The 57,671-nt window shown below is 36.9% G+C and carries 42 protein-coding genes and 1 riboswitch (2 of these 43 cut by a window edge); of the genes, 18 read left to right on the top strand and 24 right to left on the bottom strand.

Going from position 1 to position 57,671, the window contains the following annotated elements; translation table 11 throughout:
* The 3 genes from thiC to KVT27_RS19935 form a co-directional block, all read right to left on the bottom strand.
* Positions 1-645, bottom strand: the beginning of a protein-coding gene (gene thiC / locus KVT27_RS19945) for a phosphomethylpyrimidine synthase ThiC (protein WP_036122290.1). It extends 1,134 nt beyond the left edge of the window; the window shows 645 of its 1,779 coding nt (coding positions 1-645); its start codon is at positions 643-645; its stop codon lies beyond the left edge, outside the window.
* A 144-nt stretch (positions 646-789) separates the two neighbouring features.
* A riboswitch (TPP riboswitch) is annotated at positions 790-904 on the bottom strand.
* A 66-nt stretch (positions 905-970) separates the two neighbouring features.
* Positions 971-1,900: an AEC family transporter gene (locus tag KVT27_RS19940; RefSeq protein ID WP_036122288.1), complete on the bottom strand. Its 930-nt coding sequence runs from the start codon at positions 1,898-1,900 to the stop codon at positions 971-973.
* Positions 1,901-2,229: 329 nt separating this feature from the next.
* A complete protein-coding gene (locus KVT27_RS19935; RefSeq protein WP_217581805.1) occupies positions 2,230-4,332 on the bottom strand; it encodes a methyl-accepting chemotaxis protein in 2,103 nt (700 codons plus the stop codon).
* 254 nt (positions 4,333-4,586) lie between these two features.
* On the opposite strand from KVT27_RS19935, the gene KVT27_RS19930 reads away from it, so the two are divergent.
* Positions 4,587-6,233: a hypothetical protein gene (locus KVT27_RS19930; RefSeq protein ID WP_042737490.1), complete on the top strand. Its 1,647-nt coding sequence runs from the start codon at positions 4,587-4,589 to the stop codon at positions 6,231-6,233.
* A 211-nt stretch (positions 6,234-6,444) separates the two neighbouring features.
* On the opposite strand, the gene KVT27_RS19925 is transcribed toward KVT27_RS19930, so the two are convergent.
* Positions 6,445-7,599, bottom strand: coding sequence for a response regulator (locus tag KVT27_RS19925; RefSeq protein ID WP_036122284.1), 1,155 nt, complete (start codon positions 7,597-7,599; stop codon positions 6,445-6,447).
* Between the two features lie 455 nt (positions 7,600-8,054).
* On the opposite strand from KVT27_RS19925, the gene KVT27_RS19920 reads away from it, so the two are divergent.
* The gene (locus tag KVT27_RS19920; RefSeq protein ID WP_036148158.1) at positions 8,055-9,347 is read left to right on the top strand and encodes a hypothetical protein; all 1,293 of its coding nucleotides are present in this window, start codon (positions 8,055-8,057) and stop codon (positions 9,345-9,347) included.
* Between the two features lie 99 nt (positions 9,348-9,446).
* Here KVT27_RS19920 and KVT27_RS19915 read toward each other — a convergent pair whose 3' ends face one another.
* The 4 genes from KVT27_RS19915 to KVT27_RS19900 all read right to left on the bottom strand — a co-directional run bounded on the left by KVT27_RS19915 (position 9,447) and on the right by KVT27_RS19900 (position 16,212).
* The gene (locus tag KVT27_RS19915; protein ID WP_036122282.1) at positions 9,447-11,369 is read right to left on the bottom strand and encodes an AraC family transcriptional regulator; all 1,923 of its coding nucleotides are present in this window, start codon (positions 11,367-11,369) and stop codon (positions 9,447-9,449) included.
* Positions 11,370-11,507: 138 nt separating this feature from the next.
* A complete protein-coding gene (locus tag KVT27_RS19910; protein WP_217581804.1) occupies positions 11,508-13,415 on the bottom strand; it encodes an AraC family transcriptional regulator in 1,908 nt (635 codons plus the stop codon).
* 185 nt (positions 13,416-13,600) lie between these two features.
* Entirely contained in the window at positions 13,601-14,545 is a 945-nt protein-coding gene (locus tag KVT27_RS19905) for an ABC transporter substrate-binding protein (RefSeq protein ID WP_217581803.1), read from the bottom strand.
* Between the two features lie 101 nt (positions 14,546-14,646).
* Entirely contained in the window at positions 14,647-16,212 is a 1,566-nt protein-coding gene (locus KVT27_RS19900) for an ABC transporter substrate-binding protein (RefSeq protein WP_217581802.1), read from the bottom strand.
* Between the two features lie 99 nt (positions 16,213-16,311).
* Here KVT27_RS19900 and KVT27_RS19895 point away from each other — a divergent pair, with 99 nt between their 5' ends.
* Entirely contained in the window at positions 16,312-17,268 is a 957-nt protein-coding gene (locus tag KVT27_RS19895; protein WP_217581801.1) for an ABC transporter substrate-binding protein, read from the top strand.
* A gap of 71 nt (positions 17,269-17,339) precedes the next feature.
* The gene (locus tag KVT27_RS27115; RefSeq protein ID WP_255350101.1) at positions 17,340-17,471 is read left to right on the top strand and encodes a hypothetical protein; all 132 of its coding nucleotides are present in this window, start codon (positions 17,340-17,342) and stop codon (positions 17,469-17,471) included.
* Positions 17,472-17,888: 417 nt separating this feature from the next.
* On the opposite strand, the gene KVT27_RS19890 is transcribed toward KVT27_RS27115, so the two are convergent.
* A complete protein-coding gene (locus KVT27_RS19890) occupies positions 17,889-18,434 on the bottom strand; it encodes a hypothetical protein (RefSeq protein WP_150908381.1) in 546 nt (181 codons plus the stop codon).
* Positions 18,435-18,927: 493 nt separating this feature from the next.
* On the opposite strand from KVT27_RS19890, the gene KVT27_RS19885 reads away from it, so the two are divergent.
* The 5 genes from KVT27_RS19885 to KVT27_RS19865 all read left to right on the top strand — a co-directional run bounded on the left by KVT27_RS19885 (position 18,928) and on the right by KVT27_RS19865 (position 24,659).
* Positions 18,928-19,884 carry an ABC transporter substrate-binding protein gene (locus KVT27_RS19885; RefSeq protein WP_036122270.1) on the top strand — a complete coding sequence of 319 codons (957 nt, stop codon included), beginning with the start codon at positions 18,928-18,930 and terminating at the stop codon, positions 19,882-19,884.
* A gap of 97 nt (positions 19,885-19,981) precedes the next feature.
* Positions 19,982-21,610 carry an ABC transporter substrate-binding protein gene (locus KVT27_RS19880; RefSeq protein ID WP_036148167.1) on the top strand — a complete coding sequence of 543 codons (1,629 nt, stop codon included), beginning with the start codon at positions 19,982-19,984 and terminating at the stop codon, positions 21,608-21,610.
* A gap of 26 nt (positions 21,611-21,636) precedes the next feature.
* On the top strand, positions 21,637-22,824 hold the full coding sequence (locus tag KVT27_RS19875) for an AraC family transcriptional regulator (RefSeq protein ID WP_036122266.1): 1,188 nt from the start codon (positions 21,637-21,639) through the stop codon (positions 22,822-22,824).
* Between the two features lie 45 nt (positions 22,825-22,869).
* Positions 22,870-23,862: an ABC transporter substrate-binding protein gene (locus tag KVT27_RS19870; protein WP_208704883.1), complete on the top strand. Its 993-nt coding sequence runs from the start codon at positions 22,870-22,872 to the stop codon at positions 23,860-23,862.
* The gene (locus KVT27_RS19865) at positions 23,859-24,659 is read left to right on the top strand and encodes an alpha/beta hydrolase (RefSeq protein WP_217581800.1); all 801 of its coding nucleotides are present in this window, start codon (positions 23,859-23,861) and stop codon (positions 24,657-24,659) included. Before KVT27_RS19870 ends, KVT27_RS19865 begins: the two co-directional genes overlap by 4 nt.
* Positions 24,660-25,045: 386 nt before the next feature.
* Here KVT27_RS19865 and KVT27_RS19860 read toward each other — a convergent pair whose 3' ends face one another.
* Together KVT27_RS19860 and KVT27_RS19855 are read right to left on the bottom strand one after the other, a co-directional pair.
* Positions 25,046-29,341 (bottom strand): S-layer homology domain-containing protein, encoded by a 4,296-nt coding sequence (locus tag KVT27_RS19860; protein WP_217581799.1) that lies wholly within the window; start codon positions 29,339-29,341, stop codon positions 25,046-25,048.
* 449 nt (positions 29,342-29,790) lie between these two features.
* Positions 29,791-31,359, bottom strand: coding sequence for a sensor domain-containing diguanylate cyclase (locus tag KVT27_RS19855; RefSeq protein WP_036148173.1), 1,569 nt, complete (start codon positions 31,357-31,359; stop codon positions 29,791-29,793).
* 500 nt (positions 31,360-31,859) lie between these two features.
* On the opposite strand from KVT27_RS19855, the gene KVT27_RS19850 reads away from it, so the two are divergent.
* On the top strand, positions 31,860-33,044 hold the full coding sequence (locus KVT27_RS19850; RefSeq protein ID WP_036122256.1) for a CaiB/BaiF CoA transferase family protein: 1,185 nt from the start codon (positions 31,860-31,862) through the stop codon (positions 33,042-33,044).
* 45 nt (positions 33,045-33,089) lie between these two features.
* Here the strand turns inward: KVT27_RS19850 and KVT27_RS19845 are convergent, their stop codons facing one another.
* The 4 genes from KVT27_RS19845 to KVT27_RS19830 all read right to left on the bottom strand — a co-directional run bounded on the left by KVT27_RS19845 (position 33,090) and on the right by KVT27_RS19830 (position 37,599).
* A complete protein-coding gene (locus tag KVT27_RS19845; protein ID WP_036122255.1) occupies positions 33,090-34,565 on the bottom strand; it encodes a hypothetical protein in 1,476 nt (491 codons plus the stop codon).
* A 195-nt stretch (positions 34,566-34,760) separates the two neighbouring features.
* Positions 34,761-35,315, bottom strand: a complete 555-nt coding sequence (locus KVT27_RS19840) for an HPP family protein (protein WP_036122252.1) — start codon at positions 35,313-35,315, stop codon at positions 34,761-34,763.
* Between the two features lie 193 nt (positions 35,316-35,508).
* Positions 35,509-36,864, bottom strand: coding sequence for an acetamidase/formamidase family protein (locus KVT27_RS19835; RefSeq protein WP_036122250.1), 1,356 nt, complete (start codon positions 36,862-36,864; stop codon positions 35,509-35,511).
* A gap of 120 nt (positions 36,865-36,984) precedes the next feature.
* Positions 36,985-37,599, bottom strand: coding sequence for a PH domain-containing protein (locus tag KVT27_RS19830; protein ID WP_036122248.1), 615 nt, complete (start codon positions 37,597-37,599; stop codon positions 36,985-36,987).
* A 222-nt stretch (positions 37,600-37,821) separates the two neighbouring features.
* Here KVT27_RS19830 and KVT27_RS19825 point away from each other — a divergent pair, with 222 nt between their 5' ends.
* Together KVT27_RS19825 and KVT27_RS19820 are read left to right on the top strand one after the other, a co-directional pair.
* Complete coding sequence (locus KVT27_RS19825) at positions 37,822-38,544, top strand: response regulator transcription factor (RefSeq protein ID WP_036122245.1); 723 nt, start codon at positions 37,822-37,824, stop codon at positions 38,542-38,544.
* Positions 38,541-39,929: a sensor histidine kinase gene (locus KVT27_RS19820; RefSeq protein ID WP_217581798.1), complete on the top strand. Its 1,389-nt coding sequence runs from the start codon at positions 38,541-38,543 to the stop codon at positions 39,927-39,929. Before KVT27_RS19825 ends, KVT27_RS19820 begins: the two co-directional genes overlap by 4 nt.
* A gap of 25 nt (positions 39,930-39,954) precedes the next feature.
* Here the strand turns inward: KVT27_RS19820 and KVT27_RS19815 are convergent, their stop codons facing one another.
* From KVT27_RS19815 to KVT27_RS19785, 7 genes are all read right to left on the bottom strand, one after another.
* A complete protein-coding gene (locus KVT27_RS19815) occupies positions 39,955-40,314 on the bottom strand; it encodes a YxeA family protein (protein ID WP_036122241.1) in 360 nt (119 codons plus the stop codon).
* A 1-nt stretch (position 40,315) separates the two neighbouring features.
* Positions 40,316-42,184: an ABC transporter permease gene (locus KVT27_RS19810; protein WP_036122238.1), complete on the bottom strand. Its 1,869-nt coding sequence runs from the start codon at positions 42,182-42,184 to the stop codon at positions 40,316-40,318.
* Positions 42,171-42,938 (bottom strand): ABC transporter ATP-binding protein, encoded by a 768-nt coding sequence (locus KVT27_RS19805; RefSeq protein ID WP_036122233.1) that lies wholly within the window; start codon positions 42,936-42,938, stop codon positions 42,171-42,173. The genes KVT27_RS19810 and KVT27_RS19805 overlap by 14 nt, the downstream gene beginning before the upstream one ends.
* Positions 42,939-43,130: 192 nt before the next feature.
* A complete protein-coding gene (locus tag KVT27_RS19800) occupies positions 43,131-43,604 on the bottom strand; it encodes a glutathione peroxidase (protein WP_036122229.1) in 474 nt (157 codons plus the stop codon).
* Positions 43,605-43,621: 17 nt separating this feature from the next.
* A complete protein-coding gene (locus tag KVT27_RS19795; RefSeq protein ID WP_217581797.1) occupies positions 43,622-44,956 on the bottom strand; it encodes an FAD-dependent oxidoreductase in 1,335 nt (444 codons plus the stop codon).
* Positions 44,957-44,969: 13 nt separating this feature from the next.
* On the bottom strand, positions 44,970-46,115 hold the full coding sequence (locus tag KVT27_RS19790; protein ID WP_036122222.1) for a VanZ family protein: 1,146 nt from the start codon (positions 46,113-46,115) through the stop codon (positions 44,970-44,972).
* A gap of 254 nt (positions 46,116-46,369) precedes the next feature.
* Positions 46,370-46,657 (bottom strand): DUF6509 family protein, encoded by a 288-nt coding sequence (locus KVT27_RS19785; protein WP_036122218.1) that lies wholly within the window; start codon positions 46,655-46,657, stop codon positions 46,370-46,372.
* A gap of 158 nt (positions 46,658-46,815) precedes the next feature.
* Here KVT27_RS19785 and KVT27_RS19780 point away from each other — a divergent pair, with 158 nt between their 5' ends.
* Complete coding sequence (locus KVT27_RS19780; protein WP_217581796.1) at positions 46,816-47,994, top strand: alanyl-tRNA editing protein; 1,179 nt, start codon at positions 46,816-46,818, stop codon at positions 47,992-47,994.
* A 48-nt stretch (positions 47,995-48,042) separates the two neighbouring features.
* Here KVT27_RS19780 and KVT27_RS19775 read toward each other — a convergent pair whose 3' ends face one another.
* On the bottom strand, positions 48,043-50,040 hold the full coding sequence (locus KVT27_RS19775; protein WP_217581795.1) for a methyl-accepting chemotaxis protein: 1,998 nt from the start codon (positions 50,038-50,040) through the stop codon (positions 48,043-48,045).
* 329 nt (positions 50,041-50,369) lie between these two features.
* Between KVT27_RS19775 and KVT27_RS19770 the strand changes: the two genes are divergently transcribed.
* Genes KVT27_RS19770 through tatC form a run of 4 tightly spaced genes read left to right on the top strand, consistent with a single transcriptional unit; the run spans position 50,370 to position 53,933 of the window.
* Positions 50,370-51,119 (top strand): gluconate 2-dehydrogenase subunit 3 family protein, encoded by a 750-nt coding sequence (locus KVT27_RS19770; RefSeq protein WP_036148186.1) that lies wholly within the window; start codon positions 50,370-50,372, stop codon positions 51,117-51,119.
* Between the two features lie 12 nt (positions 51,120-51,131).
* Positions 51,132-52,844, top strand: coding sequence for a GMC family oxidoreductase (locus tag KVT27_RS19765; protein ID WP_217581794.1), 1,713 nt, complete (start codon positions 51,132-51,134; stop codon positions 52,842-52,844).
* 28 nt (positions 52,845-52,872) lie between these two features.
* The gene (tatA, locus tag KVT27_RS19760) at positions 52,873-53,076 is read left to right on the top strand and encodes a twin-arginine translocase TatA/TatE family subunit (RefSeq protein WP_036122204.1); all 204 of its coding nucleotides are present in this window, start codon (positions 52,873-52,875) and stop codon (positions 53,074-53,076) included.
* An 11-nt stretch (positions 53,077-53,087) separates the two neighbouring features.
* Entirely contained in the window at positions 53,088-53,933 is an 846-nt protein-coding gene (tatC, locus tag KVT27_RS19755; protein WP_217581793.1) for a twin-arginine translocase subunit TatC, read from the top strand.
* A 14-nt stretch (positions 53,934-53,947) separates the two neighbouring features.
* On the opposite strand, the gene KVT27_RS19750 is transcribed toward tatC, so the two are convergent.
* Positions 53,948-54,763: a metallophosphoesterase gene (locus KVT27_RS19750; protein ID WP_036122198.1), complete on the bottom strand. Its 816-nt coding sequence runs from the start codon at positions 54,761-54,763 to the stop codon at positions 53,948-53,950.
* 278 nt (positions 54,764-55,041) lie between these two features.
* On the opposite strand from KVT27_RS19750, the gene KVT27_RS19745 reads away from it, so the two are divergent.
* Positions 55,042-57,671: the 5' portion of an ATP-binding protein gene (locus KVT27_RS19745; RefSeq protein ID WP_036148188.1), read on the top strand. It continues 394 nt past the right edge of the window; 2,630 of the gene's 3,024 nt are visible here — the first part of the coding sequence; it begins with the start codon at positions 55,042-55,044; the stop codon falls past the right edge of the window.

Here is a 57,671-nt window from a genome sequence, read left to right as displayed (position 1 = left end):
TTTTTCGACCTCCTCTGCAATCGAGGATGATACAGCTGAATTTCCAATGTTCGCATTAATTTTCACATGGAAGTTACGACCGATAATCATTGGCTCTGCCTCTGGATGATTAATATTGGAAGGCATAATAGCTCGGCCTGCTGCAATCTCTGAACGTACGAAATCTGGGTCCATATTTTCGCGTATCGCTACAAATTCCATCTCAGGTGTAATAATTCCTTTTCGAGCATAATGAAGCTGTGTGACATTTCCATCCTTTTTTGCACGTAAAGGCTTTCTCACCAATTCCGGAAAGACGTTTTCATGGATACGCGGATCATCAGCGCGACGGAAACCATTATCCTCCGGTTTAATCGTACGCCCTCCGTATTCCTCAACATCCCCTCGCTCTTGTATCCAAGTACTTCGTAAAGCAGGTAAGCCCTTTGTAATATCCACACGAAAGGCCGGATCTGTATATGGGCCACTCGTATCATACACCCGAATGGGGGCATTTTCTTCATCTCCAAAGCTACCAGTCGTCGGACTTAATGCAATTTCACGCATTGGTACTAAAATATCTGGACGAGATCCTTCCACATAAACCTTTTTACTTCCTTCAAAGTTAGACATAATCGTAATGTTCTTTTCACTAATTGCTGACATGAGCTACTTCTCTCCCTTAAATGTATTTTAAGCAAGGACCGAATCTAGCTCACCCAACAATCAATACAATAAATAAAGGCCGAATCCAAAATAATAATTGGATCCGGCCATGAATGTAAAGGGTCTATTGATTGCACGTAATAGGCAATAGCTTCTTAACTTTCCCACGCTGGTATGAGCCAGATCAGGTCCAAAGGGTCAAGAAACCTCTATGCGTTTCCCTCTCAGCCTGACTCATCAGACTCCCCTAGTTAATACTATTCAGTTTGATGCTAGTGTAGCAGATATTGCTAAGAGATGGAAGATATCATTAAAATATTTTCTATTAGGTAAACAATACATCCGCAATATAAATCACAATCGTGACCGTTATACAACTCACAATGGTTGAGAATAAAACAGTTTGAGCAGCTGTTGCGGACTCTACATCATATTCTAATGCTAGACTTGAACTGTTGCGGGATGTGGGAAAAGCACTCGCTATAAATAATGATTGTGCCACAACCCCATCTAAACCTAGCGCATAGATAATGACTAAAGCCACGGCTGGTCCGATAAATAATCGTGTGAAGCAGCTGACGAATACTGTTTTATTAAACATCGTTTTGATCTCCAGCTGAGACAATTGGGCTCCTAGCGTGATTAATGCAACGGCAATAAAACCATCTGCTACATGGTCTATTGGTATTTTAATAAACTGCGGAATGCCAATATCAAAATAATTCATGGCCACTCCGATTATTAGAGCGTGAATAATAGGCATTTTTATAAAATCCTTAAAAATCGTCATGCCCGATTTAGTAGAGGAAATTAAATTATATAAACCATACGTATATGTTGTCATGTTTTGAAAGATAACGAGTATAACCTGGATGGCTACACCGATAGGTTGAGTGGCAAAAATCATTTGAGCTACCGGAATCCCATAGTTCCCAGAGTTAATGAGTACTACACTATTTTTAAAAACAGCCGCCTCAGTTTTGGCGAGGCCAAGCCCTTTCGCTAAAAAGTGACTAAGCAGCATTTGACTCCCGATAAAAAGTACAACAAACAATCCGACTTCTCCTAGAACAGACAGCTTTATATTCGTCTCATATAAATTAATAAATACAGCGGCTGGCATAAAACAATATGTAATAAGCTGTGATAATGCTTTTAAATTAAAGCGAAATTTCTTTTGTAGAATAGCACCTAGTACAAGTAATACTAAAATAGGTGCGACAATTTGAAAGAAAATCATTCCAAGATACACCATATTGATGTCCCTCCTCCCTTTTAATAGTAGTGTCGATCATGCACTAGGTCAATGCCACTTACTTTCATAATTAAAACCGTTGACTTCCACTACGGACGGGGCGCGCCTTGTTCATATGGTTGAAAAGATTCAAAAAATCAAATCAATGAAAGAGAACAATGTACACAATGTAAGAATTACCTAAACTCATTCATTTAGGACTGTGTATGATTGGGCAGCAAAGAACTATTTTTAATGAAGGATAAATAAAAAGGGAATCGAGCATGATCTTCTCGATTCCTTTTATCAAAAAGTCTGAGCTACCTTTAGATTCTAGGTGGCCTTTTTCTTTACGCAAGCTTAAATCTATTAACAACCTCTTGCAGTTCATTAGAGATATCATTCATATTTTGCATAGACTCTGCCACTTTTTGCAATTCAGCTTGTTGGTCCATTGCAGAGGCACTTACTTGCTCAGCAGAGGCCGCTGTTTCCTCTGAGATTGCCGAAATACTTTGAATGGACATAATCGCTTGATTTTTATGCTCTAACATAGTAGACAACTGTGTCATTAGTTCACTAATAGAAGTTGCAATTGCACGTGACAAATCACTATTATCTTTAAAGGCCAATTGCGTGCTTTGTACGGACTCATTTTGAGATTGCATTAAGTCTGCATTTGATGCAATGACTGCAACTGTTTGCTGAGAATTTTCTAAAATACTTTCTACCGTGCTTTTAATAATTTCTGTTTCAGTTTTTGATTGCTCTGCCAATTTTCTTACTTCTTCCGCCACGACGGCAAAACCTTTTCCATGCTCACCAGCTCGTGCAGCCTCAATACTTGCATTTAAAGCTAATAGATTAGTTTGCTCCGTAATGCTTTGAATGGAGGCAATAATTTGATTAATATTGGCAATATTAGAAGCTAGCGATTCCATTTGCTGCTGAATACGGCCGTTCATCTCATTCGTCTCTAAATTATGTTCATGTAAACTTTGAACCTCTTGCATGCCTTTTTCTGTTGTCACATTTGTCTTGTGAGATAAATCGTCCATTTCATTCGAAAGTGCAGTAATGGCGTCTATTTGTTCCGATAAATCCATCATACGATAGTTCGTTTCTTCAGTATCTTCTGATTGCTTCGATGCACCCTGTGCAATTTCATTAATGGCTACTGATACCTCTTGACTAGAGGACACGATTTCAGTAAACGCCTCATGGACCTGATTAGAAGATTGGTTCAATAGAGTCGTGGAGTTTAACACGGCTTTAATAGCACTATTAGTTTTTTCCAACATATTATTATAGGCCAGTGCGACTGCCCCAATTTCATCTTGTTTAATATATTTCTCCTCTACTTTTTGTGTTAAATCTCCTGCTGCTGCTGTTTCAATTGAAGCACGTAAAAACTTGAGCGGCTTTAACTGTTTGTAAATAAATAGTACACTTGCAGCAGTCATCAGGGCTACCATTATAATGGATGCAATAATCGTATATACAAATACATGGTTATATGTTTCTAAAATTTTTGATTCAGCTAATACGATTTGAACGGTCCAAGTTTCGTCAATGTCCTCTAAAATCATTGGAGCAAACACATTATAAGCTTTATCCTTTAGTTCATTAGACTCTATGTACATACTTGTTAGCTCGCCGTTTTCCATTGTCTTACTTATGCTTGTCCAAGCAGAGTCATCTTGCATATTTTGACCGTCCAGCTCTTTACCGAAACTGTTAGCTGTTAGTACACCGTTATTTGTAATAATTGCTGCATAGCCGCCTTCCGGAGCAACAGACATTGTCAGCTCATTTAAATAATCTATCGACACATCCGCCGTCAATACACCAAAAAACTTCCCTGAAGCATTGACTAATGGTACAGAAATTGTGGTCATTAGTACGGTTTGACCGTTTACACTATAGTCATAGGGCTCCGTTAAAACAGTCCGTCCCTCTTCTTTTGGTACCCAGTACCATTGGGATACATTTTTATCATCTACACCTTCAATAAGAGTGGTCGTTATTTCATTCCCATTTTTACTTAAGTATGGCCCAAAACGTTTTTTGGAATCTACCAATGTAGCCTCATCATTTGGGTTTACAATAAGAGAATTCTGTTCAAAGATAGCTCCTACCCCTAATAAATCATCATTATTGGCTAAATTATTTTCCATGATGTCTAAAACACCTTTGGTAGATAGCGTCTTATTCTTCTCCATACTTTCAACGATCCGTTTCGTTGTTTGTAATGTTGTATTGGCTTTTTTAAAGCGCTCGCTCATAATCGCCGCTGATGATTCAGCCGTTTGCAATGTTCCATACTCTGCATCTTTAACACTTTGCTTTTTTATAATAATCCCCGTTGTCACTGTATAGGATAAAAATAATACTAGAAACAATCCTATTATTAGGGAAGATAGTTTCAATGCAATTCCTCTTGATTTCTTCATCACAAACACCCCCACTTTTATAAATAATCATAATGGATGGAAGGTCGTATCTCAATAAAATATTTAGCGAATAAAGTAGAAATTTACATAATTATAGATAAAAATACAGGCATATTAATAGATTTTCCTTATATATTTCAAAGTACTTATGACTCATTCGAGTTGCACCAATTAGTAAAACATACACTTAAAATACTAAATTATAGTAAAATATGGTATATTATTTATTAGATAAAATGATTGGAGTGACTTGCATGACAAATAAAGCGCTATCAACATTAATAGCCACGGCGATGACAGCGACACTAGTATTACCAGTGTCTACTGCACAAGCCTCTTCTTCCCTAAATCAATCAAGCTTATATGAAGCACAGTTTCAAGTTGCAGCAACAAAAAAAGTGGTCGGCAATGCCGTAACGATTAAAAACATTACAAATGATACGGTCATTACATCAAACGGTACATTTAGAATCCACAATGATTTAAAGCCCCTTTTTGATCATTCAAACAAAACAGCATTAACGAATGCATCGGCCACCATTGTCGTAAAAAACAAGCAAATTATTGATGTGACATCATTAACATTAAATAAAGCTGGTACGAGCAAAAAATCAGTATATTTTGATGGGGGTGACGCTCATGTTTCTGGTGATGTTACTGTGAACGCAGATTATGTAAACATACAAGACATTACAATTGATGGTCAGCTAATCATTACAAACAGAGTAAAAAAAGCTATTACACTTGATGACGTTTCTGTGAGCGATACGATTACACTAAAACCACTAATTATAAAGAAGAATGACTGGCTGTATGTTACGCTAAGAGATATGAAATCATCTACTATCAATGTAGCACGTACGAAGGTGAATATATCTTCTGACCAAGCGCTTTCTAAAATTGATATAGGAGGTAAAGTTCCTACTTTTGAGTTGAAGGCAAATGTGGAAAAGCTAACAATCAATGTAGAGGAAAACTTCAACCTTTTCGGCGAGGGTAAAATTGAACAAATCATTGTCAAAGGCGGATCAAAAGTAGCATTAAACTCCGGACACCAGGTGGGTAAAGTTCAAGTGGACAATAAAAGCGTTTCCGTTATCCTACCTGTTATTGATAAAAAAGAGCTAACTACGCTACTAGCATCCCCCCCTTACGTACAGGTTTCTATAAATGGATACGATATTTTAACAACTGACAAATGGACAATGCAGGTTGATCGTAATATTTTTGATTCTGCTGTGACCAGCGCCAGAGCTGTAGCAAACAACAATAGCGCCTCACAAGAACAAGTAAAGAATGCTATTACACAATACAGAAATGCTTTATCCGTCTATCAAACTGCTCAAAAGTACGGCTTAAAATATGGCTATGGCTACGGCAATAGCGATAAAGCTACTCTTCAATCTTTAATTAATTCAATTCAGTATGTAACGGTTTCGTGGGGCTCAGATGTTTACCATAATAATCCATGGACAACGCAAGCTGAGAGAAACGCTATAGATTCCGCCGTTTCAGCTGCTCAAGCAGTTGTTAATAATTATTACGCTACTCAAACTGATATTACCAGTGCTATCAATAACTTAAACAATGCTATTTGGACTTATAAGAGTGCTTTTAAGTATAATAATAATTATTATTATGGTAATAAATACAGCTTACAAACGCTTGTTAATCAAGCAAAAGGGATATATGTGACTGTTTCAGAGGATGGATCGGGTTTATCGTCTAATACCAATTGGACAACATATATGGAATGGTACATTTTCGACTCGGCCGTATCATACGCTGAAACGTTTTTATCTAATAATTATTTCTCTGACTACGAAGTCTCATATGTCATTAATTATTTAAACAGCGCTATTTCAACCTATAAAGGCCAGTATAAAAAAGGGAAAGATTAAATTCTTTCAGCATGAAAAATAAAACAATGATGCTGACAAAACAAATCAATGAATATAACGTTTGATCCATTAGTTTCATAAACCTGTTAGGACGAAAACTAGCAACAACTATATCATCAACCGTGCGTTAACTTCTCAATGGCTTTTATTTTTTCAATCTAGGGACTCTGCAAACTGCAAGAGTCCTTTTTATAATCAGTATTCTATATAGTTAAACATTCATGTGCGTTAGCGCATTTGTCTGCTTCCATCTTTTATACCAATTCTCAATTTCCTCACTTGGTTCCACAGCCAAATGCTCCTGAAGCGCTTTTTTTAACAGCAAGTATTGCTCCTCAACAGCCGCTACATTATTCAGTAAATCGTAAAGTTTCATCAAGATGAAATAGTTTTCCTCTTCACCTGCAAAAAGAGCTTGAACTGTTTCCTGAACCTTAATAGCAGCCGAATAGTTTTCATTTGTTATATAAAATTCACTAAGCTGATGGGCATGATGTAACCATAGTCGCCTTAAACGCTCTTTCTCACTTTCTGCCCATAGATAATCACAATCCCCTAAATAATCACCAGTATACAGTTGGAATACTTGTTCATGCTGATCCACGGTTGACTTTTCTAGTGAAGGTAAGGCTTTCAAGCTAGACAACCATTGTTCTACATCGACAACAGTTTGTTCCAACAAAAGTTTATAACCTGAATTGAGCAATGGACTTGAAATTTGCACACCTTCCAGCCCATAATTTTTTAATGTTTGACGTATTGTATAAATGGCCGTATAAAGTTGTTTCGATGCTTTATCTCTATCAGACTCTGGCCAAAATAACTCTAAAATGGTATCACGATATATAATTTCATCACGGTGATTAAGTAAGTAGGCAAATAACTCTTTCGCTTTGGAAGTTCGCCATTTTAAAATTTGTGTTTGGCCGTCTGGTAATACGACACGGAGTCCGCCAAATAGATTAATAATTGTAGAGTTCCTCGAACTTTTTTTGTGTTTATTATTAATCTGTTCAAGACGATCCAATGTCTTTTCTAAACGTGAAATTTGTATGGGTTTCAATAAATAATCAACGGCATGTAAATTAAAGGCATCTAAAGCATATTGATCGAACCCTGTTGTAAAAACAATCTCTACATCTGGCAATAATTCTTGAATTTTCTCCCCCAGTGCTAAACCATCCATATCCGGCATGACTATATCTAAAAATACAACACTTGGTTGTAGACTCTGTATCTCATCCATCGCTTTTAGAGAATCAGTGTATTCTCCAACTACTTCTATCCCTGGAACCTTACTTTCTTCAAGCAAGGTTTTTAATCTCGTTATTGATAAATATTCATCATCTATTAGCACGATTCTCATTATTACTCCTCCTTAAAAACTACTCCTTTACTTATTATCGTTTATTTTTCTAAAAAATTGAGGGATAGCATTACTTTTGAAGGATAAATAATCCAATTTGTAGACATCTACTGAAATAGGATATAGGAGTGTGAACCTCCTGAAAAAATTCCATATTTTAATTATTTTTTTCCATTATAAAATAAACTGTCCTAGCCGCTCATTTTCAAATTTTCTCTGTCAGATGATTTTTCGTCATTACAGCCCATTATTATCCGGTAGTACTTAAACAATTCTTTTTTAATGCCGTTTAAATAGGTACTGAAGTTATATACTCTCACTAAAAACACATAACCAATCTACCTATTCGACCAAAAAATGCATAAAAAAATCCTAGGCTATGATAAAATTGATACAACACCATATATTGGATAGATTTGCGTTTCGAATAATATAATTAGGAGGCATCTCATAGTATGAAAAATAAAAAAAAATTAGCCCTGCTGTCTTTAGTGGCGGTCCCATCGCTCCTTTATAGTGCACCAGCATCTGCTGCTAATGTGACTGGACAACCAAGCGTGGCATACATATACAGTACTTCTTACTACAATTCTAACGTGTCAAATGTTATACAATTGATTAACAATATTAACTACACAACCTCTACCTTCCAAGTAAATTTGGAGGCAGCACTAAAAGCCTACAATGCACTAACAGAGCTGGAAAAGCAGTATGTAACAAACTATTCCACATTGTCATCACATCAACAGACAAGAATTTCTTACCGTAAGCTGGCGGCACAAATTGAGGAAAAGTTATATTCAGTAGAATCTACAGCTGTTAATTATTATCAAAATGTCATGGAAACAAGAGATTGGTATAATACCTTAAATGCAGCACAAAAAACTTTTGTAAGTGCAGCCGCGCAAAAAATATTAACATCATATATTGCGCCTAATACAACAGTTGATAAAGTAGTAAATAAAATTCAACTCATTAATTCATCTCGTCCAACTTTCCATAAAGATGTAGCTGATGCTCGAGCAGAGCTATATGCCTTACGTAGGTTTTCATATGTTTCTTTACCTACTGGGGTTGAACAACTTCTACTTGACGCTGAACAGCTTGTATTGAAGGATAAGGCTGCTGCTAAGGCTGTAGAAAGTGCCATTGCAGCTCTATCACCCAAAACGTCTACCCCTCAGGATGTACAAGAAGTAAAAACGTCATTTGAAGCTCTAACACCTGTACAGCAGCAACTCGTGCCAAATGTTTGGACTTTGGTTGATTTTGTTCAAGGGAAATATACACTCCCTTCAAAAGGGAACGTCCCTAAAACACCTGTACTATCAGATATGGTAGCTCTACCAGGTAAAACAACGGCTATGACGAAAAGCAAGAATATTTATAAAGCCAAAATAAATGTTTCTGATTCAGAGATTGATACAGAACGCTTTATTTTAACAACAAAGGATAAAATAACAATTATCATTCCGCCACTTTATACATTAATCAATGAAGATGAAGGTGTAATCGACATTCAAGTAACAAAAAGGGGAGATCGCATTACTCTTCAGGCTACATTAAATAAAAAGCAAGTTACATTCGATGCGAACATGGAGATTATTATTGAAGGTTTATCAGCAAGCTCATCGATCAATCACTTAAATGACTTTGGCAAGCAAGTACCAGCCGACTATATCATTAGTGGAAACCGTCATATTATCCAAACAATGACACCTGGGACATTCCAAATTATTAGAAATTAAACAGTTAAAAGCACTAAAGATACCCATTTCAAAGGTTTCTTTAGTGCTTTCTTAAAGCGCCTCCCTTAACCTGTTGTCCATTTACGAGGCACCCTTTATTTAATTTGCTGTAGCTAATAGACGATTTACAATGAAATCAAGCTGTTTAGTTAATGAATATATATCGTTGTAGTAACAAAAACCAAAATCAATTTCCACAAGTCTGCCTTCTTTAACAGCTGGAATAGCGGACCAAACTGGATGGTCAGTTAAATCTACCATCCCTTCATATGATGAACGAAAAACATAATCTCCTGCATACTCCGTTAATACTTCTAAGGATACATCTATCGCCTCCTGAGTATTATTCTTATCATCTATTTTCTGTTGAATAATTTCTGGCGCACGCATTCCTAAATATTCATACAATGCTTGAGAACCACGTCCGAAGGTATAACTTGTTACAACTGACATTTTCCCTTTGCCGCCTTCCATAATACTAACTGTTTTATCTAATACACCCGCCGCTTTTAGCTGTTCTTTACTGTCTTCTACTTTTGTATAAAAATTAGTCAAAAGATCTTTTGCTTCTTTCTCTTTCCCCAGCACTTCTCCAATTTTTTCTAAACGTTGATCTAGAGATGTTGTGGCGTCATCTATCACAATAGTTGGAGCTATTTTTTTCATCTGCCCATATAGTTCTTCATTCTTTGGAATAATGATGACATCCGGCTTTAATTGAATCACTGCCTCAACATTCGGCTCAAACCATTCACCTAAACTTTCGACTGTTTTTAATGCCTCCTCAAATGCAGCGCCGTCCTGTATCTTAGAAGATCCCACAGGTGTTACACCAAATGCTAGGACGTCACCAGTATAATACATCACAACTACTCGCTCAGGATTAACGGGTATTTCAACGTCCCCTTTAATAGTGGATACAACCTTTGTTTGTGATTTAGTTGCTGTTTGTGCAACAGAGGTCTTTCCCTCGCTCCCCGTATTCGTAGATGTTCCGTTGCTACAAGCGCTTAGTAAAAGTGTTAAGCATAGAAAAAGTGTTGCAATAGTTGATAATCCTCTTTTATTCATTGATTCATACTTCCTTCCTTTATATTGATAACCATTCTCAATATAATCTTGGAAGCTCCAATCGACAATGGAGTATCTTTCAGACATTGAAGGACTATCCTTTACTAGATGATCTATTTGTTCTTTTTGGCGAAACTTTATGGGTGAGATACCTACTCTTTTTTTGAATAGTCTACTAAAATAATAAACATCATGATAGCCGACGCCCATAGCAATATCACGTATGCTAGCATCTGTCTCCACAAGCAAAGTGGAAGCCTTTCCGATTCTTAGCTGAATTAAATACTCAATAGGACTACAGCCTATCTGTTGCTTGAATTGAATAGATAAATGTGATGGACTATAACGTAATGCCTTGGCAATTGTGTCTAACGTCAATGATTTTGCGAAGTTTTCTTCTATGTATGCTTGAATTTGATAAGAGACATTCAACTTTGGTATGTCGAGACTCTCTTGATCTAACTGTATAAAAATTTCATTTAAAAATTGATAAAATAGTGATTTAACTGTAAATTTATCTAGATTACTGGCATTTTTCCATTTACTATACATTTGATGTGTTTTTTCGAACATGGTAACAGGTGAGCTTGGTACAAAACCGTATTGATAGTTGAAAGGATTATTTCTATACACGGCAGCTACTACCCTTTTATTAGAAGCTAAAGGAATGAAGGCTCGATAGAATACCATATAGTATTCAAATCCTTTATCCTTAGCCATGATTTGCAGAGTAGAGCCCTTCCCACTGTGTATAAGATGAAAGCCCTCTAGTGTATATTTGTTTAAGTCTATATAAATATCTGCACTACCTCCTGTAGCATAAAGAAACATATTAGCAGGTAATTTATACAATTTACCAATTTCCTCAGGTTTGAATAGCTCATAACGTATATCTAGTATTTTTGTTGTGGCATGATTCCAAAGAAATAGAAACTCCTCATCAGGTAGCATTCTTTATCATTCCTTTCCATTCAGCTACTCCAAGTTTATTACAATTGATAATAGTTCTCAATTATATTTTTTAATAAATAGATATTAATAAAAAATCACTCTGGCTATACAATGCTAGAGTGATTTTGAACTTATCTTTTATTTTTTAACTTGTAGGACGATCATTTCCGTTACTTCTTCGATTTGCCCAAGTATAGAAATTGGATCTGAAAACCAGAAACTCCATCCATCGATTTCGAAAATTTGATCATTCTGTACGGCATCAAGTGTTTTCCAAACAGGTTCACTTTTATAATCGTATGTTTCTGTTGCTTTATCAACTGCCACAAAAATATAATCACCTGCATATTCTGTAAGTAATTCAGGGGATAATTGCAACCAAGGTTTTTCAGGATCCATATCATTGATTACTTTTGGAGGTGGCGTTAGTCCAAGCCCATCATAAAAGGATCGCCCTGTATAGCCATTACCGTATAATGTTATATCATTTTTTGCCCCGCCAGCTAGAATAGTAACAGTTTGATCCTTGCTTATAATATTTTGAACGGTTTGTTTGGCTTTTGCTACTCTCTGATGATAGTCATCTAACCATGCCTTCACGTCTTCCTCTTTATCAAATATTCTACTAAACTCCTCCAATGTCTCATCCATTTCTAAAGTAAATGGTATTAAAACGGTAGGGGCTATTTTAGAAAAGGCTTCATATTTCTTTTCATCACCTGTAATAACAAGGTCTGGCTTCAAATCTACTACGGCTTCAAGGGAATCCTCAAAATAAGTAATTCCTTCGTTATAGTCTTTTAAATAAGGGCTTTTCATATAAAGCTCCTGTGTACCTACTGGTTTTATGCCCAAGGTCAATAAAAAACCAGGATACGTATCCGTTACGACACGTTTCGGGTCAACTGGAATTTCTACATCCCCTTTCACAGTAGAAACGATTTTCGTTGTGGACTGCACTTCCGCTGCCTGATTGGTTGCCGCCTTTGTCTCTCCATTATTGGTAGTATTCATAGCACTACCAGAACATGCACTTAGCAATAAAGTGAAACATAGCAATAAAGTCGTCATCATAGAGGACTTTGTCTTTTTATTCATCAGTAAATCTCCTTTTTGTTTATATTGATAATAATTATCATTACCAATATAATGTTGTATCCACTTTTTATCATTAGACAAAGAAAGCCGATACATAGGACGATACGATTTATGTTGATTTGGTTGCTGTTTAAATTTCATGGGGGTTAGACCACTGTGCTTTTTAAAAATACGGATAAAATAAGAAACATCTTCATAGCCAACACTCGAAGCAACCTCTTGCAAGCTTAAAGTTGTATGTATTAATAATTGCCGCGCTTTTTGAATTCTTATTTGAATAAGATAATCAATAATACTTCTACCCGTCTTTTGTTTAAATTGCTTAGCTATATAGGGCACACTATAATTCAACATTTGGGCAAGTGATTCTCGAGTAATTGGTAGACTGTAATATTCATCTATATAATTTTGAATTTGCTCCACGGGATCTGGCTGTTGCACATTGACATGCTGTTGATGTAATTGCTGCAAAAGTTCATAAATAATTTGGTAGAAAAGTGCTTTGACATGGAAATGTCCTAGATTATTCTGTTTGAGCCACTCTCGATGCATAGTTTCTATTTTTTCCTGCAATGTAAGTGCATTTGTAACTTGAAAAACATATTGAAGCTGAACAGGTTTTTCGCGTTCCCATAGCACTAGCATGTCTTTCCTAGATGTAATAGGCAACGTCGCTTTGTAGAGAATTAAGTAGTACTCTAAACTATTTTCTACAGCACTAATATGTAGGCAGCTTCCTTTAACAGCATGCGCTATATTAAAACTTTCTATCTTATAAGATTTATTGTCTAATATTACATTAGCTTTCCCTTTGATAGCGTACAGGAAGCCGCTAGCTGGTAAACGATATGAGCTAGGCTGCTCATCACCATGTATCTTGATATACCGTATATCAAACACTTGGATAGTAGCAGACTTCCACAGAAGGATATGATCATCTATATTCACTGTTTGTATACACACCTTTCAAGTTAAATAATAGAATGCCCCCTCTTGTAAACATTATAAATGATAAACATTCTCAATAATATCAAAAAATGTAATAATAAAAAGAAGCATCTTCACTAGGAAAGATGCTTCTATAAGTTTCTTAATTGAGACGGTTAAACTAAATAATCGCTCACCATTTTCTACTATTTTTTATTCAGTAGCCAATTTGTTAATTCCTCAACTTGAGCCAAGACCGCTGTTGGGTCATAATACCATGAACGTTCCTCTGGCCAAACATAAAGATGGTCATTTTTCACAGCCGGTAAATTTCCCCATATTGGATCTTTCTTATAATCTTCAACCGTTCTATCATTCGAAGTCAAAATAATGTAGTCTCCTGCGTAATCTGCCAATACTTCTTCAGAAATTTCCGCCCACTGCTTTTCCATAATTTCATCTGCCTTTTTAGCTGGTAGCTTTTGACCAAGTGACTGATAGATTGGCTGTCCTCCCCGACCGAAGTTATCACCATAAACATAAATAGATTTACCTGCATCCTCAATAATAGAAAAGCTTGCATCCTCTGGGATAATCGCATCTACCTGTGCTTTAGCATCAGCAATCTTCTGATCATATTGGGAGAGCCAATCCTTTGCTTCTTGCTCTTTTCCAAGTAACTCACCGAAATATGTAAGCTCCTCATGCGCATTTTTCAATTCCCCGTATGGGATAACTACAGTTGGAGCAATTTTACTTAAAGCATCATAGTTTTCTCCATTGCCAGTAATAATCAAATCAGGTTTGAGTCCTAAAATCCTCTCAATGGATGGTTTCCCATAAACACCGATATCCTCTACATCCTTTAATGCATCCTTAACATAATAATTTTCAAGAGCCAAACCAGGAGCTCCTATGGGCTTCACATCTAAAACAAGTAGACTTGCGATATATTCCTCTGCTACAATTCGCTTCGGATTAGACGGAATAACAATATCACCTTTTATAGTCTGAACCGTTTTTGTCTCTGCTTCTTTCGCATCTTGCTCTCCAGTTGGATTAGCTGCCCTTTCCTCTTGGCCGCAAGCTGTTAACATAAGCATTATGAGCAGAAATAATAGTCCTACAATCTTTCTATTTTGTTTAAACAATTTTTTCCCTCCATACACAACAATTGATAATCATTCTCAATAATTGTAGAAGAATGCCAAATAACTGTCTATGCATGAAAGTGATTTATTGCCATGTTATTTTATGATGTCAGTACTTCCATCAATTTTTGTAATTGAACTGCTGTAGATAATGGATCATACCCATAAAATGTTTCATACTGGTTCATAAAATACACCTGTTTCTTTTGGACAGCCGCCAGCGACTTCCATTTATCAGAGTGTAATACTGCTAAGAGACTCTCTTTTCCTGAATCTTTTGTTGGAAGTGCCGTAACAAAAATATAATCAGCTGGAAAATGTACGATTTCTTCAATATTTACTGTTAAATATCCTGTCTTTTCTATATTATGTGCGACAATTTCGTCCGGCCGACTAAACCCTAAATCCTCGTAAAGTATATGGCTTCCCCTCCCATGACTACTATTTAGACAATAAGCTGCATGACTACCTATTTCCCAAACAATAGCGGTACCCCTTGCCCCAAATCGTCGATCAAGAAGCTGGTTACAGTGAACTATCTGTTCATCATATTGTCGAAGCCAATGATTGTACACTTCTCGTCTATCTACTAAATTTGCAATTAGTCCAAATTGTTCGCGCCAACTTAATTGTCTACAGGATAGCTCAAAAACAGGGCCTATTGACAGTAGAGCCTGCTTTTCCATGCTTCCACTATAGTTAATAACGACATCAGGACAAGCAGCTATTATTTCCTGATAATTCGAAGCAATATCTTGCTCATAGCCTGTAAGTTTCTGCGAGGATGGAACAGACTTAATATTTTCCAAAAATGGAGAGTACACCCCCAATACTGGCGTAATCCCTAGGGCCAGTAAGCAGGCAGTATGATTGGCATTCAGTACAATAAGACGTTTCGATTTTTGATAATAAACTGTAGGCGATACACCGACAATTTCTTTAAATTTCCGACTTAAATAGGTCCCCTCTCTGTAGCCTACTACTTGGGCTAAATCATCTAATTTTGGCATCCCTAATAATAGTTTTTTCTGAGATTCCCTTATCCTTAATAATGTTAAATACTCGCTATACGTATATCCAGTGTGCTTATGAAACGTACGAGAAAAATGTTCAGGACTTACCTGCGCTTTTTCAGCCATTTGCTCTCTTGTTAGATCTTCATTGAAATGTAGATTCATATAATCAAGTACCCTATCAATCCACAAACCTTCTTGTTCTTTGTTAGTACGTAAATGGTTGTACAGTTCTTCTAACATTTCAGCAAATAGTTTTTGTAAACGAAACGGATTACTTTCAACTGTAATCTTTGCTTCTCTTTCTATTTCCTTGACTAAATTCATGAGACGATATGTGCAATGTACCATTAAAGTGGTATTTTGTAATAAGTTAACTATATTCGGGCCATATGCACGGTATATAATGACAACCCCTATACATTCATTTGCTTTAAGTAGTTGAAAATCGTCTCCATCATCCACAAACATAACAGAATTTGAGCTAAGCTGAAGCTGTCGACCTTGGAGCGTATAGATGGCATGACCCTCATAAACGACAATGATAAATGGGTATGCCAAACGCCCTCTCTTATCGCATAATAGTTCTTCTAGTTTCATAATTTGAATAGGTTGATAAAAAAATTGGCACAGTAACTCATTATCTTTGTACATTCTAGTTCTATCTCCTAATCTCTCAATTGATATTGATTATCATTTTCATTATAATGGAATAGAATATTAGAAATCAATTGCATTGGGAGGATTATAGCTTTGACAAATTTTTTAAAAAAGAATTCCTTCTTCACAGGTATTCTCATTTTTTCGATGCTCTTAGCTGCATGTGGAAATCAATCAGTTCCATCAGCAGATAAGGCTAACGTTGATCACTCAAACCGTGTATTAACAGATTCATTAGGTAGTGAAGTAACAGTCTCTGAAAGTCCCCAGCGTATTATTGCACCCTACCTAGAAGATCACCTCATCGCTTTAGGTATTAAGCCAGTAGCACAATGGTCAGTAAAAGGTGGGGCGTCCATTCAAGACTACCTTCAGGAATCATTAAAGGACATTCCAACAATTGAGTTTGACCTTCCCTTTGAAGCAGTTACAAGCTTTAATCCAGATTTAATTGTAATCGGTTCATCAGAAATCGCAGAAGGGGAAAAATACGAGCAATATAGGAAAATTGCGCCTACATATGTAATGGGGGCAGAAGATAATAATTGGCGTAATAAGCTTCTGAAAGTGGGAGAAATTTTTAATCAAGTAGATAAAGCAAAGGAAGTCCTTACAGATTATGATCAATTTGCTAAAGAGGCAAAGGAGGATATTCACAATAAAGTGGGGAACCCTTCCGCCACTGTCATCTGGAATATTAACAATACAATTTATATGGTAAGCAATACAGCCTCGAGTGGTATTGTTCTTTATGAGGATCTTGGGCTAAAAAATCCTAGCCTAGTGAAAGAAATATCAGCTTCTGCTGCTGGTGATTGGTCACAAGTATCTTTAGAAAAATTCGTACAAATAGATGCAGACTATCTCTTTGTTATTAACAGTGATCGTGCAGGCAGTTCTACATTACTAAGTGATCCTCTCCTAGCAAATATACCCGCCATAAAAAATGGCCACGTTTATGAATTTGACCAAAGCTCAAGCTGGTTATATTCTGGGGCCATTGCCAATCGCCAAATCATTGAAAATGTGTTAGATAGTATCGCTAAGTAGAAATACATTTAGCAGCCTTAAACTGCCCCCAAACATTAGACAAGTTCTACAATTTGGGAGGCAGTTTTTCTATGGGTACATTACTGCTAAGGAAAAAATTATTAGTTGTTTTCGCTATTGAGGAGCAATTAAGCCAAAAAAGTGTGACATATATTACATTACTTTATGATTACTTTATTTATTATCTGTTACAGATTGATTAATTGAAAATTCATTACATATACAATTGAAGCAGTGCCTGTACTCCTTACAAAAATGAGGACTCAAAGTATGTCTCGTAAAACAACTGTTAAATAACTAAAATTAAAATTTTAAAAGTCAAAAAAAAATGTTAAAATAATATAAATAATAAAATTGGGAGATGAGGAAAATTATGGACAATAAATACAAGTTATTAGGACTTTCATGTATAATAATTCCTATATTATCCGCAATATACATTCTGTTAAATAGCAGTATTTTAATACCAAAAGGTTATGATCTTGCAATTGATGGATATGTAATATCCAGAAATTTAATGGTTATTTTTTTACTATATTCACTTTCAAAATTAGGATACTTCTTCTCTACAAAATTGAAACAAGACTAACTATATTAGCTAGTCTTGTTTTAATTAATTGTTACTTAGCATTTATTAATTTAAATTCTCCATATTGTGGAACCTTAACAGTATAACTATTACTTTTCAGTACTTTTCCAGTTACTAAATCATAATACTCTCTAGTACCCGTTTCCACTTTATAATATACTCTATATCCCATATAAACGGTTTTATTAGGGTCAGCATTCAATGTATATCCTATCGAGCTAGTGATAGATTTTGAAGTTGATATTCCTAGTCCATCTATTGCTCCAGATACATCAGTTCCAAAAGTGACACTTTTGGTTGCTGTAATAGAACCGCCTCCTTTGCCTGTCGTTATATTATCAGAAGCTCTTTTATAGCCCGACCATTCATTGAATGTTTTTACATTTACCTTTCGATATCGGAAATCATTAACAAAATAAGGTGTAACCTCTTCTGAATCTACTTCTATTTCTTCTGGATTAACTACCTCTTCTAAATCTACTACTTCTTCTGCTGCTGCTGTCTGCGAATCCATTGTAAATGCAACGGTAACTATAGATAGTAAAATCACAAATGGTAATATTAATTTTTTTAACATAAAATAACCTCCTATGTAAATTATTGTATATTTTTATAATACCATATTTTTCTAAATGAGGAAGTGTAACTTTATATCTTATCCAAAAAGTTTTATACCTTATACAAATTTCCGTTACATTTCATCTGTAAAATTATGGAACAATTCACCTTTTGTCGTTACTGCCTTGTTTATTCAAAATTTTTTACATCGCTGATTATACTAATTAAACGGCTAAATGTTCATGAAACACATTATTTCAACATAAAAGGATGATTGTTACTCTCCTCCAACTTTAATCATTTTAGCTCTATTATCCCTTCCCCATATGCTCAAAAAATTTTTCATATGTTTGAAAATGCTCATGGTTCTTTAAAGTCTTGTGGGCTCAGCCCACATCAATGCGATTTTTGGATAAACCTCAATGAACTATATTTAGTTTGTCCATTGTTCTAAAATAAGGTTTAATTTATGCTAACGTATGATAATGATTATCAATTACGGAGGAAAAGATATGAAAAAAGTAAATCGACATATGTTCATTTGTAGCCTCTTACTACTGGTTGGAGTCCTATTGGCTGCTTGTGGTTCTAACAATGAAGATACTAATCAAAAAGAGACAGCAACGTCAGAACCGACAACACGTATTTATAAGGATTATTTAGGTCATGAGGTAGAAATCCCTGTGAATCCTGAGAGAGTAGTTTATCATGGCGAAGGATACGGGGATGTGCTTGCATTAAATTTCAAAACAGTTGGTGCAGGATTCTCCTGGATTACTGATTATGCTTGGGAAGATCGTGTAAAAGATGTGGAGGACGTTGGTTTTCCGATTAATGTAGAGCAAACATTGTCATTAAAGCCAGACCTTATTATTATTGGTACTGCCGATGATAAAACATATGAACAGCTTTCTAAAATTGCTCCAACTATAGTGTTTGATACGTTCGCACCTTTGAACCAACGTTTAACGGAACTGGGCGATATACTGAATAAAAAAGAAGAAGCCGCTCAATGGATAGCTGATTATACAGAAAAAGCGGATAAAATGTGGGAGTCGCTTGTGGCTGATGGGACGGTTAAACCAGATGAAACTGCATCTGTATTAACATATTATCCAGGTGATCGATTATTTGTAATGGCACGTGCAGGGCTTTCTCAAGTTTTATACGATTCAAATGTTCTTAAGCCTGGTGATAAGATTCAAAAAATACTTGATGATGGCACAGGCTTTGCTGAAATTTCTACAGAGCTTCTTCCTGAATATGCTGGCGATCGAATTTTCATCCTAACACCAGTAGATGATGAAGCAAAACAATCGACAAAAGAAATGATGAATAGTCCAATTTGGAAAAACCTACCTGCTGTAAAAAATGGGCATGTTTACACAATTGATATTCAAAAAAGTGATAGCGATGCCTCAACTAGAGAATGGTTATTAACCGAATTACCTACTATGTTAAAAAAATAGATTTAAAGAGACATTTCATCTTTGTTGAAATGTCTCTTTACTTTTTATACAATAAAGTTAATTGATAATCATTTTCATTTAGCAAGGACGTGAATAAATGGAAGACAATCATTCTTTTAGACATAATTTATTATTTCATTTAGAAGATATTGACTGTATTTCACAGAGCTACCCTTTTATTTGCCCATCACACCATACCATGATACTTTTTACGGATGGCTGTGGGACATTAACAATAGATGACATTCCCTATTTGGTGACCAAAGGAAAGATTTTTCTTATACAACCTCATTCCATGATCGATTTATCGGATCTAACAAATGAATTCTGCTTCTATAAAATAACCTTTACGGCTTTCCAGCTACAACTGGAGCTCCCTTCTCCTTATCTAGGACCTATTTTTTCTGATGAAGTGGAGCATACCGTTTATCCGAATACACGATTTATCCGTCTTACACAAGATCTGTATCAATTAAAGACCCAATCGGATTATTTTAAACAGCAAGGTATTTTATATGAACTATTAAATTTATTATTTGAACATCAGCTTCATAGAAATGTCCAATTAACTATGACGAAGGCAGTCGAGGAAACGATCAATTATGTACATAAATATTATCAACAGCCTTTAACCGTTAAGATGTTAGCTGAACTTGCTCATATAGCCCAATGGCAATATAGTACAATCTTTCAATCTTTAACGGGGAAGAAGCCGCTAGATTATATTACAGAATTACGTCTTACTAACGCAAAGGAATTATTATTACAAACTAATGAGCCATTAAAGGATATTGCACAACAAGTTGGATTTGATGATGAATATTATTTTAATCGCCGCTTCCGACAGGTGATCGGTATTCCGCCAAAACAGTTTGCCCGACAATATAGGCAACGAACGGTTGTAAAAGATTGGACAGGACATGAAGTCACGATCCCATCCGCACCTCACCGAATTATTTATCACGGAGAAACGTTTGGGGATATGCTGATCTTTGATGTTCAACCAATAGGCGGTGACAAGAAGTCTATTAGTAAATCCTTTTATAAAAACCATGTTCCTTATATTCAAGATGTTGCCTTTCCCATTAATCTTGAAAAATCTTCAAAGCTAAACCCAGATTTAATTATCTTTACAAATAATGATGAGCAGCAATATCAAGCACTATCATCAATTGCTCCAACTATTACCTTAAATTCTTGGGATTCTTTAGAGGAACGCATCCTTCTATTAGGACAATGGCTTAGCCAACAACAACGTGCAGAAGATTGGCTAGCCCGCTATAAAGTCCAAGAAAAAACGATGTGGCAAAAGCTCCAATCAGTCGTAGACCCAGGTGAAACAGCAACGGTCTTGACCTTTGATCATGGTAAACGCCTTTATGTCATGGGCTGTACAGGTCTAGCTCCTGCTCTTTTTCATCCAGATGGATTTCAGCCTCACCAGCAAGTAAAAGAATTGCTTCAAACAGGCAATGGATATAAAGAAATACCAATAGATCAGTTACCAAAGTATGTTGGTGATCGAATTTTCTTGCTTTTATCGGATAAACCCGACTCGCAAATGGCCACGATGAAATTGATGAATAGCGATATTTGGAAGGACCTCAAGGCTGTACAGAACAACCACGTATATTTAGTAGATGCAACAAAGTGGAATTATAACGATGCCTTTACGAGAGAAAAATTACTTGGCGCTTTACCGAGATTAATAATTACTGCAAAGTAATATAAATTCAAGGGGTGACATTTTATATGAAAACAGAAAGTATGACAGATCGAATGACGACGCAAATATCATTAAAGGATATACGTGATTATATTGCTAAAAATCATCACCAGCCTCTGACGATTGAGCATCTCGCAATCATTTCTGGTCTTAGTTCTAGCTACTTTGGAGAGGCATTTAAAAGGGCATTTGGGCTAAGTGCCACAGATTACTTAACAGAGCTGCGTATTGGTCATGCCAAACAATTATTGCGTGATACCGACCTATTACTGCGTGAAATTGCTAGAGAAGTTGGCTACAGTGACGAATTTTATTTTAGCCGTAAATTTAAAAAGGAGGTGGGGGTTTCACCCTCCGCTTTTAGTAAATTAGCGCGCCAGCGTATTTCTACCTTTTCAGTGTCCACTATCGGAAACTTACTAGCTCTTGGCATCATTCCCGTTGCGGCTCCACTGAATGCTAAATGGAGTCCTTATTATTACAATCATTATCAGGACAAAATCCAAGTGCATGTGAATATATTTGATGCAGAATCAGAGGATAACTTTAGAAAATTAACCTCCGCTAAGCCTGATATTCATATTTTTCAAGAAGAGCCCTCTCTTTCCATGCTTGGTTGGCTTCAAACATTTGGCATTAAAAGTGTTTATATTGAAGCTAAGGATTGGCGAACACAACTAAGAGAAATAGCCGTTGCTGTCAAAAGGCAAAGCGTGTGTGAGTATTTCATACAGTCCTACGAACAAAAGGTATTAGAGGCTAAGCAAGAAATTAAACGAGTGACCAAGGAAGATAGTTTTGCCGTTCTACGATTATGTGGCGATCAATTATTTTTATATTGCAATAAAGGGATTCAGGATGTCCTATTTACAGATTTGCAGCTCTCCCCTATTGATGGGCAACAGCAAACATGTAACGAGCTAATTACGCTTGATCAGCTAGTAGATATAAACCCAGATCGTTTACTTTTTATCGTATGTCCAGATTCTCAGACTAGAAATTATTGGCTTACTTTACAATACCTTGATCGTTGGAAAGAGCTCCAAGCTGTAAAAAATGGACATGTCTATGTTTTGCCATCAAATCCTTGGTTTGAATACTCTGCTATTGCGATAAATCGAATGTTAGATGAAATGTTGCTCATGTTAACCGGAAAAAATCCAAACTCTTTTCCTGTCCCCGTCCATGGTATCGTATCCGATAGTGAATTATAATTCCATTTGAGAATGATTATCAATGGAAGGGGACATTGAACTACAATGAAACACAATGGTCGTAATCAAACGATTATAAAATCTGTCTATATTCTAGCCACTTTAATGCTAGCTATTGGATTAATTTCTGCCTGCAATACCCAATCAAGCAATAACGAAAAAAAGGTAGAAGCACAGGTAAACTCAAACAATAGTAAGGAGCAAAAAGCTTATCCATTAACCATAAAGGATGAGGCTGGCAATGAAGTAACATTACCAGCTAAGCCCATTAAAATATTCGCACCTGTTTTGGAGGATTCCTTACTAGCTCTTGGTATTAAGCCTACTATGCAATGGTCGAATGGTGTTAAACCACAGCTCTATTTACAGGATCAGCTACAAGGCATACCTGAAATTAGCTTTGCAAGCGGCCCCCCATCTCCTGAAACGATTATGGCAGATAAGCCAGACTTAATTGTTTTGCATAATTCGTTTTATATTGAAAATGGCACATATGAAAAATACGCAAAAATTGCGCCAACCTATGTGTTCAAAAATGCAGCAACTGATATAGAAGGTTCAATTAAAGTGTTAGGGCAATTACTAGACGAGCCCGCTAAAGCACAGCAAGCTATACAGAATTATCAAGAAAAGGTGGATGCAGCAAAATCAAAGCTGGCTTCCAAAACGGAAGGCAAAAAAGTAGCGTTAATTCGCTTTAACGCCAAAGGGATGTTTTTCATGACAGATGAATATTTCAGTGGGTATGTGTTAACACATGAATTAGGATTCGAGCAAAGTAGCTACGTGAAAAACGGTGCATTTGAAGTATCTTTGGAAATTCTCCCTGAGCTAGATGCCGATTATATTTTCCTGATCAATGATGGCAATCTTGGAAATTCATTCATTAATGAACTGAAGGACAGTACTATCTGGCAAAGTACAGATGCCTTCAAAAGTAATCAGGTATTTGAAACATCTGAGGATTATTGGCTAAATGGTGGTATTCATGCACAAGAGAAAGTGATAGACGATGTATTGGAGTTTTTAGCACCATGACAACAAAGATAAAGAAACCGTATGTATCAGAAACTTATTTTGAATATGTCATGACATCCCACAACCAGTTAGATTATCGAATATTAATTGCTAACCCGACAGATGCACCACCAGCAGATGGTTATGCTGTTATTTATGTACTAGATGGAGACGCTCTTTTCCCAACGCTTGCAGAGGCGGTAAAATTACAAACGCGCAAACCAAAAGGCTATGAGCCCATTCTTGTTATTGGTATTGGCTATCCCTCTAAGGAACCCTTTGATATGGAACGACGCTGCAATGATTTTACCCTGCCTGTTAGTGATGGAAAGCTGCCAGCACGTCCAGATGGAACCCCTTGGCCACCAAACGGCAAAGCCAACCAGTTTCTAGACTTTATTGAACATGAACTAATGCCTACTGTCGAAAAAGAATGGCCCATCAACAAAAAGAAACAAGCGGTTGTTGGTCATTCCTTAGGTGGTCTTTTCACACTATATGCTTTATGTGCAAGACCTCATTTATTCAGTCATATTGTAGCTGGCAGTCCCTCTGTGTGGTGGGCTGACAATGCGGTACTAAAAGTAATAGACCAATTTTTTGACGATTGGAAAGGTCAGCATACTATTAATTTCTTACTCACAATCGGTGCTAACGAGCTTCCAGATATGTTAGAGGGAGCTGATTTAGCGGCTGAACGACTGAAGCGATTAAGCGAACAGAACGTTCACACTCAATATGTGAAATTTGATGAGGAAGACCATGTTAGTGTCCTTCCTAGTATGCTTGGTCGACTTCCACGATTTTTAAATTCCTAACAGAAAAGCCCCAGTAGTTATTTGTGATATGCTCCCTATTAGGTAGACAGATTAAAAAATATAATCTGTTTATCTAAGGGGAGTATTTTTATGTTTGAAGCAAACATACTCAATTTAAAACTACATATCTCTTTTATAAAGATTAAACGGCTTGAGCCTCCAAGAATTCAGAGCTCAAGCCGCTTAATACTATTTTTAAAATTTACTTTGTCTACTTGACAGGGGGCAGTTCACTTTTTGTAAGAGTTACATTAACTATACAATGCTATATAGGTCACTTAAGCACTCAACATTTCTATCAAGAGAGTGTACCATTAAATCTAATCTAAAAACTAACAGTATTAAGTCTAGTATAGTACTTAACTTAATCCTTACAATATCTAGTGTTACTTTGAAATTATATCTTTAACAAGATATTTGTTACCATATTTATCTACAATAACAATTACAATATAATCTCCTTCAATGAACGGGAACGTATTATTTATAATTGGTTGCACCGTTCGTCCTTTTTTAAGTGGTGTTTTACCATCTCCGTGGCTAAGGCTTGTCAATGCACCCGAAGTATTCGGATCAATTACCTCGATCGGTTTAATATTATCAATAGCTGTTGTTGGATATGTTTTACTATATACTGCGTAATAGTAGTTAACCTCTTCCCCAGCTTCCACTGAAGGATCTTGGAAAGTAAAGTCGAATGTTGCATTAATTTTATTACTTCTATCACCAGAAACTGGCTCTTGAAGCTTAGCACTTTCTATATTTGTTGTAAGTGTTCTATAAATATAAGAAGATTTAGGTTTACCATTTATAAATGGTATTTGTGTATTAGCAATAATCACACTACCTTTATCTGTAATATTTGCATCTACTGTTAATGTAAAGCTTTGATTTACTGGATTATTAAATGTAATAATCATTTTTCTAGGTTTCCATGTCTCTATTAAATCTGCACCATCTTCCCATACCCATGTATGTGCTGGTAAAGTTGCAGTAGTACCATCTATGTTAGTAAAATTAAAGAATGAATTATTATTTTTAATAATACTGCCTGGATTTGCTGGGTCACCAACTGCTTCCGAGAATGTAACCTCAAATGTTTTTCCATCGATTCGTTTAAAGATAGGGTCTTCTACTCTAGGAGCAGTACCATCAGAATAAAAATCCTGTTTCATCCAGCCAGCAACTGTTTCATCATGATTGTCCCCAGTTGTATTAGCTTTGTAAATGGTAATATTACCATACGTATCCTCTGCTCCAAGATAAACAACATAATCTGTATGAGGCTCTAAATTGACACCCGGTGCTTCCGTTAATGGGAACGAACCTTTTCCACTTTTATTAACACTTGGACTTCCTTTTAATTTGTCTTCTAAAAATTTACGTTCGGCTGGTGTATCTATAGTTAAATTAGCTGAATCATTTGTTGTACCATCAGCATTTTTCTTAGGTACAAACCAATAATGTAATACAGTTGTCTCATCCGTATTAAAACTAATCATTGCTTTTTTATCATCATTTTCCTTAGGTTTTACAACTAAGTCTTTAATTAACGGTGCTTTTGTGTCACCAATAATTTCTTTTGATGCTATATCAGAAATTTCACCACCACGATCTTTCAAGACCATATATACAGAATAACTTAAGAAAGGATTAAGTTTGTCTTTAGAAATAGCAATAGGGAATTTCTTAGTGTTCTCCTCCAAATCCGCAGGACCAGAGCCGATTTCAATATAAATATCTTTACCACCTATTTGGAAGTAGCCCGATTTTAATGATGATTCAGTTGCAAATTCATTGACAAAATCTCGCTTTGTAATTCCTTTATCCTCTAAATATTGATTAAATGTCTTTGTTTCACCATTGTCTACAACCGTATCAGGTAGAATCATGTAGTAATACGTACCGGCTTTGTTTGGCTTGAATTCTACTTCAACTCTTCTATAATTATCAGATTGGTCTGGTTTATTAACTACATTTTTTATTGAGATTTCTGGATTAATAAATTTCTCATGGACATATTCTGCAAAGTTCCGAACATTTTTACCAGGTTCAATTGTATTCGCATTTTCAAAATCATTATCTGCTAAATCCTTCACGCCAGGTAAAATTGTTACACGTAATGTATCCTTATAAACAAATCCAGTACCTGATGGAATAGATAATAGTACTCTTTTTTCTCCTTCTTTGTATACAACAGAAGAAGGTTTAATTTTATTTTGACCAGTTGTATTTACAATAACTGTTCCAGATAAATCATAGTTGTTAACATTTCTTGCACTTTCAGGATCTAATGCTTCGTTTAAATAGACATAGAATTGGTTTTCATTACCTGCTGGTTCTAACTTCTGATTTTCTACATAGGGGTGGACGTTATCTAGCTCTAGCGTGATAAAATCCTTTACAACAGCAGGATCTACAGAGTAGTTTCCTGAATCGTCCTTCATTACGACATAGAGCTGATAATCTGTCTCCGGATCAAGTCCTGTTAAGATTCCAGTTATGCCAAGTTTATCAGCTTTTGCTTTCCCTTGACCTGTTGGGTTAGCGACGATGTCTGCCGTTGTCGGGTCAGCTGCTGTTGTTTTCTTACGTACATAGTAGTAATAATCTCCAGGCTCACTTGCTGCAAATTTGAATTCAGCTCTTGTGCCTCCGTGTAAAGGTGTAACTTGTAAAGATTTCACTACTGGCGGTGATGCATCTTTCATCTGGAACGCTTGAGAAACAATATCCGATGCATTTTTCGAGCCGTCTACCACCATGATGTAGATGACATATTCTTTTTTCTCACCTAGATTGGATACTTTAACGGAGTTTGTACCTTTTACAGCGGCACCACTTCCATAAGCTACGTTTTCATTTGAAAGGTGATTAACCATTTCACGTTTATTTGGTACCTCGGCACCTTTTTCACGGACAATATAATAGTACGTACCGACTTCATCGGATGTGAAGTCCGCCTGAATCTCACTGCCATTGAGCACTTTGACATTTGTAATGCTAACGATAGGTTTTGTTTTATCATCAGGGTTTTGATTCTCGTTTTCATCTTTATCAATTGGTTTGCCATCTGGGTCAGTAATACTGCCTATATTATCTTTATCATCAAGGAAATCGTCGAAGATATTATTCGGTGAACCATCCTTAGGTAAGATGACCTTATCGATATACGTATAATCTCCAATATCGATTTTACCGTATAAATTATCCACAAATAATGTGCCAATTCGACCGTAGATATATAATTCAAGATCTGTGCGGCTATTGTAGTTGATCCAATCAATATTTCCTGAACCATAAATTGTTAACGGTGTTTCTGTAGTAAGATTTAACGTACCAATATAGCCTTGAATTTCAAATTCGCGAACACTTCCAATAATGTCTACACGTGGTAGTTTCATATTGGATTCGATTTTTGTACCTGTTTGAGATACTACTAGTCTCGAAACAGTACTGTTATAAAATTCAAGATGCTTTTCAACATTTTTCATTTCCTGTTTTTCGTTAGACCAGTTGACAAACGGCTTATCTTTTTCTGGTTTTTGATTCGTCCAATTCTGAAGATCGTTTGTTGAATTGTTAATAGATGAATCTTCACCCTTAGTATTATCAGGATCTGACCAGTTGATAAATGAGATATTGTTACTTGCCACACGTCCAATTGATAAAGGCTGATTATAAGTAGTAGCCCCTAAATGTAGTGGTGGACGAACTGTTTCATTGACAAACATAGTACCAGTCATCTTCAGATTATTAAATTCAATATAATTACCATTAACTTCGATAGTAGCACCTAATGAACCATGATCCCCATCGAATTCAAGTAAATCCTTGCTTGTACCACTAGCATTTATAGTTAATTTAGAAATAGATAGAATCTTCTTACTAGAAAGAGTCCCTTCAATATAAGCACCCTTTAAAACTGGTGCATTATAGTCGTTAAAAATATGTGAAAGGTTTTCTGCTTTATAAGCCTTCCCATTTATATAAACGGCATCATCATCGACACTTGTAATTTTGTAAGATGTTTCATTATTTTTCTTTTCTTGTGAACGGACAACAAAAGAAGCAAACTGTCCACGATTTACAGGATCAAACGGTGAAAATGTTACAGGTGTCGTTCCTTCCGTAATGTTCAAATCGATTAGTGTTTGAATATAGATTGCATTGCTTGATTTGCTATCTACATCTTTAAAAATGTTGTTGTAACTAGGAGAAACCTCCAGATGGAATGCTAACACTAATATTTTAGCTAATTCGCCGCGAGTCATTACTTCATTGGGCATAAATGTGCCATTTGAATAACCAGACATAATGCCTGCATTTTGCAGTGCCGCTACAGATTTATAAAAATCGCTCCCCTTCGGAACATCTTTATAATAAGGGTCTTGGACATTTCTAGTATCCAATTTTAATGCCGTAGCCAGCATTTTTGCTACTTGTCCACGAGTTACATTGACATCTGGACGGAAGGTATTATCGGCAAACCCGTTAATTACGCCCTGAGAATACAACTTTAATATATCGTTATAATGAACCGAGTATTGATCTATGTCTGTAAAGGGAGAAGTAGCCGCTGCCGCTTTTTGTGGTGAAGGCACTACAACAGCAATCCCACTTGAAGCAAATACTGTTGCTATCAAGGCTTTATTTACTTTTTGGATTTTAGATTTATCCATTCCACTCTTCCTTTCACTTACTTATATATTTTGATACGTACAAATATCATTTTTATCATACCCTTTATATCGACCAAGAGCAGGCGAATCTTCATAGATAAATGCAAAATAGTCCCGTAAATTTATTGATAAATATAGCACTACGAGACTACTCATACAGCCAAATATTTCTATCCCATTTTCCAACAACAAAAAAGCCAAGGAGCATCGGTGCTCACTTGACTTTCACGATATATAGGCATACATCTAGTCGTACTTGTGGTGTCATAAGGGAAAGGGGGATAACCTTACGTCTTGTCAAGTCGATCGAGAGATGTGACCCGAATTACATATCATTTGAACATAGTTATGGTCATTTGGCGAATGACTTACAAATAGCTTGCCCAAATGATGTTTGCATTAATCAATTACCCCAAAAATCAAAAATATAAGCTTATTTTAATCAATTTTTACTTTATTTTTTGTACGGCAATCTTAACTTGATTTCGTCCAGCTTGTTTCGCCTCATATAAGGCTCCATCAGCCGCTTCAATTAACGTCTCTGTTGTAGCAGCCATTTCTGGATATAGGGCTATCCCTGCTGATAATGTTACGGGTCTACCACATGGACTTTCCATTTCAGCCAATTTCCCCCTCAATTGTTCCGCCACTTGCTGCGCCTCTTTGGCAGCTGTATTCGGCAGAAGCATCACAAATTCCTCGCCACCATAACGACAGCATACATCCCCTTCTCGCGCTACAGATTGCATATGCTTGGCTAAAAACTGCAGGACTTTATCACCAACAGCATGACCATATGTGTCGTTCACGCTTTTAAAGTGATCTAAATCTAGCAAAATAATGGCATGAGGCACCTTATTCTCTAACCACTCCGCCAGCATAGCATCCATCGTTCGACGATTGGTAACACCCGTCAATGGATCTACGGTTGATTGATCCTTGAAAAATGTAACCTGTCCATGTAAAAACGATAGACTTCGAATTAAGACATTCTTCAACGAATGGGCTTCAAAGTACCAGCCACTGACTGATTTTAAGCCTTCTACATTTTTCTTATCTAGACTTTCTTCTGTTAACGTCGCTAATTGTTGTAAAGGATTAGCAATGCGAGTCGCTGCCCAAAGCACAATAACAATTGACACAATCATAAGCGGTACAGATTGAATAATAACTTCCTGTACTCTATCGAATGAAGGTGCCAGTGCTACTTCTAAAGGCTTTTGGGCGACAACTCCCCAACCTGTGGAAGGCACTGTACTAAACCCGGCAAGCATTTTCACTCCTTTTGTGTTGTCAACGATTTGAATCCCACTCTTACCGGACATCACAGCCTGAACGACTTTATTTTTTGTGACAACATCATTGATACGGCTTGGGTCCTGATGATAGATCACACGTCCATCTGAATCTACAACATATACGTAGGAGCCATCCTTACTATAATGTTCTCCTAATAACGTTTTAAAGGCGTTTGGTTCTTTTAGATAAATTGTTCCTGCTACCATCCCTAAGTACTCTTTAGATGCCGAAAAGATAGGTTGGGATATAAAAATAATGAGGCGTCCTGTTATCGCCTCGTAAGGCTTAGAAACTAGTGGTATTTTTTTGGCCAATGCCTCTTGTGCGCCAAGAGATGTTAAAACCTCACCTTTAATTTCAATGGAGGGCGGTGATACAGATAAAACAAGTCCCTCTGCATTTGTTATGACTACTGAATTGAACATTTCATTTTGTAATCTTAGACGGTCTGTTTCTCTATTTAAAATTTGCTCATCATCCAAATTTCCACTCACTTGATTCGCGCTATAACTTAAAATTTGAAAGGCTTCATGAAGATAAGCGTTTGCTGTTGAAGCTAATTTCTGTGCATACACTCGATTTGTTTCAAGTGTATTTTCCTTGATGGAGTCAACATTCATTCTATATCCGCCCCAAACACTACCTATGCTTGTAAAGAAGAATGCAGCCATAGCTACTCCCATAATTAAATGCTTTAATTTTAACTGATGTGATTTCATTACTTCCCACCTATATATGTTAGTATGTTTATATTTTTTTACAATTAGTGCCTATTATAAGCAACAGCTCTTCAAGAGAAAAGGAATTTTCTGAAGAAATTCCTTCCGTTAAACGCTAGAACATATCCCTAGGATTGTATCAATAAAGAGGGTCGAATAATATGGCTATCCTGTAAACTTTCTCTATCCAATGAGCTCTTTACTTCTCACCGAATTTTCTAATATTTGACAATAGTTGTCTGACAATTGCTACAAAATCTAAATTCTAAATTTTTTTACTTTTATTGTTATTCTGACATATAAAAGTAGAATTGTTTATTCTATAATAAAATTAACATAGGCAAGGAAAGATTCATTCTGTTATAATACTGATTAAAATTAAACATTCTGTATTATTACAGTTTTGTACAACGCTTTTCGCACAATGGGGATTATGAGAAAAGCGCTACTCAACCATCCTTGATGGTCGTGTAGCCTACACAAAAAAGGGGTTGAAAGATTTGGGTATTTTAAAGGGGTTAAAAATTCTCGATTTTTCTGCATTACTACCAGGGCCAATGGCAACAATGATTTTTGCTGATTTAGGAGCCGATGTCATACATGTTGAATCTTCCAAACGCGTGGATTTAACAAGAATTATGCCTCCTTACGATGATGATCATGAAGCATATATCCATCAACATTTAAATCGTTCTAAAAAATCGATTACGTTAAATTTGAAATCACTAGAAGCTATTGAAATTGTAAAATCTCTTGTACAAGAATATGACGTAATAATTGAAGGTTTCCGTCCTGGGGTTATGCAAAGGCTTGGGATCGGCTACGAAGCTCTTAAAGAAATAAATCCACGGGTAATTTATTGTGCGATTACAGGCTATGGTCAAACGGGTCCATATAGCAATCGACCTGGGCATGATAATAACTACCTTTCATTAGCCGGTGTCCTTGATTATTCTCGCCATAAGGATAAAAAGCCTGTTTCCATGGGAATTCAGCTAGCTGATATTGCAGGTGGAACGATGCATGCTGCGATTGGGGTACTAGCCGCTGCCCTTCAACGTGAGAAAACAGGTAATGGTCAATTCATTGATATTAGCATGACGGATGCTGTATTTTCACTAAATGCTATGTATGGCTCAGCCTTTATTGGAGGTGGACGTGTACCACAGCCAGAACAGGAAATTTTAAACGGTGGCAGTTACTATGATTTTTATAAAACAAAGGATGGCCGCTTCTTCTCTGTCGGTAGTTTAGAGCCTCAATTTCGGAAATTGCTTTGTGAAGCACTGGATATTCCTGAATTGATTGATAATACTTTCAATGATTCCTACTACACACAAATTCGTTTTAAAGAAGCTGTTCACGATGCTTTTTTATCGAAAACGTATGAGGAATGGCTAAAAGTATTTAATGAGGATTTTGAAGGTTGTGTGGAGCCTGTTCTCACATTCCCAGAAGCCTGTGAGCATCCGCAGCTAAAAGCAAGAGAAATGATTGTTGAGATTCCTAAAGGGGATGGCACAGTACAACAGCAAATTGCTTCACCTTTTAAATTTGATGGCTCTGCACCAGAATACAAGCATGTTGGTGCTAAGCTAGGTGAGCATAATGAGGAAATACTAAGTTCATTAGGCTACGATACCGAACAAATCAAGGCTTTAAAGGATAGAGGCGTTTTGGAATAAAAAAAGTGTCTAATACTGTCGATGAAGGACGTATTAGACATTTTTTTATACATAGGCACTAATAAATACTCGAAGATTTTCAAAATGATCATCAATTAATAAATATTTTTTATAGATTTCCATTAATTTCTCAAAAAGCTCAAATTGCTCCGTTACAAATAACACCCGTAAAATATTTAGCATATGCAAGGAAGCACTTTGAGCCACGATATAGTAAGGGACATCCGGTTGACGATAATTTTGTCGCCACTCCTCTACTGACAAACCAATATGCTGTAATGAGTTGTTCACCTGTAGAGCAATATCCTGTTGAACGTATGCCTCAATAGCAATTAGCTGTTCACTGCTATAGTTTTTTTGTACTAAAGAAGTATTTATTTTTTTGTTAGACGCTAATACATGTTCCTTTAAAAGCAGTAAGCCATCTTCATAACGTGTCGCTTTTACATAATGATCAAGTAAAATCGCATATAAGTTTTCTAAATAATTTAGTTGATAATTTTTTATAATTGCAGGTGGTGTAGGTTTCCGATTTGGCAAAAGATCTTTATATTCCAATAAAATTTCGATAGCATAATTATTTAAGCGCTCATCCTCTAATAAATATTCACCATAATGTATAACATTTTCACTGTGCTGTTCTCTATTTGCTATATGAAATAAAATATAGGCAATTAACACTTTTTCCTTCTCTGTTAGAGCATACATAGAGTATCGCCATTCCGCTTCAAATGAAGTTATAAAGTCTTTGACGCGATGATAGTCACCTTCCGATAAGCAATAATGTGTCACAATTTGGTAAAGTCGTAGCTGTTTCTTAGCCAAACAGCTAGATTTATTTTTATCCACATGAGTTATACACTTATCCAGTATCACTTTATAGTTATTCACAAAGTTATCCACATGTTCACAGCTCATTTTCATAGAATGCTCGAAATGTCCCATTATTTCATAAAGAAATGTGAATTGTTCTAATGGTCTGTGGATAAAAAGTGAATAAACTTTTTTTGTGAACAGCCAATGCCAAAAAGATGTATGTTCCTTATACATCATATGCACTAAATACTCATCCTGAAATTTATACAACATAATTGTCTGTAGCTCATTCACTGGCATTTCCATCTGCATTCTTTTCCCAAAAACCAGCCAAATTAATCGTTCAAGGTCTATTGTATGTTGGGCAAAGAGCTGCTCAAAGAAAGTTTCTTTTCCTTTTTGCGTATAAAAAAAGGCATTGAGCCGATCATTCACAAATTTTGCATCTAAACCATATTTGTCAAAATACATTTGCATTTCTGTTGATGCACGGCCCCAATATTTACGTGCTGTGGAAAAGGCAATATTCATAGCCATTTCTTCGTTTACTAAAAATCGTTTGGATAAGAGCGAAGTACCAAGTATTTTTGGATCTTCTTGCAGATCTACCTCTGCCTCTAGCCATGTTGCAAGTAAATTTTCAGCACCCTCTACATTACCTTGTTTATATGTCATGAATAATTGCTCATCACAGTCCAGCAGCATACAATTGGAGCCTCCCATCAAGTTCGACCAACAAAGATCTTCCCCTATCTTTAAAATTCATGTTTTTAACACTCTTTCTTCAATATAACAAATCTTACCTAACATATGCTAAAAAAATAGTGGTATGCCTATCAAAAATGCATGCGAATAAAAAAAGCCATCTATGAAGTGAATACTTCGCAGATGGCATCTTGATCACCAAAATTGTGGATATTTTCGTGTTTCTCTTAAATTATTTATTAACAGACCAAAGAAAACAATAATGATTGCCCCAATTAATACAGGCATAATTAAGTAACTCCAGCTATAGCCTCCTAAAATAATAATGATAGGATTGGCGCCTGCAGGTGGATGAATAATGCCTAACAAGGCCATGAAAAATATAGTTAACCCAACACCAAGGCTGATGGACAACATACTCGAACCTAATGTTGAATATAACACTAGACCAATAAATGCAGAAACCAAATGACCACCGATAATATTTCGAGGCTGAGACAATGGCGCATTCCAAACGACAAATACAAGAACACAGCTCCCACCAAGAGATGCCATTAACCAAGGTGCATTTGTATAATTTGTTAACAAAAGCAACACAAAAATACAGATTAGACCACCTATCGCTCCAGTAAAGGCATCAGCAAAATTTGTCCGAGAGGGCGCATGTCCGCCTCCCTTCATCTTTAACATAAAGGGCTTTATAATATTCTTTTTTTCAATTTTATTTCCTATTCGCACTAATTCTGACATTCAGCACCGACTTTGCTATTTCTCTATTTTTTATACTTATATATTGATGGATATTAAACTTTTATCATTATATCAATCCATCATAACATTTCAATTCTAACTTCAAATTTCCGACAAATAATCACTTTTTCCACTCACAACTCCTACAAAAAAAGCAAACCATTGAAAGTTTGCTTTCCTACAAATTGATTGGTTAATCGTATTGTTTTTTCACCGTTTTATAAATTCGGACCTTTTTCAGTATCGTTTTAGGTACTTGGAAAGTGGCTGTGACAACGCCTGGATGACGACCAATTTCTATAGAGCCTGTGATGGTTGCTCTATTTAATACCTCTGGTTCAGGTAATTCGAATAGCTTGGATGCACGGCGAATAGCATTATCAGTTGCCTCATTTAATGTTTTGCCAGAACCAACGATGGATACAGGGAATGCCTCTTCAACCTGTTTTACGCCAAATTCCTCTGCTAGTTCGCGAGCACGACGCTTTTCTTCCTTTGTAAAAGGCTTTGCTGTATACGGTAAATCTTCCTCATTTGGTAGTAATATAGGGCCTTCCAATGCTACTTTCTTCAAGACACTAACTTGAAGCTGTACAATTCCTGCTACATCAGTTGTATGTCCTGCAATCTCACCATCTCCCTGCATGGCATGCATATCTCCAATGTATACGCCACCGCCAGGAACCTTTACAGGACAAATAATCGTTGCACCTTCACGAACTCTGCTAATATCCATATGCCCATCAGTACGATGTAAATCCAATTCATCCTGTGTAAAGGCATATTCATGTGGTGCCCCAATTAGAAATGAACCAAAATCACCCGCATTATGAGAATCGGGCATTGCCTTTGAAGGGGTTGTACCAAGCTGACCTAAAAATGGGCGCATTCTGGCCATGACACCTATTATGTCACTTGGTGCTAGTGCAACAACAGGATTTTGAGTAGAGTTTTCGGGTGTTCTCATGTAATTTTTGGCATCAAGGGCAATACGACGGGCACCCTCTCGTCCAATCGTTACACCTATTTGCCCTTTATGATCAAACGTCATTGTGTAGCCATTCGTCATTTTGAATGGTGCTGTATCTGTGTCACATGTCGAACAGCGAATGGCTTGAGGACCAATACCTTTTACAACTGTGCTTGGGTGGAGCTTGCCACAGCCTGGGCATTTTACGGAAACAAATGGATCACCAATGAATCGATCTGTAATCGCCTCATCATGACCAGAGGAAGTGGCCAGGGAGGTAACCTGAATAGACTTAATTTTAATGACGATGGCGTCCCCCACCTCAGCCCCCTCCACAAAAACAGGCTTCGTTACTTCATGTCCACCCCGTATAGTTGGTGTTAGCATGGGTCCCCAGCAGCCAGGTGTGGTATTGGCAATAATTGTTCCTCCATCTTTAACTGGCCCAAGCATTTCTTGTGAAGGGTCTAAAATACCATCTATGAACTCATTTACGAACAATGTCTCAGCGGCTTGCGGTTGCTGTATAAAGTCACTTTCTAGTCCCTCTTTGTCAAGCACTTGCAATTCGTTTGTCATTTTTCGTCACGCTCCTAGTTTGTCTTTTTATGTATGAGATTATATGTAAAAAAACGCTCTCCACATACGCAGAGAGCTATTCTTTTCTATCATGAGCAACCTAAACTACTAGGCACACAATTAATTATTCATATATAAATCAAAAATATGTGAGAAATCTTCTTTTTTGTACTGATCTTTATGATCAATCATCCAAGTGTTCGCAAAGCGGGTAATTGCCTCAAATGATGCTGATGGAGAAATATTATCATTGCCTATTCGTCCAAGTGATGAAGAAGCAATATGTAAGCTTTTTTCTGCTACTTCTAACTTATAGGCATTGTTCTTTTGTTCGTAGCTAATCGCATGTAGTGCTTTATATAAATCTTTAATGTCATCAATAAAGCGTTTATGAATGTCGATGGAAAGTGGAGAATTACCGATTGTAAACTTAATTTCGACATCAAGGTCAATTGTTCCTGCTGTTTCGAGAAAAACATCTGTAATAGCGTACATAGAATAGTCATAGCGACGTAGTAATCGTTTTTTACTCATAGCGCTTTCGCCATCTACATGGAGAATGGCACGGTTTGTAAAGCAGTATTCATCTGCCTTCGTTTTAATTAAAAAGTAAATTTTCTCATCAATTTCATGTAGTATAAAATCATCTGCATCTGTTTTATCATAGTCCTCTCGTTGAACGACTACTCCAATATCAGATAATCCTAATGCATCGGCAGCTATTTTTTTAAACATTGCCATTCCTCCTCATTCGTTTATACTCTTTTTACGTTCAATGGCTGTAAAGGTTTCATTCCCCCAACTTCATTTTTAATAATTGTGAACGTAAGTTTACAAAGTCTTCTCTTAGTAATACTTCGTTTCCTCTTTTCAGTACATTTCATTTATAATGATGTTCATAACATAGAAAGATTCTTTCAAAAAGAAAGTATTCATCAAAAAAAAGGTGTGTGAATAATGCAAGAGCCAACCATATTAGTAGTGGATGATGAGGTAGATTTAGCGAATCTTCTAAAGGTAAGCCTGCAAAAAGAAGGCTATAAACAAATTTATACAGCTGGCTCTATACACGATGCTTGGACAAGCTTTCAGCAAACAAGTCCCGATATTGTGCTTCTAGATGTCATGCTTCCTGATGGGGAAGGCTATGATTTATGCAGACGAATTCGCGAAGTATCGCATGTCCCCGTGCTCTTCATGTCTGCTAAAAATGAAGAAATTGATAAAATTTTAGGACTTGCCATTGGAGGTGACGATTATATTACAAAGCCCTTTAGCCCTAAGGAAGTTGCCTACCGTGTAAAGGCACAGTTACGAAGAGCTGGCTATCAAACACACGATACAATTTTGAGCATTTCAGAAAAAACGATACAAGTTGGACCCTTCCTGCTTAACGGTGATGAAACTGAAGTACACAAGGATGGAGTTTTATTGGAGTTAACAGCTAAGGAAATTGGTTTAATGGCATGTTTTATGCACAACCCTAATCGCATTTTAAGTAAAGAGACTCTTTTTGAGCGTGTTTGGGGAGAGGATTTTTTCGGTTCTGATAATACTGTTATGGTTCATATTCGACGTCTGCGTGAAAAAATTGAGCAGGATGCCTCAAAACCTTTTTTTATCACAACTGTAAAAGGACTTGGGTATAAGTTCGTCATACCAAAAGAGGCGCAAGGATGAAGTGGAAATTGACTGCACGCTTCCTCTTTTCTGTGCTATCCATTGTAATCATCGTTATATTCGTCAATACAGCCATTCTCATCGGGCTACTGTCATATAGACTTATTAATGATTCTCATGGAGCTACTGAATCGAAAGAAGAAGACTTCGTACGGAATTTTCAGCAGTATATTGACATAGAAAATGGAGCAGCTTCTATAAGTACAGAAGGACTCGAACAGTTACATCAGCGAAATGCTTGGATTCAATTACTTGATATGAATGGTCAAGTCATTGGTTCTCAATTTGCTCCAGAAGAAGCACCTTCCCATTACAAACCCATTGATTTGATACAAGTGTACAAATATAAAGAATTTGATGCTGATACGACGGTTTATGTTGGTGTCAAAGATGAGGTTAGTTATCTTGTAGGCATTAAAGGCAGTAATGTTGCGCGATTAGTCATGCATATTTCTGGCCCCTCCTTGTTACAGTTTGCTGGTAAATTTGGATTATTCATTGTTATTGCTGATTTAATTGTCGCTGCATTGGTTGGCTGGCTATTTGGTCGTACGCTAACCAAGCCTCTCTATGCTTTGATAGAACGTATTCGTCATTTAAAAAACCATGAGCATCAGCCAGTAAAAACGCCTGGTGGTGTATATAAAACTGTCTTTGAAAATTTAAATGAAGTATCCAGAGAACTAGCCGCACATGAGCAGGAACGCAAGCGTCTTGAACTGCTACGTGAGGAATGGATTAGCAATGTCTCTCATGATATGAAAACACCGCTAGCCTCTATTCGTGGCTATGCAGAGCTTTTAGACGACGAGACACTCCCCTCTCAAGAACAGGCCGAGTATGCTCAGATTATCGAGAAACAGTCATTGCATATGCAAGATTTGCTTGATGACCTAAATTTAACGATGCGCTTAAGACATCAGCAACTACCGCTTACTTTACAAGACGTCAACATGGTTCCGTTTATTCGTGAGATTGTGATTGATACATTAAATACCCCACAGTTTGAACTCGCCAATATAGAGTTTGAAGCAATCTCAGAGAACAATCACCATCTCATTGACGAACATTTTATGCGCAGAGCCATTATGAACTTTTTACACAATGCCCTACTTCACAATCCGCCAGATGTATCTGTCCATGTATCTATCGATAATGACTCCATTACGATAGCGGATAATGGCAAAGGGATCTCCGCAGAGGATTTAGAGCATATTTTTGAGCGCTATTACCGCGGTACAAATACGGATAATACAGTTGGTACGGGCTTAGGAACCGCTATTGCTAGAGATATTATTGAAGCCCATGGAGGTACTGTTACTATCACTTCAGAAGAAGGAAAGGGTACAATCGTTACCATCTATATAAAAAAGGAGCAGCCCTAGTTAGACTAGTGGATGCTCCTTTTTGCTATTTCATTTGATCTTGCACTTTATTCGGTAACTCGTGGAATTTCACCTCATCATAGGAAGTGACTTCTGTCTCTTTTTTAACGTAAAGCTTTAAATAAGCATCATGGCGTAAATTTTTGTGAGCGGAGAACTTTAATGTTTTTTCTTCGCCATTTTTATTGTAGGCAGACAGCTCATACCAATACATTTTAAAAATTTCACCATTACTTGCCTTATACTCCTCTACCTCACCATCAGCCGTAATATGGACATAATAAGTGTCTTTATTTAAACGGTTAAAATCTACAGTCATCAATACAACTAACCCTGCTATGAATAAGATAAGCAATGCGCCTATCCCTAAAAATACTTTTTTCATATTAATTCCCCTGTCTTACAATTTTGTAGAACGAACGTACAGTAAATATATAATAGATGAAATAAATAGCAGAATACGCAATCATCCATAATATCACTGGCTTCGTAATATTCATACCAAATAACTGTGAAAATGCTAGTAACGCAAATGCACTATGCACAATACCTACGATAAGTGGTGCACTAAAGATGACAGCCACTTGTCCGGCTACAGTCTTTAAGATTTGCTTACTGTTTACACCAATTTTATTTAAAATCGCATATTTCGCCTGATCTTCCTCGGCTTCCGTTAAGATTTTAAAATAAATGATACTTCCTGTTGCCGCTAGGAAAACTAGTCCTAGGAAGCTACCAACAAACAGTAATGCACCTACTGTTGCTATACTGTCCTCATAGCTTTGCGGAACACTAGAGAAAGATTCTTGCTGTTCTGTCGACAATTGCTTGACTATGTCTTGTGAAACGGCCTGTTGTTTCAAATCATTATCTAAACCAATAGCCTGCATCTGTACTTCTTCTGCATTAGTCGTAGCAAACTCTTGATCATTCACGACAAGTACAGTCCCCGCCGGAATAAAGTTAAGAACACTCTCTGTGTACATTTTTTCAACATGGAAGGAATCTCCATTTTTTAACTTAAAATCTTCCCCAGTAAAGTCATGTGAAAATCGTTCATCATAAGCTGCGTCCAGCAGCACGGCCGATCCACCAGCAATATGCAGGTTTTGATCTTTACCTTGTAATTTTGCTAAACGATTATAATCAGATTCCTTAAGTAATGTATATTCGAAAAATGAAAATTCATTATCGACACGTAAATTCTTCACAGACAGTGATTCATGATAGATAACATCTTTCTGTGAAAACTCGACGGGATCGCCTTTCCACATAAATGTATTGGGCAGCATCTGACGTACCGATGCTTCTGCATTATAATACATACCAAAGACGCCACCGCCTGCTGTAATTGTCGTCGCACTTAAAATGGCAATAATCGACAATGACTTAGCATTTGCTCGGATACGATACAGTAACTGGGAAACTCCGATTAAATTTAACCCTTTCCATGACCAAGATGTCGCTCTTTTTAAAGCTGTTAACACAAAGACACTTACACTATGGAATAAAAGATATGTCCCGACAATAGTTACGCCGATGACCATTAGTGGCGTGCCTAGAACCGTAAAGAATCGCCAAATTTCACTCGTAAACATATCAGAGGCAGCTGTATAATAACCAAATGCGATAAGCGCCGTTCCTAAAACAGCAGCTACTAAAGAGGCACGTGGAATTTGCTCACCCTGTTTTTCTGCATGAAATAAGTCAATCAATTTAAATTGATAAATAACACGATAGCCCTGTAACGACGTGAATAAAAACAGTATTGTAAAAATGACTGCTGTATTCACCAGTGCCTCTACCGAAAATGTTAGGCTTCCAACAATTTCATACCCCATTAAGCGGACTAATATCATTAATAATCCTTGAGACATAAAGAATCCTAAAACGATGCCCAATACTAGAGAAACTAATCCTATGACTAGATTCTCGAAAAACAGCATGAGACCAATCTTTTGCTTACGCACACCTAATAGTGAGTAGAGTGCTACTTCCTTTTTCCGTTTCTTCATAAAAAATGAATTAGAATAGGCCATAAAGATGACAATGAAGAACAATAAAACAACAGACGATGCACTCATCAATCCTTTAATTTGCTGAGAGGATTGTTTTAAGGCTGAAAGATCATCATTATATTTCAGTGTCACAAATGTAAAGTAAATGACGATACTGAATACCATTGAGGCAATATATAAAAAATAGTTGGATAGATTACGTTGAATATTTTTACGTGCTAAACTAAATAACGTCATTTACTCCACCCCCGATGCTTGACAGCACCTGTAGAATCTCTTGGAAAAATTGTTTCCTTGTTAGAGTCCCACGATGAATTTCCTTGGATAACTGTCCGTCCTGAATAAATAATATGCGTTGACAGAAGCTCGCTGCAAAAGCGTCATGAGTAACCATCATAATGGTTGCCGCCTGTGTTTGATTTAAATCACTTAAACTTTCCAGCAAATCGGTTGCTGATTTTGAATCAAGTGCACCTGTAGGCTCATCCGCAAAGATTAATTTTGGCTCTGTCACTAAAGCGCGTGACGAAGCTGTACGCTGCTTTTGTCCGCCCGATATTTGATAAGGATATTTATCCAATAAATCACTAATGCCGAACAATGAAGCAATACGATCAACTCTAGCGCTAATAGCCTTTGTTGGCATTTTTGCAATAGCCAACGGCAAGACTATATTTTCACGTACCGTTAAAGAATCAAGTAAATTATAGTCTTGGAATATAAATCCTAAGTTATCACGACGAAAATCAGCTAATTCAGCATCTTTCATACGCGCTAAGTTCGTATCACCAATTATGATTTCACCAGTCGTCGGTGTATCAATCGTAGCTAATACATTAAGAAGCGTAGATTTCCCAGCCCCTGAAGGACCCATTACGCCCACAAATTCACCTTTATTTACTTCAAATGATATATTAGACAACGCTGTAAAGGTATTAGCGCCCTTGCCGTAAGTTTTCTCAACATTTTGTACCTGTAATAATGGCGTCATATACGCTCCTCCTCTTCTTTCTGACTTTAGTATACGCCCCCAAACTTACAGCAAAATTGTCGCAAGCTTACAGCAACCTTAAATCATCTATTCTCAATAAATTAATTTGTGTTATCCACATCCATTGCCTTTTTTGCTTATATTGATAAAAAAAAGATTCATACACAGTCTGTGCATGAATCCTTCTAACTATTAGGCTAAAACTTTTTTAATATCCTCTTCAAAGCTACTTGGTTTATCTGCCGATGCGTAGCGTCCAACAACCTCGCCATCTCGATTCACTAAGAATTTAGTAAAATTCCATTTAATGCTGTTGCCTAAAAAACCTTTAGAATGTGAAGTGAGATAATCAAAAATCGGATGCGCTTCCTTACCATTCACCTTAACGATTTTATGCATCGGGAAGGTTACCCCATATTCCAGTCGGCATTGTGAAGCGGCTTCTTCAGCAGTCGCCAGCTCTTGCTTGAATTGATTGGACGGGAAACCTAGTACAACAAGACCTTCTTCCTGATACTTTTCAAAGAGACCTTCTAATTCTTCGAATTGCGGTGTAAAGCCACATTTTGAGGCAGTATTGACAATTAACATCGGCTTTCCTTTATAACGCTCTAGGCTATAGTCAGTACCATCTTCTAACGTCACGTTAATATTATAAATACTCATTGCTACCTACCTCCTATTTATAAACGTCCATTCATTCTTGCCACCTGTTGTAAAGGATCCCATACGCCGTTAAATGGCGGTGCATAAGCTAAATCTAAATCTAGCAAATCTGGTAATGTCATTTTACTATACAATGCGGTTGCAAACACATCAATACGCTTATCAACACCAGCTGGCCCAACAATTTGTGCACCTAATAGCAACTGATCTCGTTTACGTACAACTACTTTAATGTACATACGTTGTGCACCTGGATAATAGCCTGCAATATGGCGAGCTGATAATTTAAAGGCCTCGTAATCAAAGCCTAGCTCTTTCGCATGGCTTTCATTTATACCCGTTGTAGCAATTGTTAAGTTGAAGAATTTTAAAATAGATGTCCCGACAATGCCTCTGAACGGTGCAAACTTTCCTGACATATTAAGACCCGCTAGACGGCCCTGTTTATTGGCAGTTGTCCCCAAAGGTATATAATCTATGCGCTCCTTCACAATATTAAAATGAGTGGCACAATCTCCTGCCGCATAAACATTCCCCACCGAAGTTTCTAAATGACGATTGACGATAATCGCCCCATTTTTTGCAAAAGCTATACCAGTACCTTCTAGAAACTTTGTATTGGGTCTAATACCTGAAGCAACAATGACTAAATCTGTTTCCAAGACACCATTATTTGTGATGACCCTTTCCACTCGTTTATTCCCTTCAAAAGCTTCTACATCTGTATTTAATAATAGCTCTACATTGTTCTTTTTTGCTTCTTCATGAACATGTTGGGCAAGCTCTTCATCTAAAATTTTTGCTACATGGCTTCCTCGTTGAACAAGTCTTACCTTTTTCCCACAGGCATGTAATGTTTCTGCCATCTCTAAGCCGATATAGCCGCCACCAATAATAGTTACCTGTTCAATATCAGGCGTTAGATCAGCCATTAAATCTTCTAATTGAGGAATTGTTTTTACGGTGTGGATACCTTCTAGTTCTACACCTCTTTTAACAGGTACAACTGGATCTGCCCCTGTTGCAATAAGAAGCTTATCATAGGAAATTTCAAATACTTCGCCACTTGCCTGTACCCCCGAAACAACCTGCTTCTCTACATCTACCTTTTCTACCTCATAGCCAACTCTTGCATCGATGCCATATTTACCTCGAAAAGTTTCAACATCTCTTGCAATCAATCGTTTGGTTGATGAAATACGACCATCTACAACATATGGCAATCCACATTGTCCATATGAATAAATAAAGCCACGTTCTAAAGTAGTTATTTCCGCTCCTGGTACATTACGATAGATTTCCATAGCTGCAGACATCCCTGCAGCATCTCCCCCAATGATGACGTATTTCATTCCACTTGCCCCCTTATTTTTTCCTTGTTGCCATTAAATCTGCGTATTGGTCGATATACAACCGACGCTTTCCTCCGCTAACAATGACACGTATAACATGAATAGCTATTATCATTGTAAGTGCAAAACCTCCTAATGAGGCTAGTAAAGAAATGACAATTTGCAGAACATAAAATGGTGAATCCATATCTAATTGAATCTCACCGACTGTTGAAATGGCCTCTAATAGACATACGGTCGCAACAATCGCTACACAGCGTCTCCATGATTGCTTTACTATACTTTTGCCCTTCTTATGGACCATTGTAAAGCGCATAATTTTCATACCTACTGTTGCGCCATTCATCATACTTGGTATGAAGCCAAAGATAGTCATGTATAGTGTAATGACAACTAAGAACTCAAAAGTGCCACTATAACCCGTTAGAGCGCCGATAATGAACCAAATTACTTGTACGATAAATAAATCAATAACCAATGCTAGTAAAATGGATATTGGTTTTACAATATCCTTTTTTTCCATTTCCGCAGCTTTAGCCTCGACCTCTTCATGAGAAGGAAATAGTGCCCACACGATAGGAGCTAAAAAGAAGCCTAATAATGCACCTATGCTGTTTAGCAATAAATCATCCACATCAAATATGCGGTAGGCACAATTAAAAATGCCATAAATACCTGTTCTTTGTGTGATCTCATAAAACAATGTTAGCAAAAAGCTTATTATAAATGCACGTTTCCAGTACCTTCTTTCTTGAAGAAAATATCGCAAGTACACACCAAATGGCAGTAATAATAGGAAATTAAAAAATGCTTGATAAAATGCTTGCTGTTTTGTGATAGCAAGCCATGTCGATGGATTGGTTAAGACAACACCACTGTCCTTTAAAATATCCTCGACAAATTGAAATAGTCGTAAATTTGTATGGACTGTATCTGGCGATTGAAGAGAGCAAGTATCCCTTGTAGATGGGAATGGCAGTAATACTAAACAGAGCGCAGATAAAAAGTAAAAAATAAAGGAGAACATAATAATTGTTTTTGACATAGACAAGTAACTATATTTCCGATACGTATAAATTAACCATGGAATAACAAGAACAAATGATAAAATAATCGTTATGAAAAATGCAATAAGAATGGATTGCGTGTAAGTTGACATATATAAGCACCTCTCTATTTAAACTGCCCGAATTAATGAAACCTAAAACTCAGTTTAATCCCCACACTCTACGCGAATATGTCAATAAGCTTACATAATCCTTAAGTCCATCCATTCACCCCAGATTTTTGAGCAATACGATGCTGATTAAGCCGACATAACCCCTTGCTCACAAACCGTTCCTGTAGGTAGCAGACCTCCACATCATCAAAATAAAAAAACAGGTAAAGAATATACTCTCTACCTGTTTCGTTTTATGCCTTTGTTATTTCCTCTTTACAAAATACTAAAATTTCCTCTAGTTCATCATCCTCTAAAGCAAAATCTAAGTATTCACCCTCTGCTTTTTCCATGATGAAGTAATTTAAAATATATGGCTCTCCTGCCTTTTCACCTATAAGAACACGAATTTCAATACCTGCTTCGTGATATAGCTCATCTTCTTCATCAATTTCAATATCTAAAATAAATTCGTAACGCTTCCCTTCTATAATATTGGTTGGGTCTAAAATTTCTTCCATTGAGAATTGTGTAATTTCCATAATGCTAGCTCCTTTATCTTTAGCTGTTCCTTTCTATATTAAATCAATTTCAGCATGGGTCAACTAGAAAAGCCATATACACTTGTAAGTAATTATGCCAAAATAAAGTGAAATCTACCCTAGCGTAAACTGTACCTACATAAAAAGGAGGCTTTTACTTGAAAGATTTATTATATTATCAGGACGTTATGTTACGTGAGTTTGATGCTCATATTATTAGTAAAGAAACCGACGAATTTGGTCGTCATTATGTTGTATTATCTAATACAGCATTTTATCCAACTGGCGGAGGACAACCCCATGATACTGGCACATTGAACGGGATAGAAGTGATAGATGTGGAGAAAGTCGGAGAAGAGATTCGCCATTACATGCAGGGTCATGTATCAGAATTGGAAGGCTTCGTGCACGGTACATTAAATTGGCCTAGGCGATTCGACCATATGCAGCAACATACTGGTCAGCATATTTTAACAGCGGCATTTGTAGAACTTTTTGATGCTCAGACGGTTAGTTTTCATCTAGGAAGTGAGCATGTCACAATTGATATTGCTGTAGATACTTTGACAGAACAACAGCTAACAGCAGCAGAAATACGAGCTAATGAAATCATTTTAGAAAACCGTCCGATAGAAACTACGTGGATTACAGAAAATGAACTGTCCGATTTTAACCTTCGGAAAGAAGTTGCTGTAACTGGAGATATTCGACTTGTTATCATTCCTGACTATGATTACAACGGCTGTGGTGGGACTCATCCAACATCTACTGGGCAGGTCAATGCCATAAAAATTCTAGGTACTGAAAAAATGAAGGGCAATGTGCGTGTCTCATTCGTTTGTGGTCAACGTGTTTTAAACGAACTTGCTATGCGAAAAAAAGTATTAGGTGATGTGGCACGTCAGCTAAGCGTTCCTGAGGTAGAGGCAGCTACAGCTCTCGCTAAAATACTAAGCGCTCAGAAACATACAGAAAAAGCACTTGTTGCAGCCAAGGAGGAGCTCCTAACATACGAAGCAAAAGCGCTCGCTATAAATAGCTCAGGTCTTGTTACTGCTGCTTTTAAACAACGAACTATGCAAGAGCTACAAAAATTAGCTCGTACGATTGTTTCTGAACAAGAAGATATGGTCACTTTGCTTGTTTCTGAAAGTGAAGGCAAGCTACAGTTCGTTGCTGCTAGAGGAAAACATGTATCTAAAAGCATGAAGGCTATTGCCGAAAAGGCATTACCGCTCATTAATGGTAAGGGTGGCGGAAGTGATCAAATGGTGCAAGGTGGCGGTGAATGTATTATTTCTAAAGAAGAACTACTAGAAGCTATGCAAAACGTTTAATATCGCTAACAAAAGAGGAGCTGTCCAATTATGACAGCTCCTCTTTCTTTAATATTTAAATTTTTGAATGGCTCCATATAAACGTTTCGCCATTGCTGATAGTTTTTCAGTTTGATCATTCATCGTTGTAACTGTATTTAACTGTTCTGTTGTAGCATCAGTTACCTCATGCACATAATCACTGGCAGCATGTGCTGTGGCAGCCATTTCTTCCATAGACGCTGAAACTTCCTCTGTATTGGCAGACATTTGTTCCGCAGAGGCATTCATTTCTTCGACTTGGCCAGCTATTTCTCCAACAGCTTGAACTATTTCCTCGAAGCGTTCACCCACTGCCTCAATGGATGCCAATCCTCGTTCCACATTATCTTCACCTAATTCTGCTGCCTTCACCACCTCTAATGTGTACGATTGAACTCGCTCAATTAACACATTAATTTTAGTAGCAGACTCGGCTGTTTGCTCTGATAACTTGCGAACCTCTTCTGCCACAACGGCAAAGCCTTTACCAGCATCTCCGGCTCGTGCAGCTTCAATGGATGCATTGAGTGCTAATAAATTTGTTTGATCAGAAATTGCTGCGATCATATTAGAAATTAAGTTAATTTCCTCTGACTCTTTTTCTAATTTATGAATAATCATCAGCTCGGCGGTAGTCCCTTCCTGAATCTCATTCATGCGACGGATTGATTGCTGGACAGCATCATTACTTTCACTAATTTTCTGGGAAATAAAATCTGTATTTGAGGCAATAGTTGAAGCTACTTCAGCTACATTTTGTATACCTAATGCCATTTGCTCCATAGCAGACGCACTTTCCTCTGCCATGACAGTTTGGCTTTGTGCTCCTCTATCTATTTCATTGATTGCGCCTGCTATTTGTTTAGAATGTTTTGTTACAGCCATTACATCTCCCATTAAATCACATGAAGCTTCATTCACAGTTGTCGCTTCATGGCTCACTTTTGCAATCATTTCTCGCATATTTACAGTCATGCGATCCAATGCACGCGACATTGTCCCCATCTCATCAATACGTTTCAAATACTTCTCAGGAATCTCTTGTGTAAAGTCACCCTCTGATAAGCCTTCGCTAATACGGAGAACATGACGAAGTGGTCTACTAACAGATCGTGAAATAGCAAATGAGATAAATAGCCCTAGTAACGAAACAATAATAGTTGTGACTATAAAGTTTGTCTTGAGTTTAGAAAGCCCCGAAAACATCTCATTTTCTAAAGCAATAACGCCCATTTTCCAACCATTATCAAGTGTATGGTAGCCCATTAAGTTTGTACCTGCATCCTCTGTTTCAAATGAAAAATAACCGCTTTTATGTGCAATCATCTCTTTTGCAGCCAATGCTCTCCCTGTCATTACACCTGTTTCTTCTGCTTCCTCGATGGGGTTATTTTGCTCTTTCACATAGGCATGATTATTATGGCCAATGATAGTTCCTTTAGTGTCTAACATAAATGCATACCCACTGTTTCCAACTTTTATATCCACTACAATATTGGACAAATAATAGCCATCCATACGAGCTAGTAGTAAAGCTTTCTCACCTGATACCGTGTCGATTGGAGAGACAATTAAAATAACAGGCTCCCCGGTTACGCGGCTAATCGTAATTTCGGACATAACGGATTTACCCGTAAAGCCCTCCTTTACATAATCACGATCACCTAAGTCAGCAGTAGTATCATCCAAATAATGAGCGACTCCGTCAGCTTTAATAATGCCAAATCCAAGATAATTTTTATTATCCGCAAGACGTTTCGATAAATATTGTTTTTGCTTGTCAAAATCCATACTACGTACTGCCTCTTGCTCCGCTATTGCATCAACCTCTACTAACGTTAATTGAAAGTGTTCTTCTATGTATTGTGAAACATCCTCAGCTCTAGATACCAAGTTTGATTCCACTTGCTCATTCATTGCCTTCGTACTATTTATCCAAGTAGACAGTCCCAGTGTCCCACACGTCACAAAAACAAGAGCTATAATGGCAACGACTAATTTACCACCAATTCCTTTTATCCACATTCCCTTTTACTCACTTCTTCCATTTTTAGCTATAAAATTCAGTTATTTATGCATTACTTTCAGAGTAAAGTCAGCAAAAGGAGAAGTCAACAAAACTTTTCCAATAAGATTAATTAATGTATAATAATACCATTTACCCTATTGCTATAGTGCTAACAATTTTCTACATTTTTTTAACTTATCGGTATCTTTTGCTATAGGTAGACAAAATTCATTGGCTTTAATGGATGAAATTAAAACTTTTTCCAACAAAAATTGATTATAATTCACATTTTTTGCTGATTATTAGAAATAGGATAGATTCAAAACATTTTGAGGGGAGGATTACGATGAGTTCAGACAAGAACAATGTTTCACGTCGTGACTTTTTAAAGACAACTGGTATTGCTGCTGGTACATTAGTCGGCGGTGGATTAATTGGAGGACTAGTAGGCTACAACATCAATGGTAAAGGTACATCTACTCTGGAGCATGATGGACACGGTACTACAAATGAGGCTCTTGGTTCGCCAAAAGCAAAAATGTTTTTTAGAAATGAGAGAGATTTCAGTATTTTATCAAAGGCTACAGAACGCATTTTTCCTGAAGATGATTTAGGGCCAGGTGCTATAGGATTGGATGTCCCTTATTTTATCGATCATCAATTAGCAGGAAATTACGGCAGTAATTCTAAGGAATATATGCAAGGCCCTTTTGATGTAGGTTCCCCTACTCAAGGCTATCAAAGCCGCCTAACGCGAGCTGAAATTTTCAGACAGGGCATTCAAAAAATGGACGATGAGGCGCAAAAACGTTTTAAGAAGAGCTTTAACGATTTGGATGGTAAACAGATCGATGAAATTTTAACAGCCTTTCAAAAGGGTGAAGTTGAAATGGTTGGTGTACAATCAGCATTCTTCTTTACACTGTTACGAGCCGCTACATTAGAGGGCGCTTATTCTGACCCAATGTATGGAGGGAATCGTAATATGGATGGCTGGCGCATGAAGAACTTCCCTGGCCACCAAATGGCTTATATATCACAAATTGAAGATAAGAAATTCCAAAAAATTGAGCCTAAATCTTTGGGCAACCACTAAGGGGGTTAAAACATGGCCAAAACATTACCAAGTGTAGACGTTGTAACAGTTGGTGTAGGGTGGACAGGTGGTATCGTTGCTGCTGAATGTGCAAAAGCCGGTTTAAAGGTAGTTGGTTTAGAGCGAGGGCAAAAGCGTGGTACTGAAGATTATTTAAACGTTCATGATGAATACCGTTATGCCATTCGTTATGATTTAATGCAAAATCTATCCAAAGAAACGGTTACTTTTCGCAATGATCGTAATATGAAGGCATTACCGATGCGCCAGTTAGGTTCCTTCTTACTCGGAGAGGGGCTAGGAGGGTCAGGAACACATTGGAACGGAATGACGTATCGTTTTTTACCCTATGATTTCCAAATAAAAACGCTAACCGATAAACGTTATGGTCCAAACAAACTTGGGCCAGATTATCTCATTCAGGATTGGGGTTTAACATACGATCAACTTGAGCCTTATATGGACAAGTTTGAAAAAACAGCTGGTATTTCTGGAGATGATAAAAATACATTTAGCGGAAAACGTTCAAACCCTTATCCAACAGGACCTATGAAGAAAACGCCAATGCTTATGCAATTTGAAAAGGCGGCACAGGACTTAAAGCTAACACCTTATATGGTGCCATCAGCAAACGTCTCTGAGGTTTATAAAAACCCAGATGGTGAAACCATTAATGCTTGCCAATATTGTGGCTTCTGCGAACGTTTTGGTTGTGAATATGGCGCAAAATCCTCTGCAGAAATTACAGTTGTCCCTACTGCATTAAAAACAGGTAATTTTGATTTACGCTACAATTCCAATGTTGTTGAAATTTTAAAACAAGGCAATAAGGTTACGGGTGTAAGATATATCGATACCGTATCAGGAGAAGAATTTATTCAGCCTGCCAACGCTGTCGTTTTAACGAGTTACGTCTTTAACAATGCCAAGCTATTAATGGTCTCTGACATAGGCGAAAGATATGATCCTACTACTGGTAAAGGGACACTTGGACGAAATTATTGCTATCAAATATTACCTGGGGCTGCTGGTTTCTTTGAAGAACAATATAACACATTTATGGGGGCAGGCTCTTTAGGCATGTGTGTAGACGACTATAATGGCGACAATTTTGACCATAGTGAATTAGATTTTATTCATGGTGGAAACATCGCTCTTACACAAACAGGGACCCGACCAATTGGGTCAAATCCAACCCCTCCTGATACACCTACATGGGGACCAGAATTTAAAAAGCAATCTATTCATTACTATACACGTTCATTCGGGATTGGTGCGCAAGGCGCATCCATGCCACATAAGCAAAATTATTTAACATTAGATCCAACCTACAAGGATGCATATGGGCTTCCATTAATGCAACTAACGTACAACTTTACGGATCAGGATCGTGCGCTTCATAAATTTATTTCTGCGCGTGCAGCAGACCTTATGAAGCAAATGGGTGCAAAAACAATCGTCCCAAATGCTGAAATTACCGATTATAATATCGTGCCTTACCAAACAACACATAACACAGGTGGGACTGTAATGAGTTTAACGCCAGAGCAAGGTGTCGTGAATAATTACTTGCAGCACTGGGATGTTGATAATCTCTTTGCTGTAAGCGCTGGAAACTTTGCACATAATAGCGGCTACAATCCAACTGGAACGTTGGGAGCACTAGCCTACCGTTGTGCAGAAGGTGTCATAAAGTATAGTCAATCAGGTGGCTCTTTAGTATAAAAAAATCATTCTAAAGGAGGCAAGACTTATGGGAGGTCTAGGAGCAATTGGTGTACCTGGGTTAATTATTATTTTAGTTATTGTATTAATTGTATTTGGCCCAAAAAAATTACCAGAAATCGGTGGAGCAGTTGGTAAAACGTTTGCAGAATTTAAAAAGTCCACTAAGGGACTTATAGACGATGATGATGATTCGGTGAAAAAAGTCGAAAAAAAATCTGATGCTTCGTAGGAGGGTTTCCTATGGATCCTTATGAGGATGGAAAAAGAAAGTTTTTAAGCCCTCTTGATAAACCACAAGCTGAGCCTCCGTTACCTATGGAGGCTTTAGTTGAAATACAAGCGGTAAAAATGGAAGAGCAGCATATAGCAGATGAACCTCTTATACCAGTTAACTCGTTATTGGAACATCTTTCAGAACTACGTAAACAAATAATAAAAGGGCTTACAGTTTTTGTCCTATTTTTTATTGTTGTTTTTTCTACTATTAATATTTGGTTCCCCTTTGTAACCCGTGGTCATTCTCTCATTATTTTAGGGCCACTTGAGGTCGTTAAATTTTATATGACCATTTCAACTACCTTATCATTTGGTCTTGCTATGCCATTTCTTGTTCATTTTATGTGGAGTTTTGTAAAACCAGGGCTAAAAGAAGCGGAAAGTCGATTTTTAGGACTTTATGCACCCGTTATGCTGGCACTGTTCTTATTGGGAATCGCTTTTGGCTATTTTGTTGTAAACCCTCTAAGCTATTCATTTTTAGTCGGCATAGGTGCTACCAATTTTGATGTCATGGTATCCGCTAGTGAATATATGCATTTTTTAATTATGACTACAGTACCACTTGGACTATTATTCGAATTACCCATCGTTGCCTTGTTTTTATCGGCTATTGGGGTACTGACTGCTGAATCCATGAAAAAAATACGAGGCTGGTCATATATCGGAATGGGTGTAGGCTCCGCTGTCATAACACCGCCCGATTTTATTAGTCAACTCCTCGTATTAATACCTATGATTATTTTGTATGAAATAAGTATCTATCTTGTCAAACGCATAGAACGAAAACAAATTGAAAGCACTGCGTAAATTTTACGCAGTGCTTATTTTTTCTTTAAATCCATGACAATAATTTCTGGTAGATTAAAAATGCGGTATGGTACCGAGCTATTGCCCAGACCACGACTAACCACCATCTTAGTCGTTCCTTCATCATAGACACCAGCCGTATATTTTGGAAATAGCCCCTGTCCAGGTGCAACAAGTCCTCCAAGACCAGGAATACGAACTTGCCCACCATGTGCATGCCCAGAAAATACTAAGTCTATGCCATCATTTACATACGTATTAAACACTTCAGGTCGATGTGCCAGTAACATCTTAAACATATCATCTGGTAAATAAGCTGTAGCCAACTCCAACATTTCTTCTGTTGATCTACCCATTAACGGATCTTCAATTCCAACAATCGCCAAGCGCTCCCCGTCGCGCTCTAACACGGTCGATTCATTGGCCATTATATGTACTCCTAACGATGATAGCGCCTCATAAATTTCACTTACCTTATTCGTCGCCACTTCATGGTTTCCTAGTACATAATAAACATCCGTTATTTCAACTAGTCCCTTCACTGCCTGTAGACTTTGTTTTAAATCATAGCGATTGCTATCAATCACATCACCTGTGATAAAAATATAGTCAGGATTTGTTTCCTTAACTTTAGCAATCAGTTTTTGCTGATTGTTACCAAAGAGGGCATCATGTAAATCCGATACTTGTACAATGCGTAGCCCATCAAAGCTGGCAGGTACCTTTTCAGATTCGAATACATGCTTACTAACGACTAGCCAGTGATTGTTTACGTACAAAAAAATGACTATAAAAACAACGAAAAAAACACCATATAATAATTTTTTCAATCGCAATCGCTCACTTTGCGGCTACTTTTTTTCAGAAAAAAATTCTGACTTCCCTATTATAAGCAAAAAACAAATTGATTGTAAGTATATGCACTTTAATTACATAAAATGCACAAAATTCAACTATACCCCTCCCCCCTTTATAGGAAATCATGCGCATTTAATCTATTCGTAGTCAGCTTTCACATGATATAATATGGGTATAATTTCATAATTATGTACATTCAAAAATTTCAACTATCTGTACCTTCCAATTTGACAAGAATGAGAGAACAAAGATGAGAAAGCTATTACTTATTTTTATTGTTATTAGTATTGTAGTGATTGGGTTAACAACTCAATTACTTAATAATGAAAGCCCAAATGCGCCTAAAGCTGTTGCAGGAGTAATCGATCTTAGGCAGTATGACTTGCACGAAAACACTGTAAGTTTGGATGGAGAATGGGATTTCATTCCTGATAAATTATTGAATTATTCAGAATTTGACTCCTACCATTCTTATTTAGTCAATGTCCCTTCACTATGGTCTAGGTATAAGCTGGATGATCAAACTTTCACTTCACTTGGTAGCGGTACCTATCGTTTAAAAGTTCTTATTAATCATACGGATGCTATATTAGGCATAAAAACAGGTAATATTCGAATGTCGAATGCCATTTACATAAATGAAAAACGTATTGGACAAAGTGGGGAACCTGCTGAGAATTCGACATATGTACAACAAAATGTACCGTATGTTGCTTATTTTTCGCCTGACAAGGATGAACTTGAAATCATCATTCATGTCGCTAACTTTGATTATGCATCCGGTGGAGGAATTATTGGTTCTGTTTTTATCGGGGATCAAGAGAGTATTGGTAAGTTAAGAGAAAGCTCGCTTTTCTACGATTTAATTACCATTGCTGCCTTTTTTACTATGTTTATTTATTTTGCTGGTTCCTACTTATATGCCAAGCTTGAAATTGAGCAGCTTTATTTTTCTTTATTCTGCTTTATGGTTGGTTTATACAGTATATCTCATGGAGAAAAAGTATTAATGGAATTACTCCCTATCACCTATGAATCCCTGATTCGAGTCCAAATCATTTCAAGTATCGGCTCAGGTATCTTCATGCTGCTGTATTTTTACCATGCCCTCCAGCAAATTGCCTATAAAAAGTTCGTGAAAGTACTTTGTATGATTGGCATTGTCTTATCAGCTACGGTGATGCTCCCGATATCCATTAGCTCATACTTACAAGCCGTCTATTCTATTTATATATTAATCAATATCTTTTACTTGCTTTATATTCAAACAATCGCAATCTTTAAACGTTTAGTAGGCGCTATTTATTTATGGATTAGTACTATGGCAATTCTTATCTATATGGTTGTAGCTACTTTAAATCTCAATATTAATTTAGAAATCTACTCTTTACCTCCTTTGCTTCCCTTTATTTGCTTAACGATGCTCTCTCTTTATATTTCGCATCGTTTTACAGATTCTTACTTGGAAAAAGGACGATTAACAAATGCTTTACTCCGCGTGGATAAATTAAAGGATGAATTTCTCGCAAAAACGTCACATGAGTTTCGCACGCCATTACATGGTGTAATTGCCATTTCTCAGTCCATGCTAGAGCCCCCTGAGAGCTCAACACTAACGATGGAACAAAAGGAAAAAATATCACTTATATTTAATATTACCGAAAAGTTATCACATCTTGTTAATGACATAGTAGATTTTTCAAAGTTAAAAGAGGGTGAGCTAAAATTACGCCTGGCTAATGTAGACCTTTATTCTGTCACCCATGTGATCGTTGAAATATTGTCGTACATCGGCAATAAGGACGTCAAGATTTACAATTACATTGAACGAGGAAAATTTATTGTTGCAGACGAGGATAGACTGCGACAAATTCTTTATAACATTATTGAAAATGCTGTTAAATATACTAGGCATGGAAAAGTGGAGATATCCTGCTATGAAGAGCAGGGGTTCCTTACTATTGAAGTAAGTGACACTGGTCGAGGCATTGCCCCAGAGCATTTAGAGTCGATCTTTGAGCCATTCCGACAGTTAGAGGATGCAAGTAAAGGGGCCGGACTTGGTCTAAATGTCACAAAAGAACTTGTCAATTTGCATGGCGGGGAAATCACCGTCCATTCAGTGGTCGATCAAGGAACGACTTTCTGTGTCAAACTACCAGTGGAGCCAATTAAGCAAGATCAACAAGAAAAGCAACAGCAAAATAAAATTATATTAACAAAAGACTATTTACCAATAACATTCCCCTATTTTAAGGAAAGGACATCGGGTAAGAAAATATTGATTGCGGATGATGATCATATTAATCTCAAAGTACTAATCGATATTCTTGCAAAGGAGAACTACGCAATCATTGCTGTTGATGATAGTCGGCAAGTTTTTGAACAATTAACTTTGCATCCAGATATAGACTTATTAATTTTAGATATTATGATGCCCAACCTTTCTGGATATGAGGTTTGCCAACAAATTAGAAAAAACTATTCTTCGGCGGAATTACCCATTCTAATGCTTACTGCAGCCATTAGACCAGAGGATTTACTAGCAGCATTCCAATCTGGAGCAAATGATTTTCTCCATAAACCATTAGATACTGCTGAATTGAAGACTAGAGTGCGAAATCTTATTTTATTAAAGGAATCAGCGGAAACTGCCATTAAAATGGAAACAGCATTTTTGCAGGCACAAATAAAACCACATTTTATTTATAACGTTTTAAATTCAATTTTATCGCTAAGCTATTTAGACTTGGATAAGGCCCGTATTATGATAACTGATTTTGCTACGTTCTTAAGAAGTAGCCTTGCTTTTGAGAATACCAATAGCCTTATTCCTCTCGAACAGGAGCTCCTGCTAATTCAAGCTTACGTCAATATTCA

This window comes from Lysinibacillus sp. GbtcB16, from assembly GCF_019091145.1.
GTDB lineage: Bacteria > Bacillota > Bacilli > Bacillales_A > Planococcaceae > Lysinibacillus > Lysinibacillus fusiformis.
Note: the sequence above shows the minus strand (reverse complement) of the source record. Positions and strands in the feature narration are given on the sequence as shown.

What these genes read in the sequence shown, in the direction of transcription:
- KVT27_RS19860 (WP_217581799.1), bottom strand. Translation starts at nt 29,341, where the DNA reads ATGGATAAATCTAAAATCCAAAAAGTAAATAAAGCCTTGATAGCAACA.
- KVT27_RS19845 (WP_036122255.1), bottom strand. Translation starts at nt 34,565, where the DNA reads ATGCTGCTGGACTGTGATGAGCAATTATTCATGACATATAAACAAGGT.
- KVT27_RS19825 (WP_036122245.1), top strand. Translation starts at nt 37,822, where the DNA reads ATGCAAGAGCCAACCATATTAGTAGTGGATGATGAGGTAGATTTAGCG.
- KVT27_RS19770 (WP_036148186.1), top strand. Translation starts at nt 50,370, where the DNA reads ATGAGTTCAGACAAGAACAATGTTTCACGTCGTGACTTTTTAAAGACA.
- KVT27_RS19765 (WP_217581794.1), top strand. Translation starts at nt 51,132, where the DNA reads ATGGCCAAAACATTACCAAGTGTAGACGTTGTAACAGTTGGTGTAGGG.
- KVT27_RS19785 (WP_036122218.1), bottom strand. Translation starts at nt 46,657, where the DNA reads ATGGAAATTACACAATTCTCAATGGAAGAAATTTTAGACCCAACCAAT.
- KVT27_RS19885 (WP_036122270.1), top strand. Translation starts at nt 18,928, where the DNA reads ATGAAAAAAGTAAATCGACATATGTTCATTTGTAGCCTCTTACTACTG.
- KVT27_RS19775 (WP_217581795.1), bottom strand. Translation starts at nt 50,040, where the DNA reads ATGTGGATAAAAGGAATTGGTGGTAAATTAGTCGTTGCCATTATAGCT.
- KVT27_RS19900 (WP_217581802.1), bottom strand. Translation starts at nt 16,212, where the DNA reads ATGTACAAAGATAATGAGTTACTGTGCCAATTTTTTTATCAACCTATT.
- KVT27_RS19835 (WP_036122250.1), bottom strand. Translation starts at nt 36,864, where the DNA reads ATGACAAACGAATTGCAAGTGCTTGACAAAGAGGGACTAGAAAGTGAC.
- KVT27_RS19840 (WP_036122252.1), bottom strand. Translation starts at nt 35,315, where the DNA reads ATGTCAGAATTAGTGCGAATAGGAAATAAAATTGAAAAAAAGAATATT.
- KVT27_RS19855 (WP_036148173.1), bottom strand. Translation starts at nt 31,359, where the DNA reads ATGAAATCACATCAGTTAAAATTAAAGCATTTAATTATGGGAGTAGCT.
- KVT27_RS19805 (WP_036122233.1), bottom strand. Translation starts at nt 42,938, where the DNA reads ATGACGCCATTATTACAGGTACAAAATGTTGAGAAAACTTACGGCAAG.
- KVT27_RS19940 (WP_036122288.1), bottom strand. Translation starts at nt 1,900, where the DNA reads ATGGTGTATCTTGGAATGATTTTCTTTCAAATTGTCGCACCTATTTTA.
- KVT27_RS27115 (WP_255350101.1), top strand. Translation starts at nt 17,340, where the DNA reads ATGGGTACATTACTGCTAAGGAAAAAATTATTAGTTGTTTTCGCTATT.
- KVT27_RS19795 (WP_217581797.1), bottom strand. Translation starts at nt 44,956, where the DNA reads ATGAAATACGTCATCATTGGGGGAGATGCTGCAGGGATGTCTGCAGCT.
- KVT27_RS19810 (WP_036122238.1), bottom strand. Translation starts at nt 42,184, where the DNA reads ATGACGTTATTTAGTTTAGCACGTAAAAATATTCAACGTAATCTATCC.
- KVT27_RS19880 (WP_036148167.1), top strand. Translation starts at nt 19,982, where the DNA reads ATGGAAGACAATCATTCTTTTAGACATAATTTATTATTTCATTTAGAA.
- KVT27_RS19830 (WP_036122248.1), bottom strand. Translation starts at nt 37,599, where the DNA reads ATGTTTAAAAAAATAGCTGCCGATGCATTAGGATTATCTGATATTGGA.
- KVT27_RS19925 (WP_036122284.1), bottom strand. Translation starts at nt 7,599, where the DNA reads ATGAGAATCGTGCTAATAGATGATGAATATTTATCAATAACGAGATTA.
- KVT27_RS19865 (WP_217581800.1), top strand. Translation starts at nt 23,859, where the DNA reads ATGACAACAAAGATAAAGAAACCGTATGTATCAGAAACTTATTTTGAA.
- KVT27_RS19935 (WP_217581805.1), bottom strand. Translation starts at nt 4,332, where the DNA reads ATGAAGAAATCAAGAGGAATTGCATTGAAACTATCTTCCCTAATAATA.
- KVT27_RS19790 (WP_036122222.1), bottom strand. Translation starts at nt 46,115, where the DNA reads ATGTCAACTTACACGCAATCCATTCTTATTGCATTTTTCATAACGATT.
- KVT27_RS19920 (WP_036148158.1), top strand. Translation starts at nt 8,055, where the DNA reads ATGAAAAATAAAAAAAAATTAGCCCTGCTGTCTTTAGTGGCGGTCCCA.
- KVT27_RS19820 (WP_217581798.1), top strand. Translation starts at nt 38,541, where the DNA reads ATGAAGTGGAAATTGACTGCACGCTTCCTCTTTTCTGTGCTATCCATT.
- KVT27_RS19915 (WP_036122282.1), bottom strand. Translation starts at nt 11,369, where the DNA reads ATGCTACCTGATGAGGAGTTTCTATTTCTTTGGAATCATGCCACAACA.
- KVT27_RS19930 (WP_042737490.1), top strand. Translation starts at nt 4,587, where the DNA reads ATGACAAATAAAGCGCTATCAACATTAATAGCCACGGCGATGACAGCG.
- KVT27_RS19800 (WP_036122229.1), bottom strand. Translation starts at nt 43,604, where the DNA reads ATGAGTATTTATAATATTAACGTGACGTTAGAAGATGGTACTGACTAT.
- tatA (WP_036122204.1), top strand. Translation starts at nt 52,873, where the DNA reads ATGGGAGGTCTAGGAGCAATTGGTGTACCTGGGTTAATTATTATTTTA.
- KVT27_RS19815 (WP_036122241.1), bottom strand. Translation starts at nt 40,314, where the DNA reads ATGAAAAAAGTATTTTTAGGGATAGGCGCATTGCTTATCTTATTCATA.
- KVT27_RS19875 (WP_036122266.1), top strand. Translation starts at nt 21,637, where the DNA reads ATGAAAACAGAAAGTATGACAGATCGAATGACGACGCAAATATCATTA.
- KVT27_RS19870 (WP_208704883.1), top strand. Translation starts at nt 22,870, where the DNA reads ATGAAACACAATGGTCGTAATCAAACGATTATAAAATCTGTCTATATT.
- KVT27_RS19890 (WP_150908381.1), bottom strand. Translation starts at nt 18,434, where the DNA reads ATGTTAAAAAAATTAATATTACCATTTGTGATTTTACTATCTATAGTT.
- tatC (WP_217581793.1), top strand. Translation starts at nt 53,088, where the DNA reads ATGGATCCTTATGAGGATGGAAAAAGAAAGTTTTTAAGCCCTCTTGAT.